Source organism: Nocardioides sp. P86 (genome assembly GCF_023712465.1).
Lineage (GTDB): Bacteria > Actinomycetota > Actinomycetes > Propionibacteriales > Nocardioidaceae > Nocardioides > Nocardioides kribbensis.
Window position 1 is genome coordinate 342,870 of sequence record NZ_JAMAYE010000003.1, and the last position, 56,680, is coordinate 399,549.

A 56,680-nucleotide genomic window follows, 5' to 3' on the forward strand; every position below is an offset into this window, starting at 1 on the left:
TCGCGGTGGAGGACCTCGACGGCATCGCCCTCGAGCCGGCGTTCATGGAGCGCCACCCGATCCCCGACGCCAGCCGGCGCGCCCCTCTCGAGGAGCTCATGGACCGCCCGGCGCTCAAGCTGCTGGCGCGCCACGAGGAGCTCGACGCCCAGGACTTCTGGGACCGCGCCGAGGCCGCCACCGGCGGCCGGCTCACCATCACCTGGTCGTCGTCGAGCGCCCTGCTCGAGGTGAGCGCGGCCGAGGTGACCAAGGCCTCGACCCTGGCGATGCTCTGCGCCGACCTGGGCGTCGACGCCGCCGACGTCGTGGCCTTCGGCGACATGCCCAACGACCTGCCGATGCTCGGCTGGGCGGGCACGGCCTACGCCATGGCCGACGCGCACCCCACCGTCACCGCCGCCGCCGACCACGTCGCGCCGGGTCACGACGAGGACGGCGTGGCCACCGTGCTGGCTGGTGTGTTCGGGCTGTGATCTGGTCTCATGGGCGCGTGCCCGCCCTCGGACAGACACCCGCCGCGTCGGCGACGCCGCCGGCCCCGGCCGCCACGCCCCTGCTGCGGTGGGCCACGGGTCTGCTCGTGGTGGCGCTGGTCGTCCTCGCGGTGCTGGTGGGTCAGGGAGCCTCCGGCGGCGCCGGCTCCGCGTCGGCCTCGCCGTCGCCCTCCCGCACGCCCAACACCTGCGCCGACGCCGACCTCGCCGAGCAGATCCGCACCGCCGACGCCGTCTTCACCGGCGTCGTGACCTCCTCGACGAGCTCGCAGGCCGAGGGCGGCGACGGCGCGGAGATCCTGCACGAGGTGCAGGTCGACCTGGTCTACAAGGGCCGCAGCAGCGTCACCACCCCCGAGGTGCAGGTGCGCAGCCTGCGCGGCACCGAGCAGGGCTGCGACCTCGGCGAGCTGGTCGACGGCGAGGAGTACGTCTTCGTCGTCGCCGCCGACGGCGACTCCTGGTTCGCCGCGGGCGACAGCGGCACCGCCCCGGCCACGGCCTCCTACGTCGAGCAGGTCGACGCCATCGTCATCGCCGAGCCCCGCCCGCCGGTCTCGCCGGAGCCCGAGCAGGCCTCCTTCGAGGCTCTCGACCCGGCCGAGCCGACCACGCTCACCCGCGCCGCCGCCCCCGGCGCGGCCCTGGTCATCGTCGGGCTGCTCGGCCTCGTCGTCGTCCGCCGCCTCAACCGGCGCTGACCCGACCACCGGCGCTCACCCGCCCACCCTCGGTGCGCCGCCCACCCTCGCTGACCCGTCCACCCGCGGTGTCCCGTCCACCGTCGGTGCTGCGCTGCCGGGCCGCTGGACTCGTGCTCGCACCCGCGGCCGGGCTCATCACCGCCGTCGGACCCGCGCCCGGGTGCGACCGCGAGGCCGCGCGGTGAGCCAGCCCTGGTCGACCCTGGTCGCCGTCGGCGGTGGTCTCCTGCTGCTGTGGGCCGGGCTGGTCCTGGCGCTGTGGCTGCTGGCCCGCCGAGACCAGCGCACGGGCAGCCTGCGCGAGGCGCTGCGGCTGCTGCCCGACGTCGTGCGGCTGCTGCGCGCGCTGGCCGCCGACCCCGACCTCCCCCGCGGCGTGCGGCTGCGGCTCGTGCTGCTGCTGGGCTACCTGCTCATGCCGCTCGACCTGGTGCCCGACGTCATCCCCGTCGTCGGCTGGGCCGACGACGTCGTGGTCGTCGCCCTCGCGCTGCGCTCCGTGATGCGTCGTGCCGGGCCCGACGCCCTCGACCGCCACTGGCCCGGCACTCCCGACGGGCTCGCCGTCGTACGCCGCCTGGCCGGCCTGCCGACGCCTCCCGCGACCGGACGCCGGCCCGGCTCCGGCTCTGACCCCGACCACGGCCCCGGCCCCGGCTCCGGTTCTGGGCCCGGCTCCGGCCCCGGCTCCGGCCCCGACCCCGGCTCCGGCCCCGGCCGCGGCCCCGGCCCCGGCTCTGACACCGGCCGCGGCCCCGGCCCCGGCTCTGACACCGACCGCGGCCCCGGCCCCGGCTCTGACACCGACCGCGGCCCCGGCCCCGGCTCTGACACCGACCGTGGCCCCGGCTCTGACACCGACACCGGCTCGGGCTCCAGGCCCGGCTCCGGCTCCGCCTCCGCCTCTGGGCCCGGGGCCGCGGCCCGCACTCCGCCTGGCTCCCCGTGAGGCGCCGCTAGACCGGCACCCCCTGGGGGTGGCAGCGGCTGCGCGGAGCTCCACGACGCCGGCGACGACGTCTCCTGGGTTGAACGAACGTTCGATCAACCCGCACGGTCTGCCCGGAGGTCCCAGCGTCGGACGGCCGTCCGACCACCCCGCACCGCCCGGCACCGGAGGGACCCTCCGACCGCGGCCCTCCTCAGACCGCCCCCAGCGCCGGGCGCAGGCCGACCCCGGCCCATCTCGGGGGGCTGCGGTCGCACCGTCACCGGGTCCCGCTCTGCGACGACCCGAGGAGCCGCCGTGCCCTCGCACCACCTCGCGCCCGTCCGCGCTCACGTCGCCAGTGGGCGGGCGAACGCCCGTCGCGCCGTGCGCCTCCCCGTGGCGCTCACCGGTTTCGCGACCCTCGCGGCCGCCGCGGCCGCGGACGGACCCGCGCCCTCCGCACCGCGCCGAGCGCGGGTCAGGCGCTCAGAGGTACATGCCCCCCGAGCCACCCGGCGACTCGGCGCCCGGCTGCCCCGGACCGGGCTGGCCCGGCTGGCCGGGCTGCCCCGGCTGGCCGGCGCCCGGGTGGCCCTGCCCCGCGGGCAGGCCTCGCCGCATCTGCTCGAACTGCGCCCGCGCCTGCATCTGCTGGGCGTAGATCGCGGTCTGGATCCCGTGGAAGAGACCCTCGAGCCAGCCGACCAGCTGGGCCTGGGCGATGCGCAGCTCGCCCTCCGACGGGGTGGAGTCCTCGGTGAAGGGCAGGCTGAGGCGCTGCAGCTCCTCGACCAGCTCGGGGGCCAGGCCCTGCTCGAGCTCGGCGATGGAGGCCTGGTGGATGTCCTTGAGCCGGTTGCGGCTGGCCTCGTCGAGCGGCGCGGCCTTCACCTCCTCCAGCAGCTGACGGATCATGCTGCCGATCCGCATCACCTTCGCCGGCTGCTCGACCAGGTCGGTCACGGCGCGCTCGCCGTCGCCGTCCTCGTCGCCGCTCGCGGCCTGCGCGGCCACGGCCAAGGCCGAGGCGGGCACGCTGCCCATCGGCTGGCCGTCGGGGCCGACGATGACGATCTGCTGCTCCTGCTCGGGGCTCTCGCCCTGCTGCTCGGTCATGGGTTCCACCTTAGGTACGTCGAGAGGTCGGTCGGGGGGTCGGTCGGGGGCGCACGGCAGCGGCGGCGGTGACCGTGGGGTCGCGGCCGTCGCGGGCGGGGCCGGTCACGTCGTGAGCAGGATCTTCCCGGTGTGGGATCCCGAGGTCATCAGCTCGTGGGCGGCGACGACCTCGTCGAGCGGCATGGTGCCGTGCACGACCGGTGTGACCGACCCGTCGGCCAACAGCGGCCACACGTGCTCGACTAGGGACTGGCAGATGGCCGACTTGTTCTCCACCGAGCGCGCCCGCAGGGAGGTGGCGACCACGCTGCCGCGCTTGCGCAGCAGCGTGCCGAGGTCGAGCTCGGCCTTGGCACCGCCCTGCATGCCGATGACCACGAGCACGCCCTCGAGGGCGAGCGCGTCGACGTTGCGCATGAGGTACTTGGCGCCCATGTTGTCGAGGATGACGTCGACCCCGGCGCCGTCGGTGGCCTCCGTGATGACCTCGACGAAGTCCTGGTCGTGGTAGTCGATGGTCACGTCGGCGCCGAGGTCGCGGCAGAAGGCCAGCTTCTCGGCGGTGCCTCCGGTGGTCATGACGCGGGCGCCGCGGGCGTGGGCCAGCTGGATCGCGAAGGTGCCGATGCCGCCGGCGCCGCCGTGCACCAGGAAGGTCTGCCCGGCCTCGAGACCGGCGATCATGAAGACGTTGGACCACACCGTGGCCGCCACCTCGGGCACGGCCGCGGCCGTGACCAGGTCGAGCCCGGCCGGCACGGGCATGACCTGGCCCTCGGGCACGGCGACCTTCGTCGCGTAGCCGCCGCCGGCGAGCAGCGCGCAGACCTCGTCGCCCACGGCCCAGCGCGTCACCCCCTCGCCGACGGCGGAGACGGTGCCGGAGCACTCCATGCCGATCACGTCGGAGGCGCCGGGCGGGGGCGGGTAGTGGCCCTGGCGCTGCAGCAGGTCGGCGCGGTTGAGCCCCGCGGCCGCGACGTCGAGCACGACCTCGCCCGGCCCCGGCTCGGGGTCGGGCAGCTCGGTGACGGACAGGACCTCGGGACCACCGGTCCCCTGGGCGACGACAGCACGCATGACTGCGACCCTAGGCCGCCGCGACGACGCCCGGACCACCCCTAGGTCCAGGCCCGGTGCCGACCGGCGCGCCGCCGCCGTACCCCGGAGCCCGGAGCGCGCAGCCCGGAGCGCGCAGCCCGGAGTCCGGAGCGCGGAGCCCGCAGCCCGCAGCTCGGAGCCCGGAGGCCTGCGACCACAGCCGTCAGCCAGGCGGCCGCAGCCCTCAGCCTGCGCTGTGGCGGGCGGCCCACTCCTCGGCCAGCCGCTCGGCGCGGGCCGACAGCTCCTCGACGACCGCGGGGTCGCCGCCGCGGAGCCCGGCGGCGAGTCCGACGAGGTAGGTCGTCACCGGCGCGGCCGGCCGCAGCACCCCGTGCGCAGCCACGCGGGCCAGGTCGAGCACGAGTGCATCGTCGACCTCGTGACCCTCGAGCCCGAGCGCCGCCGTGGCCTCGTCGATCCAGTCGGCCAGCGTCGGCTCGGCGGGGGCGGGGGTCTGGTCGTCCGCGGGGGAGGTCATGGCCCCAGCCTCTCAGGTGCCGGCCGCTAGGGTGCCGGCCCCGGTCCCCCCGCTGAACCCCACCCGCGGCGCTGTCCTTGCCGCGCCATCGCGCTGCTTGCGCAGCTGAGACGTTCGCACCGGTGCGCCAACGGTGCAAAACTGGCTCAGTTGCCCGGTCTTGTCCGCGCAATTGCGCCGCTCGCGCAGCCGAGACGCCCGGATCGGTGCACCAGCCACGCAAACCTGGCTCGGCGGCTCGGTCCTTCTCGCGCAATTGCGCCGCTTGCGAAGCCCCGCCGGCGTCGCGGTCCCCCAGCGCGATTGCGCCCGGTCCGCAGCGGAGCCGTCCGCACCGCTGCACCAGCCGCGCAAACCTGGCCCAGCGGCGCGCCGGGTCCAGTGCAATTGCGCCGTTTCCGCAGTCCAGGCGTCGGCGGCCGTGCTCCAGCCACGCAAACCGGGCCTGGCGGTCCCGCCGGTCCCGCGCAATTGCGCCGCTTGCGCAGCCCCGACCACGGCCCCCGCCGGCGGCCCCCGACGGCCGCCGACGGCCGCCGCCCACCTGACGTCCGACTCGCACCGCCCCCTGGGGTCAGCCGCCTCAGCCCGGCGGCTCGGCGAGGTCGCGCAGGTCGGCCCAGGTGTCGACGTCCCGGTGCTCCTCGCCCAGGGCGGCGACCTCGGCGAGCCGCAGATCGCGCAGCAGGTGCCTCATGGCCATGCCGTGCTGCCCCTCGTGGTCCGGGCGCACGGCGTCGAGCCGGTCGGTGCGGAGCACGAGGGCGAGCTGGTGGCGCCCGTCGGGGGCGACCAGGCGCGCCCCGTCGACGTCCTCGGCGAGACCGTCCTCCCCGAGGAGCGCGTCGTGGAGGCGGCGGAAGGTGTGGGCGGTGACGCGGGGCATGTCGACGGCCAGTACGCCGAGCGTGCGGGGCGCCCGCACCAGGGCGTCGCGCCCGGTGAGCAGCGCCGCGACCGGGCCGCCGTGGCGCGGCGACTCGCGGCAGAAGGTGACCGGCCGCTCGGTCGGCACCGGGTCGCCGACCACCACGACCTCGGCGGCGTCGACGAGCGCGTCGAGGGCGTGGGTGAGCAGTGAGCGGCCGTGCAGCTCGACGCCGGCCTTGTCGACGCCGTCGAGGCGCACCGCGGTGCCGCCGGCGAGCACGACGGCGCAGAAGCCGCCGGTGTCGGGGTCGAGCAGGGGACCGGTGGGGGAGGAGCCGGGCATGCCTGGAGTCTCGCACCGGTCGCGGCCGGCTGGCAGGCTGGAGCCATGACCGCCGACACGACGTGGACCACGGCACGGGTCGCCCTCGTGCAGGAGGCCTCGGGTCTCGAGCCCGCGGGCAACCGCGAGCGCCTGGCCGCGCTGGTGCCGACCGGCCACGACCTGGTCGTGCTGCCGGAGGCCTTCGCCCGCGACTTCGGCACCGCCGGCTCGCCGCTGGGGGAGCACGCCGAGCCGGTCGACGGGCCTTTCGCCACCGAGGTGGCCCGCGTCGCGGCCGCCGCCGGCACCACCGTGGTCGCCGGGATGTTCGAGATCGGCCCCGACCCCGAGCGCCCGTGGAACACGCTGGTGGTGCGCGGGGCGGTGAGCGCGGAGTACCGCAAGATCCACCTCTACGACTCCTTCGGCTACCGCGAGTCCGACGTGCTGACGGCCGGCCCCACGACCCCCCGGGTGGTCGACCTCGCCGGCCTGCGGGTCGGCCTGATGACCTGCTACGACCTGCGCTTCCCCGAGCACGCCCGCGCGCTGGTCGACGCCGGCGCCGAGCTGCTCGTGGTGCCCGCGGCCTGGGTCGCGGGGGAGCGCAAGGTCGACCACTGGCGCACTCTCGTGCGGGCCCGCGCGATCGAGAACACCGTCTACGTCGCGGCCGCCGCCCAGCCGGCCCCGCGCTACTCCGGCCACTCGATGCTCGTCGACCCGCTCGGCGACGTGCTCGCCGAGGCCGGCGACGGCTCCGAGGTCGTCGGCGCCGAGATCAGCGCCGCGGTGCTGGCGCAGGCGCGTCGTACCAACCCCTCCCTGGCCAACCGGCGTCTGTAGCCTCTCCGCTCGTGCCCGCCCCCGACCCCGCGACCCCCGCGCCCTCGAGCACCGCGTCCTCCGACACCCCCTCCGACGCCCCCGCCGACGCACGGCCCGACACCTCCCCGGGTACGCCGCCCCGCGCCGGATGGCGCCGCGTGGCCCCGCTGGCCGCCTGGTGGGTCGTGGTGCTCGGCGGGGTGGCGGCCCTCGTGGTGGCGCTGCTCGACGTCGTGCCCGCCGACGAGCGGCTGCTCTCGGGCATCGGGTCGGTGGCCGTCACCAGCGCCTACACCTGGGCGCTGGTGGCCCGCGCCGGCGGACGGCCGCTGCTCTTCGGCGCGCTCGCCCTGCTGCTCGGCGTGGGCGTCCTGGTGCTCGACGAGGACTGGCTGCGCACGGGCGCGGCGGTGATGACGTGCGCGGTCGCCTCCGTGCTCGGCGTGATGGTCACGGTGCCGGCGCAGCGCTTCGTGCAGGCCGCCCGCGAGTGCGCCCTGGCGGTGCTGGTGGCCGCGGGCGGGGCGCTGGCCATGCTCGGCTTCGAGCCGGTCATCGCGCAGGTGCGCTTCGAGTACACCGTCTTCGGGCTCTCCCTGCTCGCCGCCTTCGCGCTCGTCCACCGCCTCGGCGCCGGGCTCCACGGCCTGGGCCGCCGCGGTCTGGTCGGCGTGCTCGGTGGCGGGATCCTCCTCGCGCTGACCCTGGCCTACGCCGAGCTGCTGCGCCGCTACGGTCCCGGCGACGCCGTGGACAGCGTGCTCGACGGCGTCCGGTGGACCCGGGAGACCCTCGGTGCGTTCCCCCGCCCGATCGAGACCGTCCTGGGCGTGCCCGCTCTCGCGTGGGGCTGCCACATGCGCGCCCGGCGCCGTCAGGGCTGGTGGATCTGCGCCTTCGGCGTGGCGGCCACGGCCCCGGTGACCACCGCGCTGATGAACCCCGCCACCTCGCTGCTCGAGGCGGGCCTCTCGGTGGGCTACGGCCTCGTGGTGGGCCTGGTGATCGGCTTCGTCGTCATCCGCGTCGACCTCGCCCTCACCGGCCCGCGCGGCTCGCGGGCCCGCCGCGCCGAGGCCGAGGCCGCGGTGCGCCCGGAGCCACCTCGGGCCTCGGCGCTGCAGTAGTACGCGCCGGTAACGGCTAGGTTCGAGGCGTGGCTCGTGAACAGGTGACGGAGATCCTCGCGGAGATGGTGGCCAACGTGCTCACCATCGCGGTCGCGCCCGGCGAGCGCGTCGAGACCGGTGACACCGTGGTGCTGCTGGAGTCGATGAAGATGGAGATCCCGGTCATCGCCGAGGTCCCCGGCGTCGTGACCGAGGTGCGCGTCAGCCCCGGCGACGTCGTCCAGGAGGGCGACCTGCTCGTGGCCCTCACCCGCGCCTGACCGGCCCCACCGACGGCCCTCGCCGACCGGCCCCGTCGACCGGGCCCGACCTGTCGGCGCCGTACCCGCGGGGCACCCAGGCGACCGGGCACGGCACGTGGCAGAGGGGGCGGGATTCGAACCCGCGGTAGGTCTCCCTACGACCGCTTTCAAGGCGGTTCCGATCGGCCGCTCCGGCACCCCTCCTCGCCGCGCCCGCCCGCAGCGCGGGTGGTGCGACCCGCGCAGTCTACGAGGAGCGGGCGGGTGGACAATCGAGGCATGCCCGAGCCGCTGCCGACCCCGCACGACTACCGCATGCACCCCGCCCTGGCCGCCCGCTTCGTGGGCGCCGGCCTGGTGGCGCTGGCGCTGGTGATGTTCGGCGGCACCGCGCTGGTGGCGGTGGCGGGGTGGTCCGGCGACCTGCTGCTCGTGCCGCTGGTGCTCGGCGTCGTCGGCGTCATCACCCTCGGCTGGTGGCTGCGCTCGCGGGCCTACGTGCTGCGCGCCGACGCCGAGGGCTACCACGTGCGGCTGGTGCGGGGCGCCGGCGTGCGCGACGCCGCCTGGCGCGACGTCGAGTCGGCCGCCACCTCCTCCCCGCGCGGCATCCCGTGCCTCGTGCTGCACCTGCGCGGTGGCGGCACGACGACGATCCCGGTGCAGGCCGTCGCGATCGACCGCGAGCAGCTGGTGCGCGAGGTGCAGCGCCGCCTTGACGCCGGTCGCGGCCTGCGCCGCCTCGGCGACTCCTGACCCCTGCTCGACCGGTGCCCCGAGGGGGCACGCCCCCAGCGTGACGCGTCCGGTCCGCGCGCCTGATTGGTGCGCCGGGAGGGCCGCCTTGTAGCCTGTGCTCGCTGTTCTCGGAGGCGTCGCATAGTGGCCTAGTGCGCCCGCCTGCTAAGCGGGTTGAGGGTTGAACCCTCTCGCGGGTTCAAATCCCGCCGCCTCCGCCAGCCACGACCCCCGTCGGACTCCTCCGCCGGGGGTCGTCCTGTCCCCGCCGACTGCACCGCACGCGCCCGCCGGGGTGACGGCGTGACCCGGGCGACACCGGCGGCGACGGGCGAGGTGCTTGCCAAGGACCCGCGCCCCGCGCGACCCTCGTGGCAGTGCACGGGCCGGCCTCGGGGGCGGACCGCTATTCCGCGACGGCGGCTGCAATCTTCTGCAATGCAGGTTTCTGAGCCAACCCGCCGCGCCCGATCGCGCCGCCGACGACGCAGGATGGAGTCACGGGCCATTCCGTGGGCCCCCGAGGACAAGGACTCCGCCATGAACGTCGCCCGCAAGCTCGCCGTCACCGTCGCCGCCACCGTCCTGAGCGTCGGCCTCGTCGGTCTCACCTCCGCCCCCGCCCAGGCCGACACCAGCTGGGGCTGCGGCGGCTGCGTCAGCAAGAAGTGACCTGAGCGCGGGCCCGCCCCGCGCCTCTCCCTTGTGAGACGGGGAGCGAACGTCCCCCCCGACTTGTTCGGTCCCAGTGCCGGTCCACGGCCCGTCTCCCCCCGAGGACAGCGACTCCGGTCGCTGTCCTCGCTGGTTCCGGACCCGTACGCCGCTGGCGTGCGGGTCCGGTCCACGTCCGGCCCCGCCACCGCCGGCCCGGTCACGCCCGGCCCGGTCACGCCCGGCACCGCGCGCGCCGGGCCGTGCGGCGGAGCGTCACTCCTGGTCGGGCGCGCCCGTCTCGCCGTCGAGGGCCCGGTCGCCCTGCACTCCGCGCCGGCCCATCAGGTAGCCGAGCTGGAAGCGGGTGTCGGCGTCGTGCTCGGCCTTGAGGTCGGCGACGTAGCCGGCGTAGGTGCGGGGGCTGACCCCGAGGCGCTTGGCGCTGACCGGGTCGGCGTGGCCCTCGATGAGCATCCGGATCGTCATCGCCCGCTGCTCCTCGGCGATGTCCTTCATCGTCGTGGACTCGCGGTTGCCGAAGGGGCGCGCGCGCTCCCAGGCGCGCTCGAAGACGTCGACGAGGTAGGCCACCACCGAGGGCTCGCGCACGGCGATGGCCAGGGTGTTGTCGTCGGTGGCGGGGATGACCACGACGCGGCGGTCGACGACGATCATGCGGTTGAAGAACTCGTCGAGCGTGCGCACCTCCGCGCCGAGGCCGGTGACGGCCGCGACGTACTTGTGCGTGACCGCGCTGCGCCGGGCGCTGTGCTGGTAGAGCGTGCGCATCCTGACCCCGCGGGCGAGCGCGGCGGTGTCGCGCAGCGCGGCCTCGGCGAGGGTCTGCGGGTCGCGGCCGGTCTGCGGCTGCGCGGTGAGCAGCTCGCTCTCGGTCTCGGCGGTGAGCCCGCCGATGTAGGGGCCGATCGCGGCGCCGCGCAGGTAGGTGAAGGGCCCGCGGCCGCCGGTCTCCGGGGCGCGACGCCACGCCTGGCGCAGCGGGCCGAAGGCGCGCGCCCACTGCGAGGACTCCTCCAGCAGGCGCCCGGCCTCCGCGCTCAGCGGGGTGACCACCCGCGACTGGACGGCGGCGGGGTCCTCGGGGAGCCAGGTCGCGCTGTCGGCGTCGAGGCTGACCAGACCGAGCTGCACCAGCAGGTCGAAGGCCGGCCGGTCGTCGGCGCCCTCGGCCACCCGCGGGTCGTCGGCGGCGATACCACCGGCCGCGACCATGTCCTCGTAGAGGGCGACGCAGTGCTCCTCGAAGGCCGCCCTGTCCTCGGGCCCGAACACCGCCACGCGTCCCCCTGACCTGGCCCCTGACCTGGCTCGTCGTCGTGCGCGAGCACCTGGTGTGCCGCGCTCCCCGAGTCTGCTGCGGATGATGACACACCCCGCGCAGACCCTCCGCGGGCGAGACCCCGGCGACCGGCCGGCGAGCGCCCCGTGACCCGGCCGCACGGCGTCCTGACTTGGATCGATCCACGATTCGTGGCCCAGGTCACAGGCCTCGGAGGGCCCCGTGGAAGGTCCGAAAATCGCCTGTCCAGTCTGGATCGATCCAACGACCCTGGCGTGCGGAGGGGGGGTAAAGAGCGGCTAGCGTGCCTGTCAAGCAGCCCCGGGAAAGGCGAATCTGGACATGGTCGATGTGGAGAAGGTCCTCGACGAGGCGGGTCTCAAGAACCCGCACGTGCGTGAGTACGTCGCGTACTGGGCGGGGGTGACCGAGCCCGAGCGGATCGAGGTGGTCAACGCCTCCGACGACGCCCGCCTGGTGGCCGAGGCCCTCGAGGCCGGCGAGCTCCTGCCCGCCGGCGAGGGGCTGTACTACTCGCGCTCCTACTTCAAGGACACCGCGCGCTCCGAGGAGCGCACGATCGTGGCCACGAGCAAGCCCGAGGACAAGGGCGTCTATAACAACTGGCGCGACGCCGAGGAGATGACCTCCAGCCAGCTGGAGCGCATGCGCGGTCAGTCGCGTGGCAAGACGATGTACGTCATCCCCTACCTGATGGCGCCTCCCGGCTCCCCGCTCGAGGCCTACGCCGCGGGCGTCGAGCTCACCGACAACCGCCCGGTCGTGCTCCACATGATCCGGATGGCCCGCGTCGGCACCGCCCACGTCGACAACCTCGAGGACCCCACCTCGTTCGTGCGCGCCGTGCACGTCACCGGCGACCTGGAGAACCTCGGCCAGGGCACCCCCGACGACCAGCGCTACTTCGTCACGGTCGCTGACCAGCGCACGATCCTGCACTTCGGCTCGTCGTACGGCGGCAACGCGCTGCTGGGCAAGATCGCCCACGGCCTGCGCCAGGCCTGCTACGACGGACGCGCGTCGGGCAAGTTCCTCGCCGAGCAGTTCATGCTGCTGGGGATCACCGACCACGAGACCGGCAAGAAGTACCACGTGTGCGGCGGCTTCCCGTCGGCCTCGGGCAAGACCAACCTCGCCATGACGCTGGCGCCCGACGCCATGGGCAGCCGCTACCACGTGGAGTTCTACGGCGACGACATCGCCTGGCTCTGGGTCGGTGAGGACGGCAAGGTCTACGCGATGAACCCCGAGAACGGGGTCTTCGGCGTCGCCAAGGACACCAACGAGCTCACCAACCCCACCGCGCTGGACTCCATCAAGCCCGGCAGCGGCGCGATCTTCACCAACGTCGCCTACAACCCCGACACCCAGGAGGTGTGGTGGGAGGGCAAGACGCCCGACTACCCCGCCGACGTCACCGGGTGGGAGGACTGGAAGGGCGAGAAGATCTCCGACCGCGAGGCCGGCGACGACTCCCCGTGGGCCCACCCCAACAGCCGCTTCACCACGACGCTGGCCAACGTGCCCAACGTCGCGGGCGACTTCGAGGACCCCGCCGGCGTGCCCGTCGACGCGATCATCTTCGGCGGCCGCACCCGCGACCGCGAGCCGCTGGTGCGCGCGATCACCGACCTCGCCGAGGGCGTCTACGACGGCCTCACGCTCGGCGCCGAGGCGACCTTCGCCGCCGACGGCCTCGACGGCCAGCTGCGCTACGACCCGATGTCGATGCGGCCCTTCATGGCCTACGCCGAGGCCGACTACGCCGCGCACTGGCTGAAGATCATCGGCGCCGCCACGCAGCAGCCGATCTTCGCCCACGTCAACTGGTTCCAGCGCGACGCCGAGGACGGCCACTTCCTGTGGCCCGGCTACCGGGAGAACCTGCGCCCGCTGCTGTGGCTGGTCAAGTACGCCGCCGGCGAGGTCTCGGGCCGCCAGACCCCGGTCGGCGTCCTGCCCACCGAGGAGGAGCTCGACCTCACCGGCCTCGACCTGCCCGCCGACGAGCTGGCCCGCATCCTCGACATCGACGTCGAGCGCTGGCGCCAGGAGATGGGCTTCCGCGAGGAGCACCTCCAGCAGTTCGACGGCCTGCCCGAGGAGATCTGGGAGGCCCACCGCCGGGTCGCCCAGGCGCTCGCCGACGCCGACTCCTGAGCGTGTAGCCGACCGGGCACGGGCCGATTTCGACCCACGGTGCCCGGTCGGCTATCCTCGACCAGTCGTCGCACCGGCCCCGGCCGGATCGCCCGACATGCGCCTGTAGCTCAACGGATAGAGCATCTGACTACGGATCAGAAGGTTTGGGGTTCGAATCCCTACAGGCGCACCGCACACGAAGCCGCTGACCATTACCGGTCTGCGGCTTCGTCATTCTCGGTTGACGGGCTCCTGCGAATTAGGTGTGCCTTGACCGTTCTCAATCTGAACGCGTGCAGCTCCGGACGTAAGCCATCGTCCTATCGCACAAGAACCCTCCCGTCGCGAGGTCGCCGTGACCATGGGGCCACCGCGGAGAGACAGCGTTCCGCAACGCCTCTCAGGTAGCGGGGGCTCCAGCGGAGCGCCGTGCGGCAGCTCTGTCTGCCCGGGCGGATAGCGTGTGAGTCCTGACCAAGGGAGACCCATGACCGACGCCGACGCCACGATGGTTCCCATCTGGACCTTGTCTACGACAGAGGGTGCCTCTGCGCCTGCCTTCGCCGCAGGCGAGGGCATGACCCCCGAGCGGCTTGCCGAGCTCCGCACGGCCCTCGCCGCGTTCGCGTCGGCACCACTGGTGACGCTGGAGGCACACCCCCTCCCCGCACGTCGTGAACGCTCAACTGGGCTCATGTTGCACGCGACCAGCCCGCTCGCCAGAGAGCTTTCGCGACTCGTAGCCGCTGACGCGCCCAAGGTGCCCGCTGTCTCCCAGGTAGCCGGGTCGAGCGAGGTGCTGTATCGCATGGTCGTCCCCGCGAAGGTGGCGGCGGAGTTCGGCAAGGGGATGGTTCAGCCGATGGTCTCGAAAGTGGCCAACAGGGGCGTCTACGGCGACCTCGTCGGTGACCTCGCCGGAGGCACCGCCAAGAGTGTCGTCGCGAAGGCCACCTTCGTCCCTGTGCAGGCCGCGTCCGCTGGCGCTACGGGCACAGCCGTTGGCGCAGTGGCCGGTACGGCCGCGTCGGCCACCGCGATAACGGTGGCTGCCCCGCTCGTGCTGATGGCGGTCGCCGTGGGTGCGAGCGCCTACGCCGATCAGGGGCGTCAGAGGGCGATTGAGAACATCACCGAACTTCTCGAAAAGCTGCACGATGAGACCTTGAACGCGGAGCGCAGTGAGCTCGACGGATGCCGTGACGCGATCGAAAAGGCGACAGGCCTGCTGCTCGACCGGGGCCGGGTCGGCGCCTCACTCGGGCTGGATTCTGCTGTGCACGCGATCAGCACGGCTACCAGCAACGCCGAGCGCCGTGTGCGAAAGTGGGAAGCCGCTCTGGATGGCTTCGCCGAAAACCGTGTAGAAGCGTCCGAATTGGAGATGACCTTCCCCGGGATCACCGAGGACGGCGGCGAGTTTCGTGCGCACCTCGAGTTGGCCGCGCTGTCCATGGCCCTGAAGAGACGCGTGGTGGTGCTGCAAGCTGTGGAGGCCGGTCAAGGGGACGAGACAAATCCGTTCGGCAACTTCGTCCAGAGCCTCAGTGAGGATCAGAGGAAGATCGATGAGTTGGAAGAGCGGGTCCGCTCCGTCCTCCTCCGTCTCTCGTCACTCGAGCTGCGCTCGCCGAAGCGCCTCATCGACAAGGTGATGACACGAAGGCAGGTGGAGACTCTTCTCGACGCCTCCTATCGGCTTCGCGGATTGGGCTCGGTGTACACCACTGAGTCTCAGGCCGCCGACGTCGTCATCGAGATTGAGAAGCGTGCCGACGGGAGCCTGTTGGTGTTGCCCTCACGCGCAGCCTGATCCGAGGGTCGATGGGCCCGCTGACGCTAGCGATCGGCGACGCTTGTCTGGGGACGACGGTGTTGCGTATGGGCCCTTGGCGACTCGTCGGTTGTCGCCGCCATCGGGAGGAGTTGGGCAATGCTCTTTCGTGTCCGCGCTTGCTCGTCTTGGCCAAGGAACGTCTGTCCGGCCACTCCAACAAGGCTGAGGAGCCCTAGACCCCCTCTTCATCCGCGGTGCTTATACGCAAACCGCGTGCGCGGCGCTGCGACTGCTGGCCTTCCATCCTTACGCTGCAACGGTGACGAGTAGTTCTTCCGGCGACCTTGTTCTCGGCCACATCCTTGCGGCGTGCGGCCTCGATCCAGCGGATGTCCTCGTGTTGCGCCACACGTACCAAGAGGACGGGCTCCGTCGTGGAGAGACGACGTCGGAGAAGATGCACGCCTACGCGCGGGGGCAGTTGCTGCGGTTCAACGCCAGCCAGCCGCCTGTCTGGTTGAACTTCCTCGCTGAGCCAGGTCGGCGCAGTCGGTTTTGGGGTGCATTCGAGAACCACGGTGAGATCGAGTCGGAGCGGACAGACGTACTGCGCTTCTTCGATCTCCGTCCGTCCGACTTCATGTCGCTCCTCGCGAACCGGCTCACGATCGAATGGTCCAAGGACGCGATCAACTGGGCGAAGAAGGGGACCGTGGCGTCAGCGTTCCCGATAGTCGAGATCGCCGACCCCGAAGCTGTGGCCTTCCCCGGCTATGACAACGTTCTGCTCGATCTGCCCGGCTTGAGAGCCATGGTTGAGGACCCTCGTTACGCCGCATGGCGCACTGCGCTCGGGTCTGTCCAAGGCATCTACTTGATCACTGACACCAGCACGGGAAAGCAGTACGTCGGCAAGGCAGACGGCGGCGAGCGCATCTTGGGCCGCTGGAGCACGTACGGACGTGACGGGCACGGAGGCAATGTTGCATTGCGGGACCTCAAGAATGCTGACGCAGAACATTCGCGCCACTTTCAGTGGTCGCTCCTGCGAGTGTTCGGGCCCTCGACGCCAACGGCCGAAGTGGATGCTGCGGAGGCGCACTTCAAGCGAGCCCTTCTGTCCCGCGAGTTCGGGCTCAACCGGAACTGAGGCGCTCATCGGCCGTCAGTCCCGGCTCCGCGGCGATGACCGAAATCGCCCTTGTCGAGCGAGGGTCGCACGACCTTTGTCTGCAAACGCGGACGCCAAGCACCGCGGCGCGAACCTCCGAGTCCGGCGACGCACCGAAACCTGTAGCTGACGGTCCACTCGATCTCGTCGCCGTGCGCTGCACCGCTCTGCTTTCCCGTGAAGGAAAAGACACGAGTCCGTCGACCGACCCGGTCCGGGCAGGGTGGTTGAGGACTGACCGGGCGATGCCATCACCCTCCGGGCCGGTAGCCGGAACCGATTCACTAGTGAGGGGCGGCCGGGGACCTCGGGCTCGTCCTGCGGGGTCGTTCATCGTGCGGGCTCAGGTCGCGGGGGATGCCGCCCTCATCCATCGCTCAGTTCGGGATGCTTGCCGCTCACCCTGAGTTCTGGGGTCAAGGTCTCGCACCGCCGCCGCAAACCGTCGCTGGTCTGCGGCTTCGCGCATTCTCCGAACCTCAGCAGCCGAGGATCGCCACGACGCGCTCGGCTGCGTGATCGGCGCCGGCGTGGTCGTGGGCCTGGATGGTCACGACCGCGTCGCCGAGGAACAGCACGAGCTGACCGTGGGCGCCGTGCAGACGCCAGGCGTCGCCCGGTCCGCCCCACGCGCCCAGGGAGTAGCGCGCGTAGGCGAGGGAGGCCGCGTCCCGCTCGGTCCAGTCCGAGCGCAGGCCGGTGGTCCAGCGCGAGGAGACCAGTCGCCGTCCTTCCCAGACGCCCTCATCGCGGATCAGCCGGCCCAGACGCGCGAGCTCCTCGACCCGCAGGTGCAGCCCTCCACCGGCGGTGACGTACCCGTGCGGGCACCGGTCCCAGGGCGGTCCGTCGATGCCGAGCGGGGTGAAGAGGGCCGGCTGCAACCAGTCGGCGACGTCGCCGACGACGCTGCTGAGCGCGCGCATCGCGGTGTAGGTGCTGGCGTTGGAGTACTGGAAGACACGCCCCGCGGACGGTCGCGACAGGAACTCGTGGGCGAGGTCGGGCCAGTCGGTCAGCATCGTCTCGCTCCACGCCAGGTCGATGCCGCTGGTCATCGAGAGCAGGTGCCGCGTCGTGACCGCGTCGACGCCCTGGCCGATCACCGGGGGGCGCAGGTAGCGGGTGACCGGCGCGTCGACGTCGTAGAGGCCGGCGTCGCAGGCCAGCCCGACGGCGAGGGTGCAGACCGCCTTGGCCGCGGAGTGCACGTCACGGCGTACGTCGGGGGACCAGTGGTGAGCCGCGCTGTCGTCGGCGAGGAGCACGTGGACGGCGTCGGCGCCGAAACCGTCGGCGTCGAGGGCGCGCACGACCTGACGGAGGACATCGGCTGCGCTGGTCACAGGCCTACTCTTTCTTGCGACGTCGTTGGCGTCGCGGGCGCCTGGCACGGGTGGTGCTCGTCTTTCCGCTTGACCGCGGTCGGCGTGCGCCCAGGTACGCGCGCATGGGTCTGGAATGCGTCAGACCTGCCCGAGTCGGGTGGTGACGGCGCGGTGGGTCGAGTCGCCGAAGGCGACGATGCGGGCCTCCCTCACCCTGGTCCCTGTGCCTCGCAGGGTCGTGACCGCCGCGTCGACGGCGTCGTCGAGTGGCCAGCCGTAGACGCCGGCACTGACGAGGGGGAAGGCAACGGTCCGCGCCCCGAGCTCGTCGGCGACCTCGAGGCAGCGGCGGTAGCAGGAGAGCAGCAGGTCGCGGTCGGTCTCCCCGCGGCGGTGGTTGGGCCCGACGGTGTGGATCACCCAGCGCGCCGGCATGAGACCCGCGGTGGTCCACCCGGCGTCACCCGTCGCGAGACCATGGGGGAAGCGCCTCACGCAGTCGGCTAGCACCTCCGGGCCACCGGCACGGTGGATGGCGCCGTCGACGCCGCCTCCGCCGCGCATCCGACGGTTGGCGGCGTTGACGACTGCGTCGACGCGCTGCGTGATGATGTCACCGCGCACAGCGATGACCTCGGCGCTGCCGTCCACACCGGTCACCCTCGACGGTCCTCCCGGGTCACGGGCTCACCGCAGGTCGGGCAGAGCACGGTCTCGCTGGGCTCCTCGGGTCGGGTCCTTCCGCGAGTGCCGCAGTAGTCGCACACCCATCGTTCGCGTCGCATGCGCAGATCCTCCTGCACGGCGCCGACACCGGGCCTAGGTTGAGGTCATGGCGCGCTGCATCCCGGAGGAGCCGACGTTCGTCACCGACTCGGAGCGGCAGGTCTGGGAGCGGTTGCGTGACGGGTTGCCGCACGACTGCGTCCTCCTCGCGAACGTCCGGCTCACCGACGAGCTCAAGGACCACGAGATCGACCTGCTGGTGCTCATCCCCGAGGCGGGGTTCGTGTGCCTGGAGGTCAAGGGCGGGTCGGTGTGGCTCGACGAGGACGGCTGGCGGATCAACCGCGGCGGCGCCGTCGAGCGCTGCGACCCGGTGGCCCAGGCGCGGGACGGCAAGCATGCGGTCCGCCGCTACGTCGAGGCCGACCCGCGCTGGGGCAGCCGCGATCAGGTCGCCTTCTCCCACGGAGTGGTGCTGGCGCACACCGACCTCCCCGAGGGCTTCTCGGTGCCCGAGCTGCCGCGGTGGGGGTTCCACGACCGCGGCGACATGGCGGACCTGCCGGAGCGGGTCCGTACCAACGGGTGGGGCCTGGCCCACGGGCGCTGGACGCCCAACCACGACGACGTCGAGCTGGTGGCGGAGATCCTGGCGGGGCGGTCGCTGCCGACGTACGACGTCAACGCCGACGCCGAGGAGCGCGCAGCGGCCGCCGACCGCCTGACGCAGGAGCAGATGGTGATCCTGCAGGTGACGCGGCTGCTGCGTCGCGTCGAGGTCCGCGGGGGAGCCGGCTCCGGGAAGACCGTGCTGGCGCTGCAGAAGGCCAAGGACCTGACGCGGGGGGTGGGGGACGGGGCGCGCCGCGAGCGGGTGGCGCTGCTGTGCTATTCCATCGGGCTGGCGGAGTACCTCAAGCGGGTCGTCGCGGGGTGGGACCGTCGCCACCGGCCGGCCTTCGTGGGCACCTACGAGGAGCTCGGGCGGCTGTGGGGTGTCGAGATGGGCTCCGAGGACGACCCGTCCTTCTGGGAGGAGGAGCTGCCGCGGCTGATGGCCGAGCGGGCGGCCGGCCTGGTCGAGGGGCACCGATTCGACTCCGTGGTGGTCGACGAGGCCCAAGACTTCGCCGACTCGTGGTGGGCCTCGGTGCTGGGCGCGCTGCGCGACGAGGAGGCCGGCGGGGTGTTCGTCTTCAGCGACGAGAACCAGCGGCTGTTCGCGCGGTTCGGCCGCCCGCCGGTGCAGCTGGTGCCCCTGGTGCTCGACCACAACCTGCGCAACACGCGTCAGATCTACGACGCGTTCGGTCCGCTCGCACCGTCGCGGATGCAGGCGCGCGGCGGCTCCGGCGCCGAGGTGCGCTTCGTCGCGGCCCCCACCTCCGATGCGATCGAGGTCGCGGACTCCCAGGTGGAGGCCTTGGTGGACGAGGGCTGGGACCCCGCGCGGATCGCGTTGCTCACCACCGGCCACCGCCACCCCGAGCAGACCGCCCAGGTCGAGCGTCACGGGAAGACGGCCTACTGGCGCTCGTTCTGGGAGGGCGAGGACGTCTTCTACGGTCACGTCCTCGGGTCGAAGGGCCTCGAGCGGGCCTGCGTCGTCCTGTGCGTCAACGAGGCGGGCGAGCGGGACCGGGCACGCGAGCGTCTGTACGTCGGCATGTCCCGCGCCACCGACGTGCTGGTCGTCGTCGGAGACCCCGACGTGGTGCGCCGGATCGGTGGCGACGAGGTGTCGCGGCGGCTGGGGATCGGCTGACGTGTCCGCTCGGGTCGTCGGTTCTGCTGCGGTTGTCGGCGACGGTCTTTACCTTGGCTCCATGTCAGCTGTGTACGACCGCCGGGTGAGCGCGACGTTCCTAAGGCACTTCGACGAGCAGGACGACAGCGGTGGCGGGCTCGCGTCGCTCGTGGCCTACGCCCGGTCGGCCCGTCATCCCGTCGACCTCCAGTTCCGCCATGGCGGTGGTGTCGACTGGGCGACCCTCTACGTGGGGCTCACCAGCGTGCTCGACGTCCGCGCCTCGAAGAAGGGCTTGCTGCGCCTGACCGTCCATGAGACCCACGCGTCCAACGGTGGCTTCAACGACGAGTGGCGCACGTCCGTGGAACCCCAGGTGCTCTACGAGCGGTGGCCCGAGGTCGAGCACTACCTCGACCGTGTCATCCCGCACGCCACGCTCAGCCACGGGCGCAAGGAGGGAGCCGTCCAAGCGGCGCTGTCGTCCTACGCGTCCACCGAGCGGGTCGTCTTCGATCGCGAGACCACCCCGTCCTTCTCCAGCACACCAGAACGCCAGGCCACCCTGATCGAGTGCGCCCGCCCGGTCCTCGAGGCGCTGCACTCCGCCACCCTCGACTTCGGCGGGGTGCCGAAGAATCTGGGAAACGAGTGCGATGCGCTGGGTGTCGACGCCGACGGTCGGCTGTTGGCCGTCGAGGTCAAGCCGCAGGGCGTCGGCTCGGTCGCCTTCGTGGCCGCGCAGGCGCTGATGTACGCCCGGATCACCCAGGCCTGGGTGCGGGACGTGGGTGACGACGAGGCGGTCGCGGTCGTCGACGCCATGGTCGCGCAGCGGGCTCGGGTGGGGCTCACGGCGTCGTCCCTCCGGTTGAGCGCCCCCGTCCGCGTGGTCCCGGTGGTGGCGCTGCAACGAGGCTCCAGCCCGGAGATGGTCCGGCGGATGCTGGCCGTGCGCGACGTCCTCGCCGGCATCGATCCTGCCGTGGAGCCGATCGAGATATACGAGGTCACCCTCCTCGGCGACCTCGTCCCCCTCGACGAGTCGCGGCTGCCTGACGGGCGGCCCCGCACACGGGACTTCGCCGCGTCCATGAATCGACGCATGATCGCCTGGAAGCAGGACCCTGCCTCTCCGCTGCCGCCTGAGGCCCGCGCTCAGGGACTCGTCCGCAGCAGGAGTGGAGCCGAGGTGGCCGTCGACTACGCGCTGCCTGCCCAGCACGCCGAGCACAACCTCCTGCCCGACGTCCGCGACACCGTTCTCGACCTCTTCCGCGCGGACGACATCGCCTGGCACCAAGGCACCCCAGCCGGACCCACACCGCACCTGCGCTCCTCGCAGGTCCAGTGTCTCAACGCCCTGGGAGCGATGGTCCACGATCCCGACCGCATCGCCCGGGCCTTCGGTCCGGTGCTCGACATCGGTCGGGTGCGAGACCTCGGAACCGTGGACCGCCGCGAGGAGGGGCGGTCCCTCACCTTCGAGTTCACCGGCCCCCACAACTACTTCGGCGAGGCGAAGGGCGCAGGCACGCCGCCTCGCGGCAGTCACAGCACCAGCCTCGACGCGGCCTTCGCCTACGTCACGGCCGGCGGCCGACCGGCGCTCGCCCTGGTCGAGTGGAAGTTCACCGAGCGCTACCGCGGTCCGGATGCCACTGCCGACCGGAGGCTGGTGGAGCGCACGCGCCGCTACGAGGCCGACCTGCGCGCACCCGACGGCCCGGTGCGACTCGACGACGTCCCGGCGCTCGCCGTGCTCTTCCACGAGCCCATCTACCAGTTGGTGCGTCAGCAGCTGCTCGCCCACCGGCTCCGCCAGGACCCGACGATCGACGCGGACGTCGTCCGGGTCGTGCATGTGTCGCCCCGTGAGAACCTGGCCTACCAACGCTCGTTCATCCACCCGTCGCTGCGCCAGCGCGGATCGACGGTCAGCGAGGTGTGGCGGACGCTGCTCCGGGACTCGGACACCTTCGTCGAGCTCGACTCCGAGTCGTTCCTCGATGCCGCCCTCACCGGCGACGACTACGTCCAGCGCTACGGCCCGCGCGGCGGAGCCGCCCGCGGGACCGACGTCGACAGCGACTCCAGGCTTCCGGCATGAGCCACACCCCACCGAGCGCCCACGTCCCCCAGGTCGTCGCGGAGCGGGTCAGGCGACCTGTGCCGGAGAACTCCTTCGTCGTCCCGGGCAGCACGCCGGTCGTCTCGTTCGGTGACTTCCAGCGGGCCGTGGTCGCCACCGTGGGCATCAACCCCAGCCGTCGCGAGTTCGACGAGGGCGGCTGGCTGACCGGCGCTGAGCGGAGGCTCGCCACCCACGACTCGCTGGGGGTGACCTCGCTCGAGGACGCCTCGGACGCGGTCGTCGCACGCGTGGTGAACGACTGCAACACCTACTTCCGGCGCAACCCCTACTGGCGGTGGTTCGGCCACCTGGAGACGCTGCTGCGCACGGCCGGAGTCGGCTCGTACCTCGACGACGATCCCGGGGTCTGTCACCTCGACCTGGTCCAGTGGGCGACCGACCCGGTGTGGGGCGCCTTCCCGCCGGAGCACCGCGGTCGGAAGGCCGCTCTCATCGCAGAGGACCGTGAGTTCCTCCGCGCGCAGCTCGCGACGCCCGGCCTCTCGCTCGTCTTCCTGAACGGGCGCTCGGTGATCGACGAGGTGCGCCGGATGGGCGTGGCGCTCGAGGGCGTCGGCCGCGTGGAGGCAGGCGGCAGGCGCAGTGAGGTGCTCGCGACCGATCACGACGGCACGACCTTCATCGCCTGGTCGCAGAACCTCCAGTCCTCCCGTGGTCTCAGCACCGCGCTGAGAGTGGCGATCGCGGAGCGGGTGGGCGAGCTGACGTCGTCTTGGAGGTCGCAGCATGCGTCGCCGGCAACCAGGACCACTTTCCTGCAGGTCAGGGGCACGCTCAGCGACCGCCAGGAGCTCATCGACGCATTGGGCTCGTGGGTGGCAGGGACTCCTGCACCCACCGTCGGAGACGTCGACACGTTCGGTGGTCGCGCCTGGGCGCGCTGTCGTGCCGGAGACGTTGTTCTGGCGCTCAACGCCGACACGACCCGGGTGGCGGCGCAGACCCTCGTCGACCACGTCAGACAGCACGGTCTGGACGACTGGTCGGTGGTGGCGAACCGCCACGGAAACGTCAACCGAGTGGCCATCGGCGGTGACCTCGTCCCGGGCCTCTACCTCTACACCACGCGGAGGCTTCAAGCGCCACGGTTCCTCTGATCCTCAGACCAGACGGGGGTAGGCCTCGCGCAGGTCGTTCGTCAGCTCGGGATGAGCGTCGAGGGCCGTGCGCAGCGACTGTGTCGCCCGGTTCACCGCCTTGGTCGTCGCCGCCACGGTCTTGCCGGTGCGTCCGGCGATCTCCTCGGCCGTCATGCGCTCGAGGTACTTCCAGCGCACGAGGTCGGCTTCCTGCGGGCTGATGAGCCCCAGGACCTCAGCCCTCAGGTCCGCCGCCACGACCTTGTAGGCCGGCTTCCGCTCCAAGGGGATCTCCCCGAGGAGGAGGGCGAGCTCGGGACCGGTGACGGCCTCGTCGGCGGAGGGCCGCGGCAGCGGGTCGATCGGCACCTCAGGGTTGCGCTCGCCGGCACGGTGCAAGTCGATCGCCGTCGTCCGGAGCGCCGTCGCGAGCCAGGCGTGCAGGTTGTGCGGTCGACCGCGACGGCCGAACGTCACGAAGTACTTCTGCACCACGGTCGCCGCGAGATCCTCGCGGGCGTGTGCCGACAGGCTGCGCATCCGGGCGCCGGCGAGCCGCTCCGTCGTGCGCAGCACCAAAGCGAGGTGTTCGTAGTCCTCGGGGTCCGTCCCGCCGTGGGCCGCGGGGTCCGTTGAAAGCACGTGTCCACTTTCCTCGCTGGCGGTCGTCCTCATCAGTAGACCCGCCGTACGAGGCGGCCGGGGGAACGGACGGTGAGCATGAACGACGACAGTCGCGAAGGTGATCAGGGAATCGCCGAGGATCTGGCGATGTGGGCCGAGCGAGGTGTCGCACGTCTCGGTGAGCAGGGTTGGGGCGACCTGTGCGCCCTGATCCGCCACGACCTCAGCTGGGCGAAGTGGGCCCACGCGGAGGCGACGTCAGGAACGTCGACCGTAGCCCTGCGAACCGAGGACCTGCGCATGCTGGCCGACCTGGTCGGCGCGGGCTGGCGGGTGTCGCCTCGACGGGGAGCATCCCGGACCGGGCGAGTCCAGGCCCGCCTCCGGGCCGGAGGCCGAGACCTCAGCCTTCGGGACAGGTCGCTGACCACCGAGATCGTCCTCCCCGACGAGCAGCGACGCTGGGTCGCGCTGGGACGCATGTCCAGCGAGGAACACATCCGCCGGGTCACCGGGGACGGATCCGAGATCCGCCTCGTCGTCGGCTACCCCGTCCGAGGAGGCGACCTCGACCGGACCGCTGGACTCGTCGACCGGCTGGCGCGTCGCTACGAGGAAGCCCTGGGCGCATCGACGCTCGATGCGACGGACTCCTGCCTGGACCGGTTGCGCGCCTTCGGAGCGGGGGTGCCCGAGGGGCTCGTCCGCGGACGTCGCGCGGCCGAGGACACGCCGTACCGCTGGAGCGACCTGGCCGCAGCCCACCAGCCGAGCCCCGACGACGACCACGCCATGCGCTCCGGGGAGTTCCTGCGCGGACCGGTCCCCGACCACCTGACCCTCACGTGTGATCGGTCGCTCACCGTGCGAGGCGCGGCGGGTCGACTTGCGTTCGTGTGTCAGACGTTCCTCAGGGTGGACCAGGGGGCCGACCACGCCCGCATGACTGGCGACGCCACCACGATGCTCCACCGGGTGGAGCGCCTCGTGCGCGAAGCAGCCCCGAGGCCCACCGGCCGGGGCGAGCCCCGGCCACGTGACGTCGTCGTCAGCTGGAGCCCACTCGACTCGACGGCCTTCCTCTCCGTCTGGTGCACCCACGAGCGTGCCTGGACGACCAGGTCGTTCGCGTGCACGGATGACCGCGTGTGGGACGCGGCCTCAGCGGCCCTGCGTGCAGCACACTGACCGCAACGAGGACGAGGAGACAGCAATGAGCCGTGACCTGACCCGCCGCCAGGTGATGGAGTGGCGCTCCGCGTGGAGCCACGCCGATCGGCGTGCCCTCGAGCATGCGCTCGACCACCTGGCGGAGACCGACTACTACGAGCCGGGCAGCAAGCAGTACGTCGGCGCCCGCGTGGGGGGCCGCGTGGCGCTCTACATCGCGCCCGGTTACCTCTACTGGACCCGCCCTGGCTGGACCGACGTGCTGGACACGTCGCTGTACGCAGGGGGCCTCCTCGACGCGGACGACGGACGAGCGCTGTGGTCCCCCCTCTCGACCTTCCGGCAGCACGAGCGGTCGGGGCCCTCCCTCGAGGAGCTGGCAGCGCCCTGCCTCGACTGCTTCCAGGTGCCGTCGGTGTCCGGCGCCTGCGGGTGCGACTGAGGTGCGACCGGCCGTCGCAGGGGCTGACTGCAGAGTCGGCCCCTAGCATCGGTGTCCATGACGGAGTCGCTCTACGAGGGCCGCGTCGGCCTCAAGGTCGCCGACACGGTGCGCGGGAAGTGGGCGCTGCCGACGGGCGAACGCGTCTCGGTGGGACGCATGCAGCGGGCGGGCATCCACGTCCCCGACCTGTGGGTTCCGAGTCGTTTGTGCCGGTTCCTGCCCTACGAGCAGGGCTGGCTGGTGCAGCTCGGGCGGGCCCGGGCGATGGTGCACAGCAAGTACCTCGACGACGTCACCTTCCGCGGTCGCACGGTCGTGGCGCTCCAGCCGGGTCGGTCGCTGCTGTCGTTCCCCGAGCTCGACGACTACCTCCGTATCGCCGTCGTGATCGGCCCCGACCAGTCAGCTGGTCTGCCCGTGGCCCAGGACGCCGGGGAGGCGGCGGAGCAAGCGGAAGAGCGGGGGTCGTCGACCTCGTACCACGGCGCGAACGCGGCTCTGACCCCCAAGCAGCGGCAGGTCCTGGCGGTGACGTTCCTGCACTTGATGAGCGAGGAGCCGAACCCGCCCAACCTGGCGGCGGCGGCCGCGACGCGGCTGGGGACGAGCGAGGCCAACGTGAAGGTCACCTTGGGCGCGGTGCGCAAGAAGGTCAACGACGAGCGGTGGATGAACCTGGAGAAGAACGACCAGCTCGGTCACTACCTCGTCCGATTGACCCGCACCATCACGAGGGACGATCTCCCGCCGCACCTGCGGTGAGCCGCTTACCCGGGTAAGGCCCCGTCGTGGGAGGTCGCGCGCACTCTTCTCACATCGGCCCACCCCGGGCCGGAGAGGAGGCAGCGATGGACGAGCTGCACGTGGGCCGCGGCACCACCCGCGGAGCGATGACGGTGTTCCCCTTGTGGGGCGCCACCGGCGGCCGTCGCCGGTACACGATGGGCGGCCGAGACCTCGAGGTCGCGGAGATGCCCGAGGGCCCGTACGTCGGGTCCCTGCTGGTCGGCAACCGAGCCGTTGTGCCGGCGCTGGTGCTCGAGGGTCAGCTCTTCGAGGGCGGCTGGCAGCACCGGATGTCGCGCCACTCGCTGATGGTCGGCGCCGGCGAACGGATGGCCGTCGAGGTCGCCTGCGTCGAGGAGGGCCGCTGGGGCGGCGCTGCCGAGCAGCGCACACGGGGCCGCCGGGCGACGCCGTACGTCGCCGACGCCGTACGACACGGCGCAGACACCGAGGGTGACGACGTCCAGGGCGAGGTGTGGAGCCGGGTCGCCGCCCACACCCGTGGGGTGCACGCCACCGCGACCGGCTCGCTGGTCGAGCGTCTCGACACGTTCCGCCACGAGGCGACCGACTGGTCGCGGGTGCGGCCGCTGATCGGTCAGGTCGGGGTGCTGGTCGGGATCGGTGGGCAGCCCTACGTCGCGGAGGTGTTCGACTCCCCGACGGCTCTGCGCGACCAGCTGCCCGCGCTGCTGGAGGCGGCCGCTCTCGACGCGCAGCTGGCCCGCGCTGTGCCTACCCCCGGGCGCCGGGCCCGCCGGTTCGTCGACCGTGCTGCACGCGTCCGCCTCGCCGCTGGCGAGCAGGCCGGCGTCGCCGAACGGCGCCGGGCGGCCACCGATCATCTCGACGTGGTCGCGCTGCGGTGGGACGGTCACGACGTGCACACCCGGATCACCCACGTGCGGCACCCCTTGCTCGCGGGAGCGGGACGATGAGGCTCACGAGCGCACAGCACGACCGGGCGTGTGGAGTGCTCATGGCCTCGGGAGTCGGGGACGCCCTGGGGGCGGGTTTCGAGTTCGGCGCCGCTCGCTACGCCGGCACCCCCGCGATGATCGGCGGTGGACTGGGCGGGTTCGCGCCCGGCGAGTGGACCGACGACACCGCCCAGGCGGTCGCGATCGCCCGGGTCGCGGCGACCGGGGCGGACCTGCGTAGGGGCAAGGCGCTCGACGCGGTCGCCGCCGGCTTCGCCGAGTGGTACGCCGGCGACCCGGCCGACGTCGGCGTCCAGACCGCGCAGGTGCTGCGTCTGGCCGGTCACGAGGCGGACGCCGCGACGATGGCGGACGCCGCAGCGGAGGTCCACCGACGCACCGGTCGCAGCGCCGGCAACGGGTCGCTGATGCGGACGGGGCCAGTGGCGCTGGCCTACCTGGACGACCCGGTCGACCTGGTCGAGGCCGCGATGCGGGTCAGCGCCCTGACCCACCACGACCCTGTGGCGGGGGAGGGCGCGGCGCTGTGGTGCCTGATGATCCGCCACGCGGTCCTGTACGGAGAGCTCCCTGCCGCCCACCAGGTGCTGGCTTCGATGCCGACCACGACCCACGACTGGGCGGCAGCGCTCTCGGAGGCCGAGGCCCTGCCACCCTCCACCTTCACCACGAACGGCTGGGTCGTCGGTGCCGTGCAGGCCGCGTGGTCGGCGATCACCCACACGCCCGTCCCGGACGGGATGCCGTGCCGCCACCTCCAGCACGCGCTGGCGACCGCGATCGGCATCGGTCACGACACCGACACGGTTGCCGCGGTCGCTGGCGCACTGCTCGGAGCGCGCTGGGGCGCCAGTGCCGTCCCGCAGCGGTGGCAGGCCCCGTTGCACGGGTGGGGGCTCCCCGACGCCGTGACCGGCGGGATCGGCGGCGCGCCCGGGCTCGTCGCGTTGGCCAGCCTCACCGTCCGCGGCGGCCGGCCCGACCGCCGCGGGTGGCCGAGGGTCGCGAGGGTGCCGTACAGACGTGACGAGGCCGCCGGCACCTGCGTCCCGCACCCGCTGGTGCGCAATGTGTGGATCGGCGACGCCCGCGGACTGCGGCACCTGCCTCACGAGGTCGACGCAGTGGTCAGCCTGTGCCGTGTCGGCCCCGAGCAGGCCCCGATCGGCGTGGTCACCCATCAGGTGCGGCTCGTCGACTCCACCCCCGACGACAACCCGAACGTCGACTTCGTCATCGATGACGCAGCCCGCACGGTCCTGGGGCTGCGCGAGGCCGGTCACCGGGTCTTCCTGCACTGCGTCGCGGGCCGGAGCCGCACCCCCACGGTCGCCGCCCGCGTCGCCGTGCTCGACGGCACGCCGCTGGGAGACGCGGTACGTGACGTCGTGCGTGTCCTGCCCGGTGCCCGCCCGCAGAGCTGGCTGCTGGACTCCCTGCGTCGGCTCTGCCAGGAGCCCCGATGACCCGCGCAGGACATCCCGGCTCTACATCAGCGGCGATCTTGCGGCCCGGATCCCGTGCCGACACCACCCAACACTGCGAGCTGTTCCGACTCGACGATGTCGGATGAGCCGGTTGCCTGCGGGCACCCAACAGTGCGTGGGCAGGCGGGCACAACTGCGGTGAGCGGGTGCGCGCAGACTGAGCCGCACGGCTGGGCGCCCCGATCACGCTTCGGTGCGTGACCTGTGCCGGCACGCGGGAAAGCGTCCGCACGCGAGGAACGTGCCGTACTTGCCCTCCTTTGTGGTGAGCAGACCTTGACCGCAGGAGGGGCACACGGTTCGCACTTGCCCGTCGGGCGCGATGGGTTCGATCAGCCCCTCCTTCAACAGCTCGACCACGAATGGCGACTCCTTGCCCGCCACGGTAAGGATGGCGACTTCTTGACGCGCACGCGTGAGAGCGACGTACAGGAGGCGACGCTCCTCGCTGAACGGGTATGGGTCGAGCCCGGCCATGACCAGGTCGAGCACGGGGTCGTTCTGGATGCGACTGGGGAAGCCGTAGGTTCCGTCGACCGCTTTCGGGATGAGCACGTAGTCGGCTTCGAGTCCTTTGGCGCGATGGATCGTGCGGAAGGTGACGTCCAGCCGAGGCGACCAGGAGCGGGGGAGCAGACCCCGCTCGGAGTTGTAACGCCCGAGAACGTCGACGCTGATTCGACTGCCTGGGCCGGCGACGATGTCACCGCGCTCGATACGTGCGTCCAGATGGTTCAAGTACTTCTCGACAGCCCAGGCGAGCTCACCGTCGACACGCCTCGGGTCTGTTGCCGTCACGCTGGCGAGGCGGATGGGTGCGCCGCCCGCTCCGTGGACCGATCGGACGGTCTTGCGGATCTGTCGCGGGTTCTTGCTGACGAAGGCACTCGCGACGTCGGTGATGATCTGGGTCGAGCGAAACGTGGTCTGCAGCCGGCGCTGCTCACTCGGTCCGAAGATTCGTTCGAACTCGGTCATGACGGAGACGTCGGAGCCAGCGAAGCGGTAGATCGACTGCCAGTCGTCCCCGACCGCCATCAGATAGGCCGGCCGGCCGTGCACCAGGGCCTTCACGAGTCGGGCGCGAGCCGAGCTCGAGTCCTGGAACTCATCGACCAAGACCATGTCGTAGGCCGAACTCGCTAGTCCCCGCTCCAGCAGCTCAGCCGCCCTGACGAGCATGTCCTCGTAGTCGACGAGGTTCTCGTCCGCGAGTCGACGCTCCCACTCGGCGTGGATCTGCCAGTACAGATCGAGGAACAGCCGCGAACGGTATCTGCTGAAGCCGGTGTCCTGACCGATGAGCCGGCGTTCCAGGTCGGCCCGAGTGAACCTGTTGGACTTCACGTGTCCCATGAAGGAACGCACGAGCCGGGCCAGCTCCTCGTGCTCGACCGGTCGCGTTCCGGGAGTGGGTCGGTCAGGGTCCCAGTCCAGCTCGACGCCGAACGCGCGAAGATCGTCCTCCAACGGCCCGAAACCGAAGCCATCGATGATGTCGGCCCACGAGGTTTCGATGAGGGTGGTGGCGTAGCTGGCGTGCACGCCTCTCTTCCACTCCATCCCTTCGGCGTACCCCACGAAGTCGCGGGGCGGTCGACCGTCGCGCCCGAGCGCCCAGTGCTCGTGCCAGACGTCGATGTCGGGGTAGTAGAAGTCCGGTCGGTACTGAGCGTGCTCAGAGTCGGCCACCGGGTGCGTGTAGGCGCGCTCGTAGTCGTAGGCCACCCCATTGAGATAGAGCCAGTCTGCGATCATCTTCTCGCCCTGGCTACGCACGGTGTCACCGCGGAGGGTGCGGTGGCCCGCCACATCGGTCTGACGGTCCCACCACTCCGCAGGTGCCCCCTCAGGGGAGTCGGCGGTCCGGGCGAAGACCAGGCGGTACAGATCCCACTGGTAACGGAATGCCGGCGACTTGTCGCGGAGCTCATCGACGATGTGCCCCACCATCGGAGCGCCGTCCCGGTCATCCAGCCAAGGGGCCAGTCGGGGCTTGGCGCCGGTGGCGTGCCCGATCAGGGACAAGCCGAAGGAGTGGAAGGTCGCTGCTCTCAGAGCGCCGGAGGGAATCTCCTGGGTGCGCAGACGGGTCTCGACCCGCTGCTGCAGCTCGGCCGCGGCGTCCTTATTGAAGGCAAGCAGCAGGATACGATCCGCGGTCGTCAGACCGGTAGCGATGGCGTAGGCCGCTCGCGCCACCATCACCGAGGTCTTGCCGGAACCCGCAGCGGCGATCACCTGCACGCGGTTGTCGCAACAAATGACCGCTCGGGCCTGCTCCCGGGTCAGAGGTGAGGACTCGATGGCATCGAAGAAGGTGCGGTGTCGATCGAGGAGCTCCTCCTCGGCCAGCTCGTTGGCTCGTCGCCGCTCGTCCTGAAGGTCGGCGTCGAGCGCGCGGACGGCTGTGCTTTGGGTCGGCGTCAGCAAGCCGCTGGCGCGGCTGGCCAGCTCACGCAATGTCGGAGCCGTTGGTCGCAGGCGGACCAGTTCCTCGACCTCGTCGTGCGTGATCCACCTGCGGTGCCCCTCACCATCGCGGGAGGCCCGAGTGAGCCGAGCCAGCCAGGCGTGCACCGCGTCGACCTCAGGGTCAACGCGGGCCAGCAAGGCCAGGTTGATGCGGTGCTCGTCGCGCTCAGAACCCCACGTCTCGAGCCGGTCCGTGAGCGCATTGGCCCGACGGCGGTTCAGACCGCGGAGGTGGAGAAGACTCTCGCCGCTCTGGCCGTCCAAGAGGTGCCAACGCCATCGGCGGCGACAGACCACAAACTTGTCGAGCACCACGTCGGGAAGCCGCTCCACCCCGGCGTCGGTGGTGAGCGTGAGGGAGGACCCTTGTGGGGCCAGTGCCCACCCCTTCCCGGCGAAACCCTCTGTCATGACGGAGCAGAGAGTCGCTAGTACGACGGAAGGTCGCGGTAGTAGTCGCGTGCCTTCTTCGCGGTGCGTCGAGTGGTGACGTCCGCGACGGCGGCGTTGGCAGGCACATTGATGATGGGCAACCCCCGAACCAGCGCCGCCCGGGAGAACTTGATCCCGACGAACCGGAACATCGACGTGAGGCTCGCCAGGGCGGGGCCGCGGAGGTATCGCTCGAGCAGCCGCTGGGCAACGCGCTGGCTCCCCTTGGCAGCGGCCTTGCCGCCCCCACCCTTGCTGACGGTCATCTCGAGGGAGTGAAGTGACAGGATCTCGCGCATCCGAGTGTCGATGTCAGAGAGATCGTGCCCGTAGGCCGCGGCGATGCGCATAGTCAGCTGGATCTGGAGGTAGGCCAGCGCGCTGACGTCCGCGAGGAGCGTCGTGCCGGTGGCGATCACGGCCCCGGGCCCGGTGACCGTCGACGACATCTCCGCCAACGTGATCGCCAGTCCGGCGCCGGCGCCCTCCGCTCGGACGAGCCTCAGCTGCGAGGAGACCAGCTTGTCCACATAGGCCTCGACGTCGAAGTTTGCCTGAGCCCGCGCCCTGGCCGCCTGACCCGCGATCACCCCTGCCTGGGACCGGACCGCTTTTGTGACCAGCAGTTGCGGCGCGCCGGCACCTGCCTTGACGAGGTCGGTCACCGGGAGGGGGAGGGCCGGTAGCTTGCTCGGGGTCATGGCCATCAGTGCGTCACCGTAGGTCGAGGGGCGGAGTTGGGTGGGGTGTGGAGTGGGGGTCCCCGGTGGCCGCCCCCGGGCGTGACCGTGGCCGTAGCTGCAGGAGGCGCTCAGCCACCGCAGACCCTCTGCGACCACGCCAGTGAGCTCAAGTCGTCGGATCGATCGGAGGACCGGCCGTGCTCGGCCAACGCGAAGAGCCGCTCCGCGCAGGCAGTGGCCTCTGGCGCTGGCATGGTTCCTCCGTGTCTCGAAGTTTGGGGGAGCTTTCTCCCCGGAGGCGTACTGTAAAGCTCTCTTCGGACATCACGAGGGCAAGTCGAAACTTCCACCGATTGGTGGCCATCGTCGAAGTGTCGGGGTCCTCGGCTTCCTCGTCGTCCCGGGCCGGGAGAGTTCATCGATCACGGGCGAGCCCGTGTATCCACTACGGCCATTGTCGGAGCCGGGTGGCACCCTCGCGAGCATGACATTCCCTGGCGACCAGCGCTGGCCCGCACCCACCGTGATCGGCGTGCTCAGCACCGGTGGTCTGACGTTCCTCCCGGAGGCCTACGCCATCGGGGCCGCGGCGGAGCTCGACGACTGGCGGGAGGTCTCCACGTGGGGGAAGGCGCGGGACCTCGCCGGGCAGGCCACGTTCGTGGCGCCCCCGTTCGCGGTCGAGGACCTCGGCGACGACGAGAACGGTGATGCGGTGTTCGCCGTGGACGACCTGGGGATGGTCAGCGACGGTGACTGGCCGCCGGCGGCACAAACTCTGAGCCTCGAGCTCGTCCGCGACCAATGGCCTGACGGTCAGTCGCTGGACGTGGGGGAGGTGCACGACACCGTCCTGAACGGTCCCGTCCTGGTGATCCACCCCGACGAGGAGGAAGCGCTCTGGCAGGCACTCGAGCGAGCCGGCTGCACGGTACGGCGTGACGACGCCCTGGTCCGGCGGGCCGGTGAAGTGTGAGCGGGTCCTTCGAGGTCGTCCCCGGCGACCGGGCGTCATCGGTGCTGCTGCACGTGCCGCATGCGTCCCGTGCGATCCCCGACGACGTACGAGGCGGGATCCTGCTCGATGACGACGCCTTGGAGGTCGAGCTGGACGCGATCACCGACGCACGCACCGACGAGATCGCGCTGCACGTCGCCGAGGAGGCAGGGCTGCGGCCCTGGGTCTTCGTCAACAGGTGCTCGCGGCTGGTGGTGGACCCCGAGCGGTTCCCCGACGACAAGGAGGAGATGAACGCGGTCGGGATGGGCGCGGTCTACGAGCGCACCACGCAGCGCGAGGTCCTCCGCCGCCCGACCGACGCCGAGCGGAGCGCCCTGCTCGTCGCCTACTTCACGCCCTACGCCGCCGCGCTGGCGGAGCTGGTGGGTGAGCGGCTGGCCGCGGTCGGACGCGTGACGATCCTGGACCTGCACTCCTACCCCCAGGTCGCGCTGCCCTACGAGCTGCACGGCGACGGTCCCCGACCGGAGGTCTGCCTGGGCACCGACGCCTTCCACACCCCGCCCGACCTCGTGGAGGCGGCCACCTCGGCCTTCGCCGGATACCTGCCCGGGGTGGACATCGGCCTCGACTCCCCGTTCGCCGGCTGCTACGTCCCCTCGACCGCTACGGCAGCGACCACAGCGTCACGGCCCTGATGCTCGAGCTGCGGCGCGACGTGGTCGAGACCAGGACCGACGACCTGGTGGCGGCGTCGGTGGCGCTCGTCGACCGGCTCGCCACCTGAGGGCTCGTCGGCGGGGGAGTCGCGAATAGGCCGCCACGGTGCTCGGCCGCACCCCCGGCCACGTACCGCCCGTGGGAGCGCGCCACGGTAAAGACGCCCGACACTAGGATCGAGCCCATGCGTCTCGTGTCGACGGTCGTCGGCTTCTTCCTGCGGAAGCTCGGCCTGTTGGCGGCGCTGGTGCTCTCGCTGTTCCTCGGCTACCTGGTCATGCAGTCCCTGGTGCCGGCCCTGCGCGAGGCCGCGGCCGACCGGGACCGGCTGGAGCGGGTCGTCGAGGAGCGAGCCGCGCTGCAGGAGGACCTGGGCCGGCTGCAGGCGGCCGCCGCCGCGGCCCGGAGCGAGGCGACGGCCTCGCTGGAGGCCGAGCTCGGCGACGAGGTCGGCACGCTGCAGGGGGCCGTCAGCGACAAGAGAGCGGAGGTCGAGCGGCTGCGCGACGGCCAGCAGGACGTCTGCGGGCTGGTGCGGGACCTCATCGACCTGGTGACGCCGGGCGACGCGTGCGACGCGGCCGAGGCCGCGGTGCGGGAGGCCGACGAGGCGCTCGACTCCCTGGAGGGCGGCCTCGCCCGGGCCGAGGAGGGCGTGGCCGTGCTCCGCGACCCCGACCTCAGCGACCAGGAGAAGCTGGACCGGCTGGGTCGGGGCGACGACCCGGCGTTCCGCCAGGACGAGATCGACGCGCAGGAGTCGGCGCTCGCGGAGACGCGGAGCGAGGAGGACACCCTGGAGGAGGCGCAGGGCTCCGGCACGGGCTGGGTCGTGGACCAGTGGGCCCGGTCATGGAAGTGGCTGGCCGTCATCGCGCTCACCGTCCTGCTCGCCCCGATCGTGCTGCGCGTCGTCAGCTACTTCGTGCTGATGCCGGTGGTGCGCCGACTCCACACGCCGGTGCGGCTGGCCGACGAGGCGGAGGCCGCGGACGCCGAGATCCGCACCAGCGACGCGCAGCGCACGATGACCGTCCACGTCGGCGCCGGAGAGGTGCTGTCGACGCGGTCGGCGCACGTGCGCTCGGTGCAGGGCAGGACCCGCAGCCGACTCCTCTACGACTGGTCCTCGCCTTTCATCAGCTACGCCGCCGGGCTGCACGAGATGAGCCGCCTGGTCGGGGACGAGGCGGGCGGCTCGGTGACCCTGGCCAACCCCGACGACCCCAACGCCTACCTGATGCGCATCGATCTCCGCGACCACCCCGGCCTCGTGATGCACCCCAAGCACGTGGTCGGCGTCGTCGGGACGCCCACGCTGGAGACGCGCTGGCGGTGGGGCGTGCACGCCTTCGCGACCTGGCAGGTGCGCTACATCCTCTTCGCCGGCACCGGCGGCCTCATCGTCGAGGGCTGCGGCGACGTGGTGGCGACCAACCCCGCGGGCAGGGCGACCAGGGTCAACCAGAACCTGGTCATGGGCTTCGACTCCCGCCTGAGCCTGGGCGTCAACCGCACCGAGGTCTTCTGGCCCTACCTGCGCGGCCGCGCGCCCCTCGTCGACGACGAGTTCACCGGCCACCACCCGCTCTTCGGGCAGCAGTCCGACACCGGCGAGGCGGCCAACCCGGTCACCCGGACGTTCAACGCGCTCTTCTCCGGCCTGGGCAAGCTCTTCGGCTTCTAGGCTTTACCTTCGGCTGGGTCGTGCCGCACCCCGCCGCGCTCGGCCCCCGATTCTTCAACCAAGGAGTGCCCGTGACCCTGTACGACATGACCGCTATCAAGAGCGGTCTCCCCTCGACGTCCGCTGCTCTGGTCGAGGTGACGCGGACCAGCTTCGCCGAGGAGGGGATCCAGGAGCGCTCGCACCTGCAAGCCGCGCTGAGAGATCACATCGACCTCATCGACCACGACCTCCACGTGATCGCCGAGGAGTTCGGGGACTTCGAGGGCGCCAACCGGCGCATCGACCTGCTGTGCATCGACAAGAACTGCAAGCTCGTCGTGGTCGAGCTCAAGCGCACGGTCGACGGGGGGCACATGGAGCTCCAAGCCCTCCGTTACGCGGCGATGGTCTCGACCATGACGTTCGCTCAGGTGGTGAGGGCGTTCGCCAAGTACCGCAAGGGTCGCGGCGACGCCGACCACTCCGAGGAGGACGCACGTGACCGCCTCCTGGCCTGGCTGGCGCTCGACGACGAGGAGCTGGTCATCCCGAGAGAGGTGGGTGTCGTGCTCGCCTCCGAGGACTTCAGCCAGGAGATCACGACGACCGTCCTGTGGCTGAACGAGTTCTACGGCTTCGACATCCGTTGCGTGCGGCTCAGCCCCTACCGACTGGAGGACCGTCTTCTGTTGGACGTGCAGCACGTCATCCCGCTGCCAGAGGCCTCGGAGTACACCGTGCGGGTGCGCGAGAAGGAGATCGCCGTCAAGCAGGCCAAGGAATCCGGCGCTGATTGGACCAAGTTCGTCGTCCAGTCTCCGACGAGCACCACCAAACCGTTGCCGAAGCGGTGGGCAGTGCTTGAACTGGTTAAGGGTCTTGCCGAGGCGGGGGTGGCGATGGAGCACGTCAGCCGAGCCCTGCCCGACAGCAAGATCCTGCACGTCACCGGGACGTATCCCGATTCGGAGGCGTTGTGGGCTGCCATCCAGACACAGCTCGGCAAGCCGGACCCCCGCCGCTGGCACCTCGCCCATCCCATCGTCGAGGGCGACAAGACCTGGGTGGTCCACAGCAACTGGGGAACCCAGACCAGGGACGCCTTCAAGCAGCTGTTGGATCTGGCTCCTGGAGGATTCGCCGTGTACGAGGAGGGTGACGAGCCGACGTCGCTCGGCTAAACCCCCGTGCGACACGACCTCGGACGCCGCGCAGGCGGTTTCAGGTCGGAGAAGGAACCATGGCCGCGTGACGATCGACGACGAACGACGGAGGGACGACCTCTACGACGTGCGGCTGCGAGCTCACGACCAACGCTTGGAGCGCGACGGCTGGGTCTACTACGTCCGCGGCGTGCGCCACGACGGCGAGCTGTTGCCTCGGACCGGGGTGACGAGCGAGCTCCTCGTCGACCTGCCGGTGCTCGTGGGGCGCGGCATCCAGTGGGCTACGGCTCGTGTGAGGCGTCGGCGCCGCGACTGGGTCGTGGGGGTCGTGCGGTTGGGAGCGGCACGGACGTGGCGCGACGTCGCCCCCGTCGTGGTGCACCGGGAGGATTTCCCCGGTGCACCTGGCGAGGATGGGCTCGCCGCCCGCATCGACGCGCTCGTCGCGCGAGCGGCGACGGGTGCGTTCGCTCCGCGGTCCGAGTGCTGACGGGGTCTGGCCTGTGCCCGCTCGGAGGCGCCGGCAATCCGGTTGACCCCGCGGGCCCGCGCAGGCTTGGGTGGTCGGCGTGACCGACCGGCTCGGGCCGCTGCGCCACCGCGACTTCCGGCTGCTCGTGGCCGGCACGGCGACCAGCTCGCTGGGCAACGCGATGGCGCCGGTGGCGCTGGCCTTCGCGGTGATCGACCTCGGCGGCTCGGCGCAGGAGCTGGGCCTGGTGGTGGCGGCCTTCGCGCTGGCCGAGGTGGTCACGGTGCTCTTCGGCGGGGTGCTCGGCGACCGGGTCTCGCGCAAGGTGCTGATGGAGGGCTCGGCGGGCGCGTGCGCGCTGGTGCAGGCGGTGCTCGCGGCGGTGCTGCTCACCGGCGCGGCCAGCATCGCGCTGCTGACGGCGATGGGGGTGGTCACCGGCTGCCTGGCCGCGCTGAGCGGCCCCTCGTCGCAGGCGATGACCCGGCTGACCGTGCTCGCGGCTGAGCTGGCCTCGGCGGTGTCGGTGCGGCGGATCGGGCAGACCGGCTCGCAGATCGTCGGCTTCTCGGTCGGCGGGGTGCTCGTCGCGGCCGCCGGGCCGGGGTGGGCGATCGCGGTCGACGCGGCGACGTACGCCGTGGCCGCGGGGTGCTACGCCGCGCTCCGGGTGCCGCACGTGCGGGGCGTCTCGGCCGGCGCGTCGGTCCTGGGCGACCTCGGGGTCGGGCTGCGGGAGGTGCTCAGCCGCACCTGGCTGTGGCTGCTCATCGGCCAGGCCCTGCTCTACCACCTCGTCTACGGCGGCGCCCAGGGCGTGCTCGGGCCGATCGTGGTCGGCGACGGGTTCGGCCGCGCGGCGTGGGGCTGGGCGCTGGCGAGCCTGATGGCCGGCTTCGTGGTCGGCGGCCTGCTCACCCTGCGCTGGCGACCGCGCCACGGGCTGCGGGTGGGGGTCGCGATGCTCTCGCTCACCGCGGCGTTCCCGCTGGCGATGGCCGTCTCCGACCAGCTCGTCCTGGTGCTCCTGGGCGCCTTCGTGCACGGCCTCGGCCTCGAGGTCTTCTCGGTGGCCTGGGACCTCTCGATCCAGCAGAACGTGCCCGAGGACCGGCTGGCCCGGGTCTACTCCTTCGACCAGGTCGGCTCCTTCGTCTTCCGCCCGGTGGGCCTGGCCCTGACCGGGCCGGTGGCCGAGGCGGTCGGCTACGACCGGTGGCTGCTCGTGGTCGCGGGCGTCATGGCCGCCTCGTCGCTGCTGGCCCTGCTCTCGCGCGACGTACGCCGACTCGAGCGGCACGCGCCGCCGCCGCTGGGCGTGGACGCCCCCGCCTGAGCCCCGGGGCCCGGTCCTCGGGGCTCAGGCGGGCGCAGCCGGGGACTCAGGGCAGCTGCGGCTCGGCCAGGCGGGTGACGGTGCGCAGCAGCCAGAGCGACTCGCCGGCGGTGGGGTCGTCGGTGAGCACGACCGAGACCCGCCCGGGCGTGCCGGGCGGTCGGGGCTCGTCGAGCGCCGCGGCGACGCCGGTCTTGGAGGGCGCGTAGGCCCCCGAGGGGCAGGCGAGCAGGTGGACCGACCGCTCAGGGTGCGGCTCGCCGTACCAGGACGCCCAGAGCCGGAAGGCCTCCGGCACGGCGCGCTCGAGGGCCTGCGGGCTCGACCAGACGTCGACGGTGACGGTCTGGGACTGCTGGGTGGACGCCTCCATGTCAGCCCCCTCAGACCTGGAAGCGGGCCACGAGGGCCTTGAGCTCGGTGGCCATGGTGGCCAGGGCGGTGGCGGACTCGAGGGTGTTGTGGGCGCCGTGGCGGGTGTCGTCGGCGGCGGAGGCGACTTGGGCGATGTCGTCGGCGATGCCGTTGGCGCCGCCGGCGGCTTCGGTGACGGAGCGGGCGATCTCGTTGGTGGTGGCGGTCTGTTCCTCCACGGCGGAGGCGATGGTGGTCTGGATGTCGTTGATGCGGCCGATGACTTCGGAGATCTCGGCGATGGCGGTGACGGCGCCGGTGGTGTCGCCTTGGATGGCCTCGATCTTGCGGCCGATGTCCTCGGTGGCGCGGGCGGTCTCCTTGGCGAGTTCCTTGACCTCGTTGGCCACGACGGCGAAGCCCTTGCCGGCGTCGCCGGCGCGGGCGGCTTCGATGGTGGCGTTGAGGGCGAGGAGGTTGGTCTGTTGGGCGATGGAGGTGATGACCTTGATGACTTGGCCGATCTCGGCGGAGGACTCGCCGAGGGAGGCCACGGTGCCTTGGGCGGAGGAGGCGACGGTGACGGCGCCGGTGGCGACGGTGGCGGCTTCGGTGGCGTTCTGGGCGATCTCGCGGATGGAGGCGGTCATCTCCTCGGCGGCCGAGGCGACGGTCTGGATGGAGGCGGAGACCTCGCCGGCGGAGCCGGTGGCCGAGGCGGCGCGGTCGGAGGTGAGGGTGGCGCCGTCGCCCATGCCTTGGGAGAGGATGGTGAGCTGTTCGGCGGCGATGGCGAGGGAGTCGGCGGTGCGGCCGATGGCGATCATGGAGTCGCGTTGGGCGGTGAGCAGGGTGGAGAGTCCGGCGGCGAGCTGGCCGATGGCGTCGGTGCCGGTGAGGGTGACCTCGCGGGTCAGGTCGCCGGCGGAGGCGGCGCGCACGACCTCGAGCACTTGCTCGACCTTCTCGGCGAGGTCGGCCGCGGCGGCCTTCTCGGCGTCGTCGCGAGCGATCCGCTCCAGCGCGGCGGAGACGAGACGCCCGACGTTGCGCAGCGCCTCGAGGCGCTGGGGCGAGGGCGCGAGGGTCTCGGTGGCGAAGAAGTCCATGGTGCCGACGACGTCGCCGTCGACCACGATCGGGAAGCAGACCCCCGACTTCACCCCGACCCGCTGGGCGACGGGGGCGCGCACGCAGTCGGTCATCTCGCCCAGGTCGGGGGTGAAGAACAGGTCGCGGCTGCGCCAGGCCCGCCCCGAGAGCCCCACGCCCTCGGCGAAGGAGGAGCGCCTGGTGACCTCGCGGAACTCCGGTCCGGCGTCGCCCGACTCGAGGGTGAACTTCAGCGTGCGGTCGGCCTCGTCGATGCGCCAGTAGGACCCGTAGGCCCACCCGAACTCCTCGCGCACCCGCTCGATCGCGGTGCGGGCGGCCTCCAGCTCGGTCGTGGCGGCGGCGACCCCGGCCTCCACGCGGTGGACCGCGGCGCGGTCGCGGGTGTCGGCCTCGCGGACCCGCTCGGTGGCGACGGCGTCGGTGACGTCGGTGAGGGTGACCAACTGCAGGGGGTGGGCGCCCTCGCGGACCAGGGTGACGACCACGTCGAGGTCGCGACCCACGTGGGAGACCCGGAGCCGGCGCGGGCCGCGGTCGGCGGGCCCGGGCGTGAGGGTGCCGGGCTCCAGGGGCAGCAGCCGCGCCAGCGGCAGGTCGACGACGGAGTCCTCGCTGCCGGGGCTGGCGGTCATCCGCCAGGCCAGGTCGGCCAGGTCGTTGGCGTGGCGCACCGTGCCGGCGGCGTCGACCACGACGGCCGGCATGGGCAGGGCGGCGAGCAGCTGGTCGCCCGTCGGCTCGTCGCGGGTCGGGGCGGTGGCGCCGGCCGGCAGGTCGGCGAGGGGCGCGGGGAGCGGCGCCTGGACCCGCGGCACGGGGGTGGGCTCGTCGTCCTCGGGTGAGTGCGGGCGGTCGGGAGCGAGCTGACTCATGCGGGGGGCCTCCGGGCGGGTGGGGGAAGACCCGCTGGTGCAGCCGGTCACCAGACCGGTCGGCACCCGGGGGGCCCGGTCCGAGCCGCCGGGTGGCGGGAGTCACCCGCCGTACGGCGTGCTCACCACTCCCAGCGCAGCCCGGCGGTGCCGGGGCCGAAGCCGGGCTGGAGCAGGTGGGCCTCGGGCCCGATCGCGGCCACGCGGCGTCGCACGCTGCTGCGCGCGTCGTGGGTGATCGCGTGGATGGTGCGCGGCACCCGCCGGGGGTCGAAGCGGACCCAGAGCGCCAGCACCCGCTGGCGACGGGTGACCATGAGGTCCCACCCGGGCTCGTCGGGACCGCCGAGCATGCCGCCGAGCTCGATCTCGGTGATCACGGTCTCGTTGGTCTCCAGCGGCCGGTGCAGGCGCAGCTCCGCGGCGAAGAGGCCGGTGTCGGGGCGGTGGTGGGTGGCCCCGATGGTGCAGCCGGCGACCGCGCGGATCGTCGGGGGCTCCAGGGCCGGGGCCACGCCGTCGGTGGCGTCGACGGTGTGGGGGGTCGCGACGGCGGCCTCCGCGGTCGACGAGGAGGAGGCGGCGGGGGTGTCGACGGCGACGAAGTACGGCGCGTGGTGGGCACCCGGCGTGCGCGCCAGCCACGCCGCCCGGACCGTCAGGCGGGTCACGCGGCCGGTGAGGTCGACGTCGAGCACGACGTGCGAGCTGCTCTCCACCAGGGCGTGCGGGTCGCTCATGCCCAGGGCGCGCAGGGCCTCCGCGGTGGCCTCAGCCCCGCCCACGCTGTAGGGCGTGGTGTCGCGCGGGCCCGGGCGGCGACTGGGCCCCAGCAGGCTCGAGAGCGTCGTCCCGGCCAGGTCGAGCACGTCCTCGAGGGCCTCGACGACCTCCCGCGAGGCCGCGCCGTCGGGCCGGCGCCGCCCACTGCGCCACGACGACAGGGTCGAGAGGCTGACGGAGTGCCCGCGCGCCCCGAGGGAGTCGACGAGCTCACGCAGGGTGACGCCCCGGGCGGCGATGGCGGCCGACAGGGACTCGGGGAACGACGGGGGAGCGACCGCGGGACTCATCGACCGCAACTTTACCGGCGTGACGTCCGGCGCTAGGTGATACGTCAAACAGCGCTGTGTAGCGTCACCGACGCGTCGCGCCATCGACGTGGACTTCTCGGGCGATCACGGAGGTGGTGCATGGACGCGCTGACGCGACTCGTGGAGCGCATCGCCGACGTCGACCAGGAGGCCGCCGAGGCGCTGCGCGCGCTGGAGGACCTCGACAGCGCCTGGAGCGGGGTCAGCGGCGTCGACGAGTGCCTGCGCACCGTCGCCGCGCTCGTCGGCTCCGACGTCGAGCTGCACGCGCCGGCCCGCGGCCTGTGGCTGCGGGCGAGCGCGCGCCGGGTCGACGTGATCCCGGTGGGCGCCGGGCGACACACCCCCGGCCCCGAGCACCCGCTGGCCCCGCTGGCCCGTGGTGCGGGCTTCCTGCTGCGCCGTGGCGAGCACGACGACCTGCTCGCCTCCGTCGTGATGGCGCGGGCCGCCCGCATCCTCGGTCCGCTGCTCGAGCAGCGGCGCAGTGAGGTCGCCCCGGCCGACACCGTCCACGCCGCGCTGGCCGTGGCGGTCGACGCCGACGCCGGGCCCGAGGACCGGCGCGACGCCCTGCTGCGCCTGCGCCTGCGCCCCGAGACGCCGGTCGTGCTCTACGCCGTGCCGGGACCGCGGCCCTCCCTCGTCGAGCCGCCGGCGTGGTCGCAGGGCGGGGTGTCGCGCGTGCGGCCGGCCTCCGAGCTGCCGATCGCGTGGAACGAGGCACGGATGGCCCTGCGGCTCACCGCGACCGGCGAGGCCGACGACCCGGGCGAGCGCTGGGTCCGCGCCGAGGAGGTCGGCAGCGGGCTGCTCGCCCTGGCCGCCGGTTTCGTGGCCGGGGCCATGCGCAGCCGCGACGTCGTCGCCCTCGACGCCGTCGGCGCCCCCGACAGCCCCGCCGGCCGGGCCCTGACCGCGATCTCCGAGACCACGACGATCCGCTCGGCCGCCGAGCGGATCCCCGTGCACCACTCGACGCTCCAGCGCCAGGTCAAGGGCCTGGAGCGCGAGCTCGGCTGGTCGGTGACCGAGCCGGCCGGCCGGCTCCGGCTCGACCTGGCCTTCGCGCTGCGGCGCCTCGAGCGCAACTACGGGCGCCCCGGCCTCTACTGAGCGCCTGCCCTCCGACCGTCCGCTGGTGACCGGGGTGGGGCGGGGCCGAGGGTGGCGCGGGGGGTGGTGGCCGAGGGTGGGCCGCCGGGCCTCAGCGCCGGGCCGAGCCGGTCCTGCGGCCGCGGCGAGCGGCCTCGCCGGAGGCGCCGAGCGCGGCGAGGCAGAGCGACAGCGGCACGACGAGGAGCGTCGCCACCTGCGCCCCGTGGGCGGCGGCGCCGGGCCCGGCGGCCGCGGCGGTGAGGTGGGCGGCGAGGACCCCGCCCGCGAGCGGGCCGGAGACACCGGCCAGCAGGCCGGCGGCCACGAGACGCCGCCTCCGGCGCGAGGGCCCCTGGGCGCGGTGGGCCGCGAGGAGGCACGACGCGGTCCAGCCGAGCAGGGCCCAGACCACGGCGCCCGCCACGACGTGGGGCACCGGGGCCGTAGGTCCGAGGCAGAGCGCGACCGCGGCGGTCACCGCGGCGGCGGCCGCGCTGCGCCCGGAGCGACGCAGCAGGCGGTGGGCCGACGCCGCCCGCGCGTGCTCGCGGGCGAGGTGGGCGCCCGCGCCACCCGCCAGCAGGGCGACGGCGCCGGTCGTGGCGGCGGCGGTGGCCGGGGTGGCAGTGCCCGCGAGCGCCGGCTGCGCGGCCGCGGTGGTCAGCAGGGTGACCACCGCCGACGACGTGCCGGCCGCGGCGAGGAGCCAGCCCGCGCCGGCCGCGCCGGGGCCCTCGGGGCGGCGCCGACCGTGCGGCGTCGGCCGGGACGCGTGCCCGCGACCCGGGCTGGTCGGCGCGCCGGCGACGCACGAGGGGCTCGTGGGCGTGCTCGCGAGGGTGTCGAGGGTCATGACGGTCTCCGAGAGGGGAAGGGGGCGCCGCGACGCAGGGTCGGGCGGGAGGGCGGGGGGACCCTCGGCTCGGAGACCCGATCGGCCGGGCCAGCCGGGTGCTGACCCGCCGTACGGCGCCGAGCGCGAGCCGTACGGCGCGCCGCGCCCCGCCGCCCGCGGCCGCTGGGCGGTCGACGGCTGGCCGCCGGTCGGGCGGTCAGCCGGCGTCGAGGACCTCCTGGGCGGCGGCCGCCCCGCGGCGCAGCGCCCCGTCGACGTGCTGGTAGCCCTCGGCGGCGGTGTCGGAGCAGGCCCAGTGGATACGCCCCACGGGCGCGGTCTGGTGGCGGCCCCAGCGCGAGAGCCCACCGAGGTCGAAGGACGCGGCGTACGCGCCCCTGGTCCACTCCTCGCTGGCCCAGTCGGACTCGGCGTAGACCTCGGGGGCCAGGGCGTCGGGCCCGAGGTACTCCGCGATCGACCCGAGCACGGCCGCCCGCCGCGCGTCGTCGTCGAGCTCGAGCAGGGCGTCGGCCTTCTCGTCGGAGACGAAGCCGACCAGCGTGCCGCGGGGGTCGTCGTGGTTGGTGTTGTCGTAGACCTCCTGCACCAGCGAGCTCGGGCCGAAGCAGGTGCCCGACAGGCCCTGCTCGCGCCAGAACGGGCGGTCGTAGACGGCGTGCGCCTTGATGACGAGGCCCAGCGAGAGGTGCTGGTGCATCTGGTGCTGGCGACGCGGGAGGGGCGGGTCGAAGCTGATGCGGGTGTAGAGGTTCGGCGGCACCGCGACGACGACGCGACGGGCGGTGAGGGTGGTCCGGTCGGACTCGACGGTCACGCCGGCCGCGTGGGTGCGGATGGTGCGCACGGGGGTCTCGAGGTGCACCTCGAGGTCGGCGGCCATGGCCTCGCTCACCGACTGCATGCCGCCCACCACGCGCCGGTCGAGGATGAAGCCGTCGTCGAGCAGGTGGGAGAACGACCCTGCCGAGGCCGCCATCAGCACGGCCTGGAGCGCGGAGAAGGCGTGCGCGGGCTTGGTGAGCATGCCGCCGGCGATGAAGAGCCCGATGTTGTCGCAGGCCACCTCGTCGCCGGACTGCTGGCGCAGCCAGTGGTGGAAGGAGATCCGGTCGAGCTCGCGGGCGCGCGGGGAGGCCCACGGCTCGCGGCAGCCGATCTCGGCGGCCAGGTCGTCGAGCAGCGCGGTGAGCCGCTCCATCTCCGCCGCGGTCGCGTCGCCGACCGGCATGGTGTCGCCCTCGTATGCCACGGTCTCCCCCTCGGCGGTGCGGTAGAGCGAGCGGCCTTCGCGGTAGCGCGGGAAGGTCGACAGGCCGAGCTCGTCGAGCAGCCCCAGCAGCGCGGTCTGGTCGGGGGAGACCCACTGCCCGCCCAGCTCGAGGAAGGCGCCGTCGACGACGTCGCTCCACGTGCGCCCGCCGACCCGGTCGCGGGCCTCGAGCACGGCGACGCTCAGCCCGGCCGCCTGCAGCGTGCGGGCGGTCATCAGCCCGGCCGGGCCGGCGCCGACGACCACCACGTCGCGGTCGGGCGCGCTCGTCGCGGACTGCGGGTCGGGCGTGGTCGTCATGCGGTCTCTCCAGGAGGCTGGTGCGAGGTGGTCGGTGCGAGGTCGCCCACGTGAGGTGAAGCTGCGGATCGGGGTGTCCGATCGGGGTGCGGGCTGCGGTAATCGTAGCCGAGGGCCCCGCCGTACGACGGAATCGGCACGATCATCCGGCGCCGACGGGCGGACGTGTCGCGCGTCACGTCGGCTGCGCGCGGGCCGCGGGTCGGGCGAGGATGCTGCGGTGACCGCCGCCTCGCCGACCCCGCCGACGCCCGACGCCGGCCCGTCCCCGGAGGAGCAGCGCGCCCTGCTCGCCCGGCCCTTCGCGCTGGCCCACGGCGACCCGCTGCCCAACCGGCTGGCCAAGGCCGCCCTGAGCGAGGGCCTCGGTCGCCGCGACCTCTCGCCCGGCAGCCGGATCCGACGGCTCTACGAGCGCTGGGCCGACAACGGCACCGGGCTCATCGTCACCGGCAACGTCATGGTCGACCGCACCGCCCTCGGCGAGGCCGGCAACGTCGCGGTCGAGGACGAGCGCGACCTCGCGGACCTGCGCGCCTGGGCGAGCGCGGCCAAGGCCGGCGGTGCGCAGGTGTGGGTGCAGCTCAACCACCCCGGGCGCCAGGCGCCGCGCACCCTGACCCCGCGGCCCGTCGCCCCCTCGGCGATCGCCGTGCCCGGCACCGGTGGCCTCTTCGCCACCCCGCGCGCGCTCACCGACGACGAGGTGGTCGACCTGGTGGCCCGCTTCGCGCGCACCGCCGGCATCGTGTGCCGCGCCGGCTTCGACGGGGTGCAGGTGCACGCCGCCCACGGCTACCTCATCAGCCAGTTCCTCTCCCCGGTGACCAACCGCCGCGAGGACCGCTGGGGCGGCGACGCCGCGGGTCGTCGCCGGTTCCTGGTCGAGGTGGTGCGCGCGGTGCGCGCCGAGATCGGGGAGCACCGGTCGCTGTCGGTGAAGCTGAACTCCGCCGACTTCCAGCGCGGCGGCTTCGGCGAGGACGACTCCCTGGAGGTCGCGCGCGTGCTCGCCGACGAGGGCGTCGACCTGCTGGAGGTCTCCGGTGGCACCTACTCCAGCGCGGCCATGCTCGGTGTCGACCCGAGCCTGAAGGAGAGCACGCGGCGCCGGGAGGCCTACTTCGTCGACTTCGCCGAGCGCGTGCGCCGCGAGGTGCCCGACCTGCCGCTCATGCTCACCGGCGGCTTCCGCACCCTGGGCGCGATGAGCGAGGCCGTCGCCAGCGGCGCGGTCGACGTCGTCGGGCTGGGGCGCCCGCTCACGGTCGAGCCCCACGCCCCCGCCGGCCTGCTCGACGGCAGCGTCACCAGCAGCCAGGTGCGCCCGCGCCGCAGTGGCATCAGGACCCTCGACAACCTCACCGAGCTGGTCCACTACTCCGTGCAGATGTGGCGCATGGCCGACGGCCGCGACCCCGCGCCCGACCGCCACCCTGCCCTCAACGTGGCGCAGTACCTCGCCCGCAACGGCCGCGACAGCATCCGCTCGACCCGCCGGGGGCTCTGACCGGGCCCGGCTCGGCCGGCACGGCCCGGCTCGAGCGCGGGGCCCGCGGAGCCGGACGGGCACTGTCCCGCGGGTGGGCGCGCGCCGGCCGTGCGCCGCCCGCAGGGACGCGGCGACCCGGCCAGGCCCGGCGCGGGTCGGGGCGGTGTGCCCGTCCGGCTCCGTGGCGGTCCCGCCTGCCCTACTCGCAGGCGGTGCCGTCGCCGTCGGCGTCCAGGCCGTGCGGGTCGGGTCCGGTCACCCGCACCGGCCCGTCGACGTCGGCGCAGTCGACGTCGGGCGGGAAGAGCGGGAGGCACGGCGAGTAGCCCGCGGCGCACGACGCCGGGGCCGCAGCCGGGGCGCGCACCGGCGCCGGCGTACGGCAGGTGAGATCGCGGGCGGCGCGGTCGGCGGCGACGTAGGACCGTTCGCGGGGGTGCGCGCCGTAACCGTCGCGCGAGTCGTAGCGCGCGACGGCGAGACCCGCGTCGATCAGGCGCATCCCGGCGTCGGGGCGCGGGCCCGAGGTGAGGTCGACGTAGCGCAGCAGACGCCCGTAGCGGTCCCGGTCCTCGTCGCTGCGGCGCAGGACCACCCGCTCGCCCAGCACCAGCCGGTCGAGCAGCGCGGTGGCCCTCTCCGAGCCGCACTCGCCGACCTCGGGGGTGTCGACACCCACCAGGCGCACCGTGGTGTCGTTGCCCAGCTCGAGGGTGTCGCCGTCGATGATCCGGGTGACGAGGTAGGTGCGCGGCGGACGCTGCGCCGGTGTGGCCCTGCCCGACCCGGCGCCGGTCGTGGCGGGGTCGGTGCTCGCGTCGGCGGCGGGCTCGACGGCGTCGGACGGCGTCGGCGGGGGCGCCGTGGCCGGGTCGGTCGGCCCGGGGGCGGTGGCGACCGGGTCGGCCGACGTGGTCTCGACCGGGCGGTCCTCCTCGGCGCCGACCGCTCCGGCGAGGGCCACGAGGGCGACCACGGCCGCTGCCGCGGTGAGCCGCCGGTGCTGCGCGGCCCAGCGCACCGGACCGCGCGGCGCGCCGGTTGGGGCGGGTCGCGGCTGCGGTGCGGCGTACGGCGCGGGGCGCCCGGCGGCCGCGGACGGCGGGGTGGCGACCGCCTCGGTCCAGCGTCGGCCGTCCCAGTACCTCAGGTGCCCGGCCGGGCGACCCGGGTCCTGGTGCCACCCCGGCCCGGGCGTGCTCACGCCTTCTCGCAGGCGATGCCGTCCTTGTCGGCGTCGAGGGTGCCGTTGTGCGCGACCGCGGTGTTGTAGGCCTTGGTGTTGCGGTAGAAGTTCGTGACCTTCTTGCCCGAGGTCTTGTCCACGGCGTTGCTGCGACCCACCCCGTGCTTCCACTGCTTCTGCAGGTTCGTGCAGTTGTCGTGGATGCCGGTGGTGTGCGCGTCGGCGCTCACCGAGGTGAGGGCGGGGGAGGCGGCGACGCCGAGGGCGAGGGCGGCGGCAGCGATGCGGGGGGCGAAGGTCATGCCCCGAAGGTAAAGAGATGCGGCCGACGTCGTGCGCGATCGGGCCAGGACCACCCGGACGGGCCATGCGCGGCGCATGGTCGGGCCATGCGCTGCGCACGGTCGGGCCGGGGCGGCGGTGCCGGACGGGCCACCCGGCTCCGTCGCGGGGGTCGCACGCGAGCCCGACGCGCGCGTCACGTGGCCGCAACGCGGGCGGAGCAGGGCCGTCACACCCTTGACCTAGCGTCGCCGGACCCACTAGACCGAGCAGCACCCCGTCGAAGGTTGGTCCGCCATGTCGGAACGTCTCACCACCCCTGCCGCCGCGACGTCCACGGCTGCGCCGCCCGGTGACCCGGGAGGCGCCGACGCGGAGTACCTCGCCAAGCGGAGCCTGCGCTCGGGCTCGGCGGGGTGGGTGCTGCTGGCGGGCCTCGGCGTCAGCTACGTCATCTCCGGTGACTACTCGGGGTGGAACTTCGGCCTCGAGCAGGGCGGCTTCGGCGGCCTGCTCATCGCCACGGTGCTGATCGCGGCCATGTACCTCGCCCTCGTGCTCGGCATGGCCGAGCTGTCCTCGGCGCTGCCGGCCGCCGGCGGCGGCTACACCTTCGCCCGCCGCGCGCTCGGACCCTGGGGCGGCTTCGCGACGGGCACCGCGATCCTCATCGAGTACGCCATCGCGCCCGCGGCCATCGCCACCTTCATCGGGGCCTACGTCGAGTCGCTCGGCCTGTTCGGCATCACCGACGGCTGGTGGGTCTACCTCGCGGCGTACGCGCTCTTCATCGGGGTGCACCTGGCCGGGGTGGGCGAGGCGCTCAAGGTGATGTTCGTGATCACCGCGGTGGCCGTGCTCGGGCTGGTGGTCTTCGCGGTGGCGGCGGTGCCGCTCTTCGACCTCGACAACCTCACCGACATCGCCCCCACCGACGCAGCCGGCTCCTCGGCCTTCCTGCCCTTCGGGGTGCTCGGGGTGTGGGCGGCGGTGCCCTACGCGATCTGGTTCTTCCTCGCCATCGAGGGGGTGCCGCTGGCCGCGGAGGAGGCGGCCGAGCCCGAGCGCAACGTGCCCCGCGGGATCATCGCCGCGATGGCGCTGCTGCTGGTCAGCGCGGCCGCGATGCTGCTGCTGGTCACCGGCGCCGGGGGCGCCGACGCGATGAAGGGCTCGGGCAACCCGCTGGTGGAGGCGCTCGGCTCTGGGGCCGCCGCGACGACGGTCAACTACATCGGCCTGGCCGGTCTGGTCGCGAGCTTCTTCTCCATCATCTACGCCTACTCCCGCCAGCTCTTCGCGCTCTCGCGCGCCGGCTACCTGCCGCGGGTGCTGTCGATCACGACCCGGCGCAAGGCGCCGTTGCTCGCGCTCGTCGTGCCCGGTGTCATCGGCTTCGCGCTGACCTTCACCGGGCAGGGCGCCGTGCTGCTCAACATGGCCGTCTTCGGGGCCGCGCTGTCCTACGTGCTGATGATGACCAGCCACGTCGTGCTGCGCCGTCGCGAGCCCGACATGCCGCGGCCCTACCGCACCCCCGGCGGTGCGGTGACCACCGGCTTCGCCCTGGTCGTGGCCGCCCTCGCCGTGGTCGCCACCTTCCTCGTCGACACGGTCGCCGCGCTGTCGTGCCTGGGCGTCTTCGTGGCGTTCATGGCCTACTTCGGTCTCTACAGCCGCCACCACCTGGTGGCCGGCTCGCCCGACGAGGAGTTCGCGGCGCTCGCCGAGGCGGAGGCGTCGGTGCGGTGACCGGCCCCCGCTACAGCCAGCACCTCGGCGGCACGACGTACGCCTTCGACGGGCTGGTCGACCTGATGGCCCGGGCGACCCCGGTGCGCTCGGGCGACCAGCTGGCCGGCTGCGCGGCGGAGTCCGACGAGCAGCGCGCGGCGGCCGCGTGGGCGCTGGCCGACGTCGCGCTCGACACCTTCCTCACCGAGGAGCTGGTGCCCTACGACTCCGACGAGGTCACCCGGCTGATCCTCGACGGGCACGACCGCGCCGCCTACGCCCCGGTCTCGCACCTGACCGTCGGGGGGCTGCGCGACTGGCTGCTGCAGACCTGCACCCGCCCCGACGCCGCCGCGGTGCTCGCCGCGCTCGCGCCGGGGCTGACCCCGGAGATGGTGGCCGCGGTCAGCAAGATCATGCGCAACCAGGACCTCATCGCGGTGGGTCGCGCGGCGCGGGTGACCTCGGCCTTCCGCACCACGATCGGGCTGCCGGGACGCCTGGCCACCCGCCTGCAGCCCAACCACCCCACCGACGACCCGCGCGGCATCGCCGCCGCCACCCTCGACGGGCTGCTGCTGGGCTGCGGCGACGCGGTGATCGGGATCAACCCCGCGACCGACTCGCCCGAGGCCACCGCGACCCTGCTGCACCTGCTCGACGACATCCGCCAGCGCTACGAGATCCCGACCCAGTCGTGCGTGCTCTCGCACGTCACGACGACCATCGAGCTGGTCGAGCGCGGCGCGCCGGTCGACCTGGTCTTCCAGTCCGTGGCCGGCACCGAGGGGGCCAACGCCGGCTTCGGGGTCACCCTCGACCTGCTGCGCGAGGGCAACGAGGCCGGGCGCTCGCTGCGCCGCGGCACGGTCGGCGACAACGTGATGTACCTCGAGACCGGGCAGGGCTCCGCGCTCAGCGCCGGCGCCCACCTCGGCGTCGGCGGGCGCCCGGTCGACCAGCAGACGCTCGAGGCCCGGGCCTACGCCGTGTGCCGGATGCTCGACCCGCTGCTGGTCAACACCGTGGTCGGCTTCATCGGCCCGGAGTACCTCTACGACGGCAAGCAGATCGTGCGCGCCGGGCTCGAGGACCACTTCTGCGGCAAGCTGCTCGGCCTGCCGATGGGCGTCGACGTCTGCTACACCAACCACGCCGAGGCCGACCAGGACGACATGGACACCCTGCTGACCCTGCTGGGCACCGCGGGGGCGTCGTTCGTGATCGCCGTGCCCGGCGCCGACGACGTGATGCTGGGCTACCAGAGCTTGTCCTTCCACGACGTGCTCTACCTGCGCCAGGTGCAGGGGCTGCGGCCCGCGCCGGAGTTCGAGGCGTGGCTCGACGGGCTCGGCATGCTCGGCGACGCCGGCCGGATCCTGCCCACCGACCTCGACGCCTCGCCGCTGCGCGAGCTGACCGCACGGTGACCGGGGTGAGCGGGACGGCCGGGACGACCGGGGCCGCTGGAGTGGGCGGGGGGAGCGGGCGTACGGCATCCGCCGCGGAGGGTGCCGGTGCGCCGGAGGGTGGGGTCGACCCGGCGGTGGTGGGTGACCTGTGGTCGTCGCTGCGTACGACGACCCAGGCCCGCATCGGTCTCGGCCGCGCCGGCGACGCGCTGCCCACCCGGCGGGTGCTGGAGTTCCAGGCCGCCCACGCCGCGGCGCGCGACGCCGTGCACGAGCCGCTCGACGTCGACGCGCTGGCGCCCGCGGTGGCCGCGGTCGGGCTCGGCGAGCCGCTGCGGGTCACCAGCAGGGCGACCTCGCGCGCGGAGTACCTGCGACGGCCCGACCTCGGCCGGCAGCCCGCCGACCTCGCGGGGCTGGCCGGGGGTGGGGCCGGCGTCGGTGCCGGGGGTGGGGCCCAGGTCGGCATCGTGCTGGCCGACGGGCTCTCCCCGCGCGCCCTGCTCGACCACGGACCCGGCCTGCTCGCCGCGATCGTGGCCGCCCTGCGCGCCACCCTCGGCGAAGACTGCACGATCGCGCCGCCGGTGATCGCCACGCAGGCCCGCGTCGCCCTGGCCGACCACGTCGGCGAGGCCTTCGGTGTCGAGACCCTCCTCGTGGTGATCGGCGAGCGTCCGGGCCTCTCGGTGGCCGACAGCCTCGGGATCTACCTCACCCACCACCCCCGCCCCGGCCGCAGCGACGCCGAGCGCAACTGCGTCTCCAACGTGCACCCGCCCGACGGACTCTCCTACGAGCGGGCCGCCGCCGTCGTGGCCGGTCTCGTGCGCGGCGCCCGCGAGCTCGGCGCCTCCGGCGTGTGCCTCAAGGACTCCTCGCTCGCCCCCGAGCTGGCCGCCGACTGACCGGGGGTCGGGCTGCGCGGGTTTCACCGGCCGGCTGGTGAAACCCGCACCTGTCGGCCGGCGCACGGGCCGACAGGTGCGGGTCTGGGCCGACAGGCTCGGCCGAGGGCGGTCCTCGAGCCGGCGGATCGCGGCGTACGGCGGGCGCGCCGGGTCGGGTTGGGGCCGGGGCCCGGGGTGGACGTCATGCGAAGGGTGGATGCGCATCCACGGGTCGTATGACGTCCCGGGGCGGGCGCGCGGGGCCTGGGTGGGACGTCATGCGAAGGGTGGATGCGCATCCACGGGACGCATGACGTCCGGGGGCGGGTGGGCGGCGTAGCCGAACGGGCACAGTGCTCGCCGGCGGCACGTGCTCCCGTGCGGACCCGCCCTGCCCCGGGCCGCGCCCGGGACGACGGGGCGCGGCGGCGGTGGTGTGCCCGTTCGGCTACGACGCCCTGCCCCGGGTGCGGCCCGCCGCGCCGGCCCTCCGCCCTGCGGGTGAGCCCCACGGGGCGGGGGGAGTGGTGGAGTGGGTGGTCGGCCACGAGGCGGTCCGGCCGGTGCGCCAGCCACGCTGTCCGGTCGCCGGGTCGACCGGACCGCTGGTCCGCGTCACCCGCCCGCGTCACCGGTTTGCGTCACCGGCTCGAGCCGCTGCATCCGTGGGCCGCCCCCGCACCACCCCCGCCCGTCAGAGATCCCCAGGAGCCGCCCGGTGCCCGCGACCATCGTCGACCTCGGCCGTCGCCGCCACTACGGCGCGTTCTACGGCCTCGACCCGGTCCCCACCGGCCGCCCGCTGCTGCTCCTGCTCGGCAACTGCCAGGCCGAGTCGCTGCGGCTGCTCCTCGACCCCGCCGCCGCCGAGCCCCTCGACCAGCCGGCCGGCCCTACGGCCACCGACCCGCCGACCGACCCGCCCGCCGACACGCGAGGCGCCCACTCCACCGACCCAGGCGGCGCCCCCTCCGCCGTCCTGCGCGGCACCCACCCGACACGGCCCACGAGCGACGTCGTGAGTGTGCGGGTGCCGCCGATCCACGAGCTCACCGCCGACGACCTGCCCTACCTCGACGCGCTGCTCGAGCGCGCCGACCTCCTCGTGGCCCAGCCGACCCGCGCCGACTACCGCGACCTGCCGCTCGGCACCGAGCAGGTGCTCGCCCGCGCCCGCGCCGACCTGCGCACGGCCCTGGTGTCGAGCGTGCGGTACGCCGGGCTGCACCCCTTCCACGTCGTCGTCCACCCGCCCGAGCTCGACGGGGTGGTGCCCCCGGTCGTGGCCTACCACGACCTGCGCGCCGTCGTGCTAGCCGCGCGCGGCCACACCGACCCCGGCGCCGACGGCAGCCGCCTCGACGACCTGCTCGACGACCTCCCCCCGCTCACCGCCGACGCCGTGCGGGCGGTCGGCGACGACTCGAGCGCCGAGCTGCGCCGCCGCCAGCAGCAACACGGCGGGGTCGCGGTGGCCGACCTGCTCGACGACCCGGCGGTCGACGACATGCGCACGGTCAACCACCCCGGTCCGCGGGTCCTGACCGGGGTCGCCCGGCGGGTGCGCGCCTCGCTGGGTCTGGCTCCGCTGGAGGTCGACCCGGGCCGCCCGTTGCTCGACGACGTGCACGCGCCGGTGCACCCGGTGGTGGCCGCCGTACGCCGTCCGGCCGACGGCCCCGCCCCCTCGCCCGACCGCTGGCGGGTCGGGGGCCGGTCGGTCGCCGAGCGGGACGTGCTGGCGGCGCAGCTGGCCTGGTACGCCGACCACCCGGCCATGGTCCGCGAGGCCCTCGCCCGCCACGGCCGCACCCTCGACCACCTCGGGCTCGCCCCGTGACCCGCGACCTGCCCCGCGACCTGACCCGCGACGCCGGGACCGGTGACGCGCCCCCCGGACCCACCTCCGGCGACGCCCGGGCCGTCGGTCCGTCGACCGTCGGCACCGGTGCTGATCACTCCGGTGCGGATCACTCCGGCGCCGGTCGTCCCCGGGCCGACCGCTCCGGTGCCGATCGCACCCACCCGGCCGAGACCCGTCGCCGGGCGGCGCTCCCGCTGCACCTGGTGCACGACGACGCGCGCCACGGGGTGGCGCTCTACGCCCGTCAGGTCGCCGAGGCGCTGGGCGCCCCGGTGCTCGTCGGCACCCCGGCCGACGCGGTCGCCGAGGCGCGTCGCACCGGCGCGGGTTCGGTGCACGTGCACTGGACCGACCGGCTCTTCGGCGACTCGTCCGCGAAGTCGGCGGCGGCCGTGGTGGCGCTGGCCGCGCAGGTGCCGACGACACTGACGTTGCACGACGTGCCCCAGCCGTGGGCGGGCGAGGACCGCGCCGCGGCGTACGCCGAGGTCGTGCGCGGCGTGCGCACCTGGGCGGTCAACAGCCACCACGAGGCCGACCTGCTCGCAGGCGTGCTCGACCGGGTGCCCGGGCCGCCCGCTCCCGGGGCGCTGCGCTCGACCGTGGTGCACCTGCCCGTCGTGCCGCTCGACCCGGTCGATCCCGCGGATGCCGCGGAGGCCGCGGATGCCGCGGACGCGACGGAGCCCGGCGACGGCGTCGTGCCGCAGGCCCCGGCGGGGCGCGTGCGCCTCGCGCTGCTGGGCTTCGTCTACCCCGACAAGGGCCACCGCGAGCTCGTGCGCGCGGCCTCGGCGCTGGCCGAGGAGGGGCACGACGTCGAGGTCGTCGCCCTCGGGGCGCCGGTGGCCGGCCACGACGACCTGCTCGACGAGCTCGCCGCGCGTGCCCGCACCGGCGGGGTGGGCTGGCGGGTCACCGGCTACCTCGGCGACGCCGACCTCGCGGCCTGGATGCGTGCCGTCGACGTGCCGGTCACCGGCCACCGTCACGTCTCGGCGTCGGGGTCGATGAACTCCTGGCTCGCCGCCGGCCGCCGCCCGCTCGCGCTCGACGGGCCCTACGTGCGCGAGGTCGACGCCCTGCGCCCCGGCGGCTTCCGGCTCTACGACGACGACTCACTGGTCGACGAGCTGCGCGCCGCCCTGGCCGACCCCTCCCGCACCCACGCCGCCGCCGACGACCTGCGCCCCCTGCTGAGCGACACCGCGCGGGCCTACGCCGCCTGGTGGGCCGGCGTGCACCGCGCCCTGCCCCACCCGCCGCAGCCGGTGCTCGAGCCGTGGTGACGGGAGGCCGTCGTGCGGCCCAGCGCACCGGCCCGCTGGCCGGCCCCGTCGACCTCCCGGGCCTCGAGGTCGCGCCGCCCGGCGTCCTGCCCGTGCCGGGCAACCGGTGGGACCTCGCCCTCGCGGCCGCTCCCGGCGACGCCCGCGACCCCGGCCGCGACCGCGACCCCGTCCTCGACCCCGCCCCCGTCCTCGACCCCGCCCCCGTCTGCGACCGCGACCGCGCCCCCGCCCGCGACCGCGACCACGCCCCCGTCCGCGACCCCGACCCCGCCGAGGCCCGCAACCCCGCCGACGCCCGCGACCCCGCCGACGCCTACGACTCCGCCCCCGCCCGGTCCGGCACCCACTCCGGCACCCACGCCGACGCTCGCACCGACGCCCCCGCCCGCGGCGGCCCGCCGTCGGTGACGGTGGTCGTCACCCACTTCGAGCAGCCCCGCGAGCTGGCCCGCACCCTGCACGCGCTCACCCGCCAGACCGGCGCGGGCACGACCTGGCGCGACGTCGAGGTGGTGGTCGCCGACGACGGCTCGCGCGAGCCGCCGGCGGTGCCCGACGGCGTACGGCTCGTGCGCCAGGCCGACCGCGGCTTCCGTGCCGGCGCCGCGCGCAACCTCGGCGCCGCGGCCGGCCGCGGCGAGGTGCTGGTCTTCCTCGACGCCGACACCACCCCCGAGCCGGGCTTCCTCACCGCGATGGTGAGGCTGCCCGCCTGCTGCCCCGAGGCGCTGGTCGTGGGCCGCCGCCGCCACGCCGACCTCGCCGCCACCGACCCCGCGGCGCCGGTGGAGCAGGTCGGTCCGCAGCGCGAGCTGCCCGCCCCCGCGTGGCTCGACGACGCCTACACCGCCAGCCGCGACCTGCTCGACGCCGACGAGCGCTCCTACCGCTTCGTCATCGCGGCGGTGCTGGCGTGCAGTCGCTGGCTCTTCGAGGGTCTCGGCGGCTTCGACGAGACCTTCCGCGCCTACGGCGGCGAGGACTGGGAGCTCGCGGCCCGCGTGTGGCGCCACGGCGGGCTGCTCGCCCACGCCCCCGACGCGGTGGCCTGGCACGACGGACCCGACTGGGCCGGTCGCGACGAGGTCGAGCGACGCGCGCGCAAGCTCGACGAGACCCTCGCCGTGGC

Annotated in this window: 50 protein-coding genes and 3 tRNA genes (2 of these 53 only partly in view); 35 read left to right on the forward strand and 18 right to left on the reverse strand. The window is 73.5% G+C overall.

The genetic code is table 11. The features are described from left to right. From M3673_RS15035 to M3673_RS15045, 3 genes are all read left to right on the forward strand, one after another. Positions 1–476, forward strand: partial view of a Cof-type HAD-IIB family hydrolase gene (locus M3673_RS15035; RefSeq protein WP_251534586.1) — the 3' portion only. Its footprint begins 319 nt before the window's first position; 476 of the gene's 795 nt are visible here — the last part of the coding sequence; its start codon lies beyond the left edge, outside the window; the stop codon is at positions 474–476. A gap of 17 nt (positions 477–493) precedes the next feature. Continuing rightward, positions 494–1,198 carry a hypothetical protein gene (locus M3673_RS15040; protein ID WP_056865192.1) on the forward strand — a complete coding sequence of 235 codons (705 nt, stop codon included), beginning with the start codon at positions 494–496 and terminating at the stop codon, positions 1,196–1,198. A gap of 184 nt (positions 1,199–1,382) precedes the next feature. Then, positions 1,383–2,150: a DUF1232 domain-containing protein gene (locus M3673_RS15045; protein WP_251534587.1), complete on the forward strand. Its 768-nt coding sequence runs from the start codon at positions 1,383–1,385 to the stop codon at positions 2,148–2,150. 468 nt (positions 2,151–2,618) lie between these two features. Here M3673_RS15045 and M3673_RS15050 read toward each other — a convergent pair whose 3' ends face one another. From M3673_RS15050 to M3673_RS15065, 4 genes are all read right to left on the reverse strand, one after another. Further along, positions 2,619–3,248, reverse strand: a complete 630-nt coding sequence (locus M3673_RS15050) for a bacterial proteasome activator family protein (RefSeq protein ID WP_228943083.1) — start codon at positions 3,246–3,248, stop codon at positions 2,619–2,621. 105 nt (positions 3,249–3,353) lie between these two features. Then, positions 3,354–4,331: an NAD(P)H-quinone oxidoreductase gene (locus M3673_RS15055; protein ID WP_251534588.1), complete on the reverse strand. Its 978-nt coding sequence runs from the start codon at positions 4,329–4,331 to the stop codon at positions 3,354–3,356. A 205-nt stretch (positions 4,332–4,536) separates the two neighbouring features. After that, positions 4,537–4,833 (reverse strand): DUF6457 domain-containing protein, encoded by a 297-nt coding sequence (locus M3673_RS15060; protein WP_251534589.1) that lies wholly within the window; start codon positions 4,831–4,833, stop codon positions 4,537–4,539. 583 nt (positions 4,834–5,416) lie between these two features. Then, on the reverse strand, positions 5,417–6,046 hold the full coding sequence (locus M3673_RS15065) for a molybdenum cofactor guanylyltransferase (protein WP_251534590.1): 630 nt from the start codon (positions 6,044–6,046) through the stop codon (positions 5,417–5,419). A gap of 45 nt (positions 6,047–6,091) precedes the next feature. Between M3673_RS15065 and M3673_RS15070 the strand changes: the two genes are divergently transcribed. Genes M3673_RS15070 through M3673_RS15080 form a run of 3 tightly spaced genes read left to right on the forward strand, consistent with a single transcriptional unit; the run spans position 6,092 to position 8,246 of the window. Next, positions 6,092–6,874 carry a carbon-nitrogen hydrolase family protein gene (locus M3673_RS15070; RefSeq protein WP_251534591.1) on the forward strand — a complete coding sequence of 261 codons (783 nt, stop codon included), beginning with the start codon at positions 6,092–6,094 and terminating at the stop codon, positions 6,872–6,874. A gap of 11 nt (positions 6,875–6,885) precedes the next feature. Beyond that, positions 6,886–7,983, forward strand: coding sequence for a hypothetical protein (locus tag M3673_RS15075; protein WP_251534592.1), 1,098 nt, complete (start codon positions 6,886–6,888; stop codon positions 7,981–7,983). A gap of 29 nt (positions 7,984–8,012) precedes the next feature. Beyond that, positions 8,013–8,246 (forward strand): biotin/lipoyl-binding carrier protein, encoded by a 234-nt coding sequence (locus tag M3673_RS15080; RefSeq protein ID WP_156697971.1) that lies wholly within the window; start codon positions 8,013–8,015, stop codon positions 8,244–8,246. A 98-nt stretch (positions 8,247–8,344) separates the two neighbouring features. Here M3673_RS15080 and M3673_RS15085 read toward each other — a convergent pair. Next, positions 8,345–8,432, reverse strand: a tRNA-Ser gene (locus M3673_RS15085). 75 nt (positions 8,433–8,507) lie between these two features. Between M3673_RS15085 and M3673_RS15090 the strand changes: the two genes are divergently transcribed. From M3673_RS15090 to M3673_RS15100, 3 genes are all read left to right on the forward strand, one after another. Further along, positions 8,508–8,984 (forward strand): hypothetical protein, encoded by a 477-nt coding sequence (locus M3673_RS15090; protein WP_056905065.1) that lies wholly within the window; start codon positions 8,508–8,510, stop codon positions 8,982–8,984. 112 nt (positions 8,985–9,096) lie between these two features. Then, positions 9,097–9,187, forward strand: a tRNA-Ser gene (locus M3673_RS15095). Between the two features lie 271 nt (positions 9,188–9,458). Then, entirely contained in the window at positions 9,459–9,638 is a 180-nt protein-coding gene (locus M3673_RS15100) for a hypothetical protein (RefSeq protein ID WP_251534593.1), read from the forward strand. A 258-nt stretch (positions 9,639–9,896) separates the two neighbouring features. Here M3673_RS15100 and M3673_RS15105 read toward each other — a convergent pair whose 3' ends face one another. Then, entirely contained in the window at positions 9,897–10,922 is a 1,026-nt protein-coding gene (locus M3673_RS15105) for a LuxR family transcriptional regulator (protein ID WP_193661630.1), read from the reverse strand. 343 nt (positions 10,923–11,265) lie between these two features. Between M3673_RS15105 and M3673_RS15110 the strand changes: the two genes are divergently transcribed. The 4 genes from M3673_RS15110 to M3673_RS15125 all read left to right on the forward strand — a co-directional run bounded on the left by M3673_RS15110 (position 11,266) and on the right by M3673_RS15125 (position 16,013). Continuing rightward, positions 11,266–13,104 (forward strand): phosphoenolpyruvate carboxykinase (GTP), encoded by a 1,839-nt coding sequence (locus tag M3673_RS15110; RefSeq protein ID WP_251534594.1) that lies wholly within the window; start codon positions 11,266–11,268, stop codon positions 13,102–13,104. A 99-nt stretch (positions 13,105–13,203) separates the two neighbouring features. Continuing rightward, positions 13,204–13,276: transfer RNA gene (locus M3673_RS15115), tRNA-Arg, on the forward strand. A gap of 297 nt (positions 13,277–13,573) precedes the next feature. Next, positions 13,574–14,899, forward strand: a complete 1,326-nt coding sequence (locus M3673_RS15120; RefSeq protein ID WP_251534595.1) for a hypothetical protein — start codon at positions 13,574–13,576, stop codon at positions 14,897–14,899. Positions 14,900–15,182: 283 nt separating this feature from the next. Continuing rightward, positions 15,183–16,013 (forward strand): GIY-YIG nuclease family protein, encoded by an 831-nt coding sequence (locus M3673_RS15125; RefSeq protein ID WP_251534596.1) that lies wholly within the window; start codon positions 15,183–15,185, stop codon positions 16,011–16,013. A gap of 500 nt (positions 16,014–16,513) precedes the next feature. On the opposite strand, the gene M3673_RS15130 is transcribed toward M3673_RS15125, so the two are convergent. Together M3673_RS15130 and M3673_RS15135 are read right to left on the reverse strand one after the other, a co-directional pair. After that, positions 16,514–17,380: a serine hydrolase domain-containing protein gene (locus M3673_RS15130; protein ID WP_251534598.1), complete on the reverse strand. Its 867-nt coding sequence runs from the start codon at positions 17,378–17,380 to the stop codon at positions 16,514–16,516. 120 nt (positions 17,381–17,500) lie between these two features. Beyond that, a complete protein-coding gene (locus M3673_RS15135) occupies positions 17,501–18,013 on the reverse strand; it encodes an O-acetyl-ADP-ribose deacetylase (protein ID WP_251534601.1) in 513 nt (170 codons plus the stop codon). A gap of 181 nt (positions 18,014–18,194) precedes the next feature. Here M3673_RS15135 and M3673_RS15140 point away from each other — a divergent pair, with 181 nt between their 5' ends. The 3 genes from M3673_RS15140 (at position 18,195) to M3673_RS15150 (ending at position 23,087) form a co-directional block, all read left to right on the forward strand. Next, positions 18,195–19,853 (forward strand): nuclease-related domain-containing DEAD/DEAH box helicase, encoded by a 1,659-nt coding sequence (locus M3673_RS15140; protein ID WP_251534603.1) that lies wholly within the window; start codon positions 18,195–18,197, stop codon positions 19,851–19,853. A 61-nt stretch (positions 19,854–19,914) separates the two neighbouring features. Then, on the forward strand, positions 19,915–21,945 hold the full coding sequence (locus M3673_RS15145) for a hypothetical protein (RefSeq protein WP_251534605.1): 2,031 nt from the start codon (positions 19,915–19,917) through the stop codon (positions 21,943–21,945). 59 nt (positions 21,946–22,004) lie between these two features. Further along, positions 22,005–23,087: a hypothetical protein gene (locus M3673_RS15150; protein ID WP_251534607.1), complete on the forward strand. Its 1,083-nt coding sequence runs from the start codon at positions 22,005–22,007 to the stop codon at positions 23,085–23,087. Between the two features lie 3 nt (positions 23,088–23,090). On the opposite strand, the gene M3673_RS15155 is transcribed toward M3673_RS15150, so the two are convergent. Continuing rightward, on the reverse strand, positions 23,091–23,744 hold the full coding sequence (locus tag M3673_RS15155) for an RNA polymerase sigma factor (protein WP_251534609.1): 654 nt from the start codon (positions 23,742–23,744) through the stop codon (positions 23,091–23,093). Positions 23,745–23,783: 39 nt separating this feature from the next. Between M3673_RS15155 and M3673_RS15160 the strand changes: the two genes are divergently transcribed. The 5 genes from M3673_RS15160 to M3673_RS15180 all read left to right on the forward strand — a co-directional run bounded on the left by M3673_RS15160 (position 23,784) and on the right by M3673_RS15180 (position 28,501). Further along, the gene (locus M3673_RS15160) at positions 23,784–24,881 is read left to right on the forward strand and encodes a hypothetical protein (protein ID WP_251534610.1); all 1,098 of its coding nucleotides are present in this window, start codon (positions 23,784–23,786) and stop codon (positions 24,879–24,881) included. A gap of 25 nt (positions 24,882–24,906) precedes the next feature. Continuing rightward, entirely contained in the window at positions 24,907–25,305 is a 399-nt protein-coding gene (locus M3673_RS15165; RefSeq protein WP_251534612.1) for a hypothetical protein, read from the forward strand. A 57-nt stretch (positions 25,306–25,362) separates the two neighbouring features. Then, entirely contained in the window at positions 25,363–26,070 is a 708-nt protein-coding gene (locus M3673_RS15170; RefSeq protein ID WP_251534614.1) for a hypothetical protein, read from the forward strand. Between the two features lie 86 nt (positions 26,071–26,156). After that, the gene (locus M3673_RS15175) at positions 26,157–27,032 is read left to right on the forward strand and encodes an ARPP-1 family domain-containing protein (RefSeq protein ID WP_251534616.1); all 876 of its coding nucleotides are present in this window, start codon (positions 26,157–26,159) and stop codon (positions 27,030–27,032) included. Between the two features lie 41 nt (positions 27,033–27,073). Then, a complete protein-coding gene (locus M3673_RS15180; protein ID WP_251534618.1) occupies positions 27,074–28,501 on the forward strand; it encodes an ADP-ribosylglycohydrolase family protein in 1,428 nt (475 codons plus the stop codon). Positions 28,502–28,705: 204 nt separating this feature from the next. On the opposite strand, the gene M3673_RS15185 is transcribed toward M3673_RS15180, so the two are convergent. Next, entirely contained in the window at positions 28,706–31,312 is a 2,607-nt protein-coding gene (locus tag M3673_RS15185) for a UvrD-helicase domain-containing protein (RefSeq protein WP_251534620.1), read from the reverse strand. Positions 31,313–31,425: 113 nt separating this feature from the next. Further along, a complete protein-coding gene (locus tag M3673_RS15190) occupies positions 31,426–32,130 on the reverse strand; it encodes an EcsC family protein (protein ID WP_251534622.1) in 705 nt (234 codons plus the stop codon). Positions 32,131–32,596: 466 nt separating this feature from the next. On the opposite strand from M3673_RS15190, the gene M3673_RS15195 reads away from it, so the two are divergent. The 6 genes from M3673_RS15195 (at position 32,597) to M3673_RS15220 (ending at position 38,436) form a co-directional block, all read left to right on the forward strand. Further along, positions 32,597–33,088, forward strand: a complete 492-nt coding sequence (locus M3673_RS15195; protein ID WP_251534624.1) for a hypothetical protein — start codon at positions 32,597–32,599, stop codon at positions 33,086–33,088. After that, entirely contained in the window at positions 33,085–33,771 is a 687-nt protein-coding gene (locus tag M3673_RS15200) for an N-formylglutamate amidohydrolase (RefSeq protein WP_251534626.1), read from the forward strand. The genes M3673_RS15195 and M3673_RS15200 overlap by 4 nt, the downstream gene beginning before the upstream one ends. A gap of 206 nt (positions 33,772–33,977) precedes the next feature. After that, positions 33,978–35,480 (forward strand): hypothetical protein, encoded by a 1,503-nt coding sequence (locus tag M3673_RS15205; RefSeq protein ID WP_251534628.1) that lies wholly within the window; start codon positions 33,978–33,980, stop codon positions 35,478–35,480. Positions 35,481–35,551: 71 nt separating this feature from the next. Then, on the forward strand, positions 35,552–36,643 hold the full coding sequence (locus M3673_RS15210; RefSeq protein WP_251534630.1) for an endonuclease NucS domain-containing protein: 1,092 nt from the start codon (positions 35,552–35,554) through the stop codon (positions 36,641–36,643). A gap of 67 nt (positions 36,644–36,710) precedes the next feature. Then, positions 36,711–37,118: a hypothetical protein gene (locus M3673_RS15215; protein ID WP_251534632.1), complete on the forward strand. Its 408-nt coding sequence runs from the start codon at positions 36,711–36,713 to the stop codon at positions 37,116–37,118. 79 nt (positions 37,119–37,197) lie between these two features. Then, complete coding sequence (locus M3673_RS15220; protein ID WP_251534635.1) at positions 37,198–38,436, forward strand: MFS transporter; 1,239 nt, start codon at positions 37,198–37,200, stop codon at positions 38,434–38,436. 46 nt (positions 38,437–38,482) lie between these two features. Here M3673_RS15220 and M3673_RS15225 read toward each other — a convergent pair whose 3' ends face one another. From M3673_RS15225 to M3673_RS15235, 3 genes are all read right to left on the reverse strand, one after another. Beyond that, positions 38,483–38,809 carry a hypothetical protein gene (locus tag M3673_RS15225; RefSeq protein WP_251534636.1) on the reverse strand — a complete coding sequence of 109 codons (327 nt, stop codon included), beginning with the start codon at positions 38,807–38,809 and terminating at the stop codon, positions 38,483–38,485. 10 nt (positions 38,810–38,819) lie between these two features. Further along, a complete protein-coding gene (locus M3673_RS15230; RefSeq protein ID WP_251534638.1) occupies positions 38,820–40,778 on the reverse strand; it encodes a methyl-accepting chemotaxis protein in 1,959 nt (652 codons plus the stop codon). Between the two features lie 122 nt (positions 40,779–40,900). Then, on the reverse strand, positions 40,901–41,851 hold the full coding sequence (locus M3673_RS15235) for a hypothetical protein (protein ID WP_251534640.1): 951 nt from the start codon (positions 41,849–41,851) through the stop codon (positions 40,901–40,903). A 120-nt stretch (positions 41,852–41,971) separates the two neighbouring features. Here M3673_RS15235 and M3673_RS15240 point away from each other — a divergent pair, with 120 nt between their 5' ends. Next, a complete protein-coding gene (locus M3673_RS15240) occupies positions 41,972–42,988 on the forward strand; it encodes a helix-turn-helix domain-containing protein (protein ID WP_251534642.1) in 1,017 nt (338 codons plus the stop codon). A gap of 91 nt (positions 42,989–43,079) precedes the next feature. Here the strand turns inward: M3673_RS15240 and M3673_RS15245 are convergent, their stop codons facing one another. Next, on the reverse strand, positions 43,080–43,823 hold the full coding sequence (locus tag M3673_RS15245) for a hypothetical protein (RefSeq protein WP_251534644.1): 744 nt from the start codon (positions 43,821–43,823) through the stop codon (positions 43,080–43,082). Positions 43,824–44,022: 199 nt separating this feature from the next. Continuing rightward, positions 44,023–45,399: an NAD(P)/FAD-dependent oxidoreductase gene (locus M3673_RS15250; protein WP_251534646.1), complete on the reverse strand. Its 1,377-nt coding sequence runs from the start codon at positions 45,397–45,399 to the stop codon at positions 44,023–44,025. A 220-nt stretch (positions 45,400–45,619) separates the two neighbouring features. Between M3673_RS15250 and M3673_RS15255 the strand changes: the two genes are divergently transcribed. Next, entirely contained in the window at positions 45,620–46,909 is a 1,290-nt protein-coding gene (locus M3673_RS15255; RefSeq protein ID WP_251534648.1) for an NADH:flavin oxidoreductase/NADH oxidase family protein, read from the forward strand. 181 nt (positions 46,910–47,090) lie between these two features. Here M3673_RS15255 and M3673_RS15260 read toward each other — a convergent pair whose 3' ends face one another. Both M3673_RS15260 and M3673_RS15265 read right to left on the reverse strand, forming a co-directional pair. Further along, complete coding sequence (locus M3673_RS15260; RefSeq protein ID WP_251534650.1) at positions 47,091–48,095, reverse strand: DUF2510 domain-containing protein; 1,005 nt, start codon at positions 48,093–48,095, stop codon at positions 47,091–47,093. Next, positions 48,092–48,379, reverse strand: a complete 288-nt coding sequence (locus M3673_RS15265) for an excalibur calcium-binding domain-containing protein (RefSeq protein WP_251534652.1) — start codon at positions 48,377–48,379, stop codon at positions 48,092–48,094. Before M3673_RS15265 ends, M3673_RS15260 begins: the two co-directional genes overlap by 4 nt. A 277-nt stretch (positions 48,380–48,656) precedes the next feature. Here M3673_RS15265 and eat point away from each other — a divergent pair, with 277 nt between their 5' ends. From eat to M3673_RS15295, 6 genes are all read left to right on the forward strand, one after another. Next, positions 48,657–50,111 carry an ethanolamine permease gene (gene eat, locus M3673_RS15270; protein ID WP_193666332.1) on the forward strand — a complete coding sequence of 485 codons (1,455 nt, stop codon included), beginning with the start codon at positions 48,657–48,659 and terminating at the stop codon, positions 50,109–50,111. Then, positions 50,108–51,523 carry an ethanolamine ammonia-lyase subunit EutB gene (locus M3673_RS15275; RefSeq protein WP_251534654.1) on the forward strand — a complete coding sequence of 472 codons (1,416 nt, stop codon included), beginning with the start codon at positions 50,108–50,110 and terminating at the stop codon, positions 51,521–51,523. Before eat ends, M3673_RS15275 begins: the two co-directional genes overlap by 4 nt. 119 nt (positions 51,524–51,642) lie before the next feature. Then, positions 51,643–52,413, forward strand: a complete 771-nt coding sequence (gene eutC, locus M3673_RS15280; protein WP_251534656.1) for an ethanolamine ammonia-lyase subunit EutC — start codon at positions 51,643–51,645, stop codon at positions 52,411–52,413. Positions 52,414–53,113: 700 nt separating this feature from the next. Continuing rightward, a complete protein-coding gene (locus M3673_RS15285) occupies positions 53,114–54,235 on the forward strand; it encodes a WcbI family polysaccharide biosynthesis putative acetyltransferase (RefSeq protein ID WP_251534658.1) in 1,122 nt (373 codons plus the stop codon). Further along, positions 54,232–55,548 (forward strand): hypothetical protein, encoded by a 1,317-nt coding sequence (locus tag M3673_RS15290; protein WP_251534660.1) that lies wholly within the window; start codon positions 54,232–54,234, stop codon positions 55,546–55,548. Before M3673_RS15285 ends, M3673_RS15290 begins: the two co-directional genes overlap by 4 nt. Further along, positions 55,542–56,680: the 5' portion of a glycosyltransferase gene (locus M3673_RS15295; protein ID WP_308196158.1), read on the forward strand. 550 nt of this gene lie beyond the right edge of the window; the window shows 1,139 of its 1,689 coding nt (coding positions 1–1,139); its start codon is at positions 55,542–55,544; its stop codon lies off the right edge, out of view. The genes M3673_RS15290 and M3673_RS15295 overlap by 7 nt, the downstream gene beginning before the upstream one ends.

Excerpts from the sequence above, each read along its gene's own strand:
- M3673_RS15180 (WP_251534618.1), top strand. The coding sequence starts at position 27,074 with ATGGCCTCGGGAGTCGGGGACGCCCTGGGGGCGGGTTTCGAGTTCGGC.
- M3673_RS15055 (WP_251534588.1), bottom strand. The coding sequence starts at position 4,331 with ATGCGTGCTGTCGTCGCCCAGGGGACCGGTGGTCCCGAGGTCCTGTCC.
- M3673_RS15100 (WP_251534593.1), top strand. The coding sequence starts at position 9,459 with ATGGAGTCACGGGCCATTCCGTGGGCCCCCGAGGACAAGGACTCCGCC.
- M3673_RS15175 (WP_251534616.1), top strand. The coding sequence starts at position 26,157 with ATGGACGAGCTGCACGTGGGCCGCGGCACCACCCGCGGAGCGATGACG.
- M3673_RS15155 (WP_251534609.1), bottom strand. The coding sequence starts at position 23,744 with ATGAGGACGACCGCCAGCGAGGAAAGTGGACACGTGCTTTCAACGGAC.
- M3673_RS15110 (WP_251534594.1), top strand. The coding sequence starts at position 11,266 with ATGGTCGATGTGGAGAAGGTCCTCGACGAGGCGGGTCTCAAGAACCCG.
- M3673_RS15250 (WP_251534646.1), bottom strand. The coding sequence starts at position 45,399 with ATGACGACCACGCCCGACCCGCAGTCCGCGACGAGCGCGCCCGACCGC.
- M3673_RS15245 (WP_251534644.1), bottom strand. The coding sequence starts at position 43,823 with ATGACCCTCGACACCCTCGCGAGCACGCCCACGAGCCCCTCGTGCGTC.
- M3673_RS15205 (WP_251534628.1), top strand. The coding sequence starts at position 33,978 with ATGCGTCTCGTGTCGACGGTCGTCGGCTTCTTCCTGCGGAAGCTCGGC.
- M3673_RS15065 (WP_251534590.1), bottom strand. The coding sequence starts at position 6,046 with ATGCCCGGCTCCTCCCCCACCGGTCCCCTGCTCGACCCCGACACCGGC.
- M3673_RS15235 (WP_251534640.1), bottom strand. The coding sequence starts at position 41,851 with ATGAGTCCCGCGGTCGCTCCCCCGTCGTTCCCCGAGTCCCTGTCGGCC.
- M3673_RS15120 (WP_251534595.1), top strand. The coding sequence starts at position 13,574 with ATGACCGACGCCGACGCCACGATGGTTCCCATCTGGACCTTGTCTACG.
- M3673_RS15265 (WP_251534652.1), bottom strand. The coding sequence starts at position 48,379 with ATGACCTTCGCCCCCCGCATCGCTGCCGCCGCCCTCGCCCTCGGCGTC.
- M3673_RS15060 (WP_251534589.1), bottom strand. The coding sequence starts at position 4,833 with ATGACCTCCCCCGCGGACGACCAGACCCCCGCCCCCGCCGAGCCGACG.
- M3673_RS15195 (WP_251534624.1), top strand. The coding sequence starts at position 32,597 with ATGACATTCCCTGGCGACCAGCGCTGGCCCGCACCCACCGTGATCGGC.
- M3673_RS15165 (WP_251534612.1), top strand. The coding sequence starts at position 24,907 with ATGAGCCGTGACCTGACCCGCCGCCAGGTGATGGAGTGGCGCTCCGCG.
- M3673_RS15170 (WP_251534614.1), top strand. The coding sequence starts at position 25,363 with ATGACGGAGTCGCTCTACGAGGGCCGCGTCGGCCTCAAGGTCGCCGAC.
- eat (WP_193666332.1), top strand. The coding sequence starts at position 48,657 with ATGTCGGAACGTCTCACCACCCCTGCCGCCGCGACGTCCACGGCTGCG.
- M3673_RS15090 (WP_056905065.1), top strand. The coding sequence starts at position 8,508 with ATGCCCGAGCCGCTGCCGACCCCGCACGACTACCGCATGCACCCCGCC.
- M3673_RS15230 (WP_251534638.1), bottom strand. The coding sequence starts at position 40,778 with ATGAGTCAGCTCGCTCCCGACCGCCCGCACTCACCCGAGGACGACGAG.
- M3673_RS15190 (WP_251534622.1), bottom strand. The coding sequence starts at position 32,130 with ATGACCCCGAGCAAGCTACCGGCCCTCCCCCTCCCGGTGACCGACCTC.
- M3673_RS15050 (WP_228943083.1), bottom strand. The coding sequence starts at position 3,248 with ATGACCGAGCAGCAGGGCGAGAGCCCCGAGCAGGAGCAGCAGATCGTC.
- M3673_RS15145 (WP_251534605.1), top strand. The coding sequence starts at position 19,915 with ATGTCAGCTGTGTACGACCGCCGGGTGAGCGCGACGTTCCTAAGGCAC.
- M3673_RS15225 (WP_251534636.1), bottom strand. The coding sequence starts at position 38,809 with ATGGAGGCGTCCACCCAGCAGTCCCAGACCGTCACCGTCGACGTCTGG.
- M3673_RS15070 (WP_251534591.1), top strand. The coding sequence starts at position 6,092 with ATGACCGCCGACACGACGTGGACCACGGCACGGGTCGCCCTCGTGCAG.
- M3673_RS15240 (WP_251534642.1), top strand. The coding sequence starts at position 41,972 with ATGGACGCGCTGACGCGACTCGTGGAGCGCATCGCCGACGTCGACCAG.
- M3673_RS15140 (WP_251534603.1), top strand. The coding sequence starts at position 18,195 with ATGGCGCGCTGCATCCCGGAGGAGCCGACGTTCGTCACCGACTCGGAG.